The sequence below is a fragment of the Glutamicibacter sp. NPDC055354 genome, from assembly GCF_053644955.1.
This window is the reverse complement of the sequence record NZ_JBSHMB010000005.1, coordinates 1-55017: the sequence shown is the minus strand read 5'-3', so window position 1 is coordinate 55017 and position 55017 is coordinate 1. Positions and strand designations below refer to the sequence as shown.

The 55017-nt window shown below is 62.5% G+C and carries 56 protein-coding genes and 1 tRNA gene (1 of these 57 only partly in view); 24 read left to right on the top strand and 33 right to left on the bottom strand.

Annotation, left to right across the window (positions count from 1 at the left end; genetic code table 11):
* The 5 genes from lysS to ACWICV_RS16950 all read left to right on the top strand — a co-directional run.
* Nucleotides 1-1239, top strand: partial view of a lysine--tRNA ligase gene (lysS, locus tag ACWICV_RS16970; protein ID WP_454091370.1) — the 3' portion only. It extends 276 nt beyond the left edge of the window; 1239 of the gene's 1515 nt are visible here — the last part of the coding sequence; its start codon lies beyond the left edge, outside the window; its stop codon occupies nt 1237-1239.
* A gap of 2 nt (nt 1240-1241) precedes the next feature.
* Nucleotides 1242-1409 (top strand): hypothetical protein, encoded by a 168-nt coding sequence (locus tag ACWICV_RS16965; RefSeq protein WP_166650875.1) that lies wholly within the window; start codon nt 1242-1244, stop codon nt 1407-1409.
* A gap of 137 nt (nt 1410-1546) precedes the next feature.
* Entirely contained in the window at nt 1547-1867 is a 321-nt protein-coding gene (locus ACWICV_RS16960; RefSeq protein ID WP_105659017.1) for a histone-like nucleoid-structuring protein Lsr2, read from the top strand.
* A 269-nt stretch (nt 1868-2136) separates the two neighbouring features.
* On the top strand, nt 2137-4650 hold the full coding sequence (locus tag ACWICV_RS16955) for an ATP-dependent Clp protease ATP-binding subunit (RefSeq protein WP_105659016.1): 2514 nt from the start codon (nt 2137-2139) through the stop codon (nt 4648-4650).
* Nucleotides 4651-4740: 90 nt separating this feature from the next.
* Entirely contained in the window at nt 4741-5208 is a 468-nt protein-coding gene (locus tag ACWICV_RS16950) for a hypothetical protein (RefSeq protein WP_105662701.1), read from the top strand.
* Nucleotides 5209-5240: 32 nt separating this feature from the next.
* Here ACWICV_RS16950 and ACWICV_RS16945 read toward each other — a convergent pair whose 3' ends face one another.
* From ACWICV_RS16945 to ACWICV_RS16930, 4 genes are read right to left on the bottom strand one after another with little or no spacing between them, the layout of a single operon-like run.
* Nucleotides 5241-5687: an iron chaperone gene (locus tag ACWICV_RS16945; RefSeq protein ID WP_105659014.1), complete on the bottom strand. Its 447-nt coding sequence runs from the start codon at nt 5685-5687 to the stop codon at nt 5241-5243.
* The gene (locus ACWICV_RS16940) at nt 5684-6106 is read right to left on the bottom strand and encodes a VOC family protein (protein WP_105659013.1); all 423 of its coding nucleotides are present in this window, start codon (nt 6104-6106) and stop codon (nt 5684-5686) included. The genes ACWICV_RS16945 and ACWICV_RS16940 overlap by 4 nt, the downstream gene beginning before the upstream one ends.
* Before the next feature lie 48 nt (nt 6107-6154).
* Entirely contained in the window at nt 6155-6499 is a 345-nt protein-coding gene (locus ACWICV_RS16935; protein WP_219844379.1) for a helix-turn-helix transcriptional regulator, read from the bottom strand.
* Nucleotides 6500-6556: 57 nt separating this feature from the next.
* Complete coding sequence (locus tag ACWICV_RS16930; RefSeq protein WP_454091371.1) at nt 6557-7774, bottom strand: MFS transporter; 1218 nt, start codon at nt 7772-7774, stop codon at nt 6557-6559.
* 130 nt (nt 7775-7904) lie between these two features.
* On the opposite strand from ACWICV_RS16930, the gene ACWICV_RS16925 reads away from it, so the two are divergent.
* Nucleotides 7905-8414, top strand: a complete 510-nt coding sequence (locus ACWICV_RS16925) for an amino-acid N-acetyltransferase (RefSeq protein ID WP_105659010.1) — start codon at nt 7905-7907, stop codon at nt 8412-8414.
* A 5-nt stretch (nt 8415-8419) separates the two neighbouring features.
* On the opposite strand, the gene ACWICV_RS16920 is transcribed toward ACWICV_RS16925, so the two are convergent.
* Both ACWICV_RS16920 and ACWICV_RS16915 read right to left on the bottom strand, forming a co-directional pair.
* Nucleotides 8420-9220: a DUF1206 domain-containing protein gene (locus tag ACWICV_RS16920; protein ID WP_454091372.1), complete on the bottom strand. Its 801-nt coding sequence runs from the start codon at nt 9218-9220 to the stop codon at nt 8420-8422.
* 64 nt (nt 9221-9284) lie between these two features.
* Nucleotides 9285-10193: an HhH-GPD family protein gene (locus ACWICV_RS16915; protein WP_400291536.1), complete on the bottom strand. Its 909-nt coding sequence runs from the start codon at nt 10191-10193 to the stop codon at nt 9285-9287.
* Nucleotides 10194-10316: 123 nt separating this feature from the next.
* On the opposite strand from ACWICV_RS16915, the gene ACWICV_RS16910 reads away from it, so the two are divergent.
* On the top strand, nt 10317-10934 hold the full coding sequence (locus ACWICV_RS16910) for a hypothetical protein (protein WP_105659007.1): 618 nt from the start codon (nt 10317-10319) through the stop codon (nt 10932-10934).
* Nucleotides 10935-10940: 6 nt separating this feature from the next.
* Here the strand turns inward: ACWICV_RS16910 and disA are convergent, their stop codons facing one another.
* The 3 genes from disA to ACWICV_RS16895 are packed head-to-tail and all read right to left on the bottom strand — an operon-like array spanning nt 10941 to nt 14507.
* On the bottom strand, nt 10941-12014 hold the full coding sequence (gene disA, locus ACWICV_RS16905; protein WP_105659006.1) for a DNA integrity scanning diadenylate cyclase DisA: 1074 nt from the start codon (nt 12012-12014) through the stop codon (nt 10941-10943).
* 34 nt (nt 12015-12048) lie between these two features.
* The gene (gene radA, locus ACWICV_RS16900) at nt 12049-13443 is read right to left on the bottom strand and encodes a DNA repair protein RadA (protein ID WP_105659005.1); all 1395 of its coding nucleotides are present in this window, start codon (nt 13441-13443) and stop codon (nt 12049-12051) included.
* A gap of 35 nt (nt 13444-13478) precedes the next feature.
* Complete coding sequence (locus tag ACWICV_RS16895) at nt 13479-14507, bottom strand: FUSC family protein (protein WP_286134711.1); 1029 nt, start codon at nt 14505-14507, stop codon at nt 13479-13481.
* A gap of 326 nt (nt 14508-14833) precedes the next feature.
* Between ACWICV_RS16895 and pstS the strand changes: the two genes are divergently transcribed.
* The 6 genes from pstS to ACWICV_RS16865 all read left to right on the top strand — a co-directional run bounded on the left by pstS (nt 14834) and on the right by ACWICV_RS16865 (nt 19835).
* Nucleotides 14834-15949 (top strand): phosphate ABC transporter substrate-binding protein PstS, encoded by a 1116-nt coding sequence (pstS, locus tag ACWICV_RS16890; RefSeq protein WP_105659003.1) that lies wholly within the window; start codon nt 14834-14836, stop codon nt 15947-15949.
* 119 nt (nt 15950-16068) lie between these two features.
* The gene (pstC, locus tag ACWICV_RS16885; protein WP_105659002.1) at nt 16069-17004 is read left to right on the top strand and encodes a phosphate ABC transporter permease subunit PstC; all 936 of its coding nucleotides are present in this window, start codon (nt 16069-16071) and stop codon (nt 17002-17004) included.
* Nucleotides 17004-18143 (top strand): phosphate ABC transporter permease PstA, encoded by a 1140-nt coding sequence (gene pstA / locus ACWICV_RS16880; RefSeq protein WP_133835039.1) that lies wholly within the window; start codon nt 17004-17006, stop codon nt 18141-18143. The genes pstC and pstA overlap by 1 nt, the downstream gene beginning before the upstream one ends.
* 47 nt (nt 18144-18190) lie before the next feature.
* The gene (pstB, locus tag ACWICV_RS16875; RefSeq protein ID WP_105659000.1) at nt 18191-18970 is read left to right on the top strand and encodes a phosphate ABC transporter ATP-binding protein PstB; all 780 of its coding nucleotides are present in this window, start codon (nt 18191-18193) and stop codon (nt 18968-18970) included.
* Between the two features lie 203 nt (nt 18971-19173).
* The gene (locus ACWICV_RS16870; protein WP_134778933.1) at nt 19174-19638 is read left to right on the top strand and encodes a hypothetical protein; all 465 of its coding nucleotides are present in this window, start codon (nt 19174-19176) and stop codon (nt 19636-19638) included.
* Nucleotides 19638-19835, top strand: a complete 198-nt coding sequence (locus tag ACWICV_RS16865) for a helix-turn-helix transcriptional regulator (RefSeq protein ID WP_105658998.1) — start codon at nt 19638-19640, stop codon at nt 19833-19835. The genes ACWICV_RS16870 and ACWICV_RS16865 overlap by 1 nt, the downstream gene beginning before the upstream one ends.
* Here ACWICV_RS16865 and ACWICV_RS16860 read toward each other — a convergent pair.
* The 4 genes from ACWICV_RS16860 to ACWICV_RS16845 form a co-directional block, all read right to left on the bottom strand.
* Complete coding sequence (locus ACWICV_RS16860; RefSeq protein ID WP_388025993.1) at nt 19832-20860, bottom strand: inorganic phosphate transporter; 1029 nt, start codon at nt 20858-20860, stop codon at nt 19832-19834. The two genes, ACWICV_RS16865 and ACWICV_RS16860, sit on opposite strands and share 4 nt — an antisense overlap.
* Nucleotides 20861-20865: 5 nt before the next feature.
* The gene (locus ACWICV_RS16855; protein WP_286134404.1) at nt 20866-21480 is read right to left on the bottom strand and encodes a hypothetical protein; all 615 of its coding nucleotides are present in this window, start codon (nt 21478-21480) and stop codon (nt 20866-20868) included.
* A 237-nt stretch (nt 21481-21717) separates the two neighbouring features.
* Entirely contained in the window at nt 21718-22929 is a 1212-nt protein-coding gene (locus ACWICV_RS16850) for an MFS transporter (RefSeq protein ID WP_402474081.1), read from the bottom strand.
* A 63-nt stretch (nt 22930-22992) separates the two neighbouring features.
* Nucleotides 22993-23658, bottom strand: coding sequence for a hypothetical protein (locus tag ACWICV_RS16845; RefSeq protein ID WP_105658994.1), 666 nt, complete (start codon nt 23656-23658; stop codon nt 22993-22995).
* A 160-nt stretch (nt 23659-23818) separates the two neighbouring features.
* Here ACWICV_RS16845 and ACWICV_RS16840 point away from each other — a divergent pair.
* Nucleotides 23819-23891, top strand: a tRNA-Lys gene (locus ACWICV_RS16840).
* Nucleotides 23892-23981: 90 nt separating this feature from the next.
* On the opposite strand, the gene ACWICV_RS16835 is transcribed toward ACWICV_RS16840, so the two are convergent.
* The 7 genes from ACWICV_RS16835 to ACWICV_RS16805 all read right to left on the bottom strand — a co-directional run bounded on the left by ACWICV_RS16835 (nt 23982) and on the right by ACWICV_RS16805 (nt 29763).
* Complete coding sequence (locus ACWICV_RS16835; RefSeq protein ID WP_454091373.1) at nt 23982-24572, bottom strand: dienelactone hydrolase family protein; 591 nt, start codon at nt 24570-24572, stop codon at nt 23982-23984.
* An 18-nt stretch (nt 24573-24590) separates the two neighbouring features.
* A complete protein-coding gene (locus ACWICV_RS16830) occupies nt 24591-24842 on the bottom strand; it encodes a hypothetical protein (protein ID WP_105658992.1) in 252 nt (83 codons plus the stop codon).
* A 72-nt stretch (nt 24843-24914) separates the two neighbouring features.
* On the bottom strand, nt 24915-26522 hold the full coding sequence (locus tag ACWICV_RS16825; protein ID WP_454091374.1) for an ABC-F family ATP-binding cassette domain-containing protein: 1608 nt from the start codon (nt 26520-26522) through the stop codon (nt 24915-24917).
* A 213-nt stretch (nt 26523-26735) separates the two neighbouring features.
* Nucleotides 26736-27518 carry a CPBP family intramembrane glutamic endopeptidase gene (locus ACWICV_RS16820; RefSeq protein ID WP_388026039.1) on the bottom strand — a complete coding sequence of 261 codons (783 nt, stop codon included), beginning with the start codon at nt 27516-27518 and terminating at the stop codon, nt 26736-26738.
* Nucleotides 27519-27680: 162 nt separating this feature from the next.
* Nucleotides 27681-28382, bottom strand: a complete 702-nt coding sequence (locus ACWICV_RS16815; protein WP_105658990.1) for a demethylmenaquinone methyltransferase — start codon at nt 28380-28382, stop codon at nt 27681-27683.
* Between the two features lie 59 nt (nt 28383-28441).
* Nucleotides 28442-29413, bottom strand: coding sequence for an SRPBCC family protein (locus tag ACWICV_RS16810; protein WP_454091375.1), 972 nt, complete (start codon nt 29411-29413; stop codon nt 28442-28444).
* An 11-nt stretch (nt 29414-29424) separates the two neighbouring features.
* Nucleotides 29425-29763 carry an ArsR/SmtB family transcription factor gene (locus tag ACWICV_RS16805; protein ID WP_332731787.1) on the bottom strand — a complete coding sequence of 113 codons (339 nt, stop codon included), beginning with the start codon at nt 29761-29763 and terminating at the stop codon, nt 29425-29427.
* A 221-nt stretch (nt 29764-29984) separates the two neighbouring features.
* On the opposite strand from ACWICV_RS16805, the gene ACWICV_RS16800 reads away from it, so the two are divergent.
* From ACWICV_RS16800 to ACWICV_RS16780, 5 genes are all read left to right on the top strand, one after another.
* A complete protein-coding gene (locus ACWICV_RS16800) occupies nt 29985-31205 on the top strand; it encodes a GAF domain-containing protein (RefSeq protein WP_400291555.1) in 1221 nt (406 codons plus the stop codon).
* A 165-nt stretch (nt 31206-31370) separates the two neighbouring features.
* Nucleotides 31371-32894 carry an aldehyde dehydrogenase gene (adh, locus tag ACWICV_RS16795; RefSeq protein WP_332727351.1) on the top strand — a complete coding sequence of 508 codons (1524 nt, stop codon included), beginning with the start codon at nt 31371-31373 and terminating at the stop codon, nt 32892-32894.
* 149 nt (nt 32895-33043) lie between these two features.
* Nucleotides 33044-34075, top strand: coding sequence for an alcohol dehydrogenase AdhP (gene adhP, locus ACWICV_RS16790; protein ID WP_013347531.1), 1032 nt, complete (start codon nt 33044-33046; stop codon nt 34073-34075).
* A 168-nt stretch (nt 34076-34243) separates the two neighbouring features.
* On the top strand, nt 34244-34669 hold the full coding sequence (locus ACWICV_RS16785) for a DUF779 domain-containing protein (protein WP_013347532.1): 426 nt from the start codon (nt 34244-34246) through the stop codon (nt 34667-34669).
* A 9-nt stretch (nt 34670-34678) separates the two neighbouring features.
* Nucleotides 34679-35131, top strand: coding sequence for a pyrimidine dimer DNA glycosylase/endonuclease V (locus tag ACWICV_RS16780; RefSeq protein WP_105658982.1), 453 nt, complete (start codon nt 34679-34681; stop codon nt 35129-35131).
* 20 nt (nt 35132-35151) lie between these two features.
* On the opposite strand, the gene ACWICV_RS16775 is transcribed toward ACWICV_RS16780, so the two are convergent.
* The 9 genes from ACWICV_RS16775 to ACWICV_RS16735 form a co-directional block, all read right to left on the bottom strand.
* Nucleotides 35152-36135, bottom strand: a complete 984-nt coding sequence (locus ACWICV_RS16775) for a diaminopimelate dehydrogenase (protein ID WP_400291557.1) — start codon at nt 36133-36135, stop codon at nt 35152-35154.
* A gap of 114 nt (nt 36136-36249) precedes the next feature.
* A complete protein-coding gene (locus ACWICV_RS16770) occupies nt 36250-36408 on the bottom strand; it encodes a hypothetical protein (protein WP_166650877.1) in 159 nt (52 codons plus the stop codon).
* Between the two features lie 23 nt (nt 36409-36431).
* Complete coding sequence (locus tag ACWICV_RS16765) at nt 36432-36710, bottom strand: metal-sensitive transcriptional regulator (protein ID WP_105658980.1); 279 nt, start codon at nt 36708-36710, stop codon at nt 36432-36434.
* 27 nt (nt 36711-36737) lie between these two features.
* Nucleotides 36738-37082: a thioredoxin gene (gene trxA, locus ACWICV_RS16760; RefSeq protein WP_105658979.1), complete on the bottom strand. Its 345-nt coding sequence runs from the start codon at nt 37080-37082 to the stop codon at nt 36738-36740.
* Nucleotides 37079-37948 carry a sulfite exporter TauE/SafE family protein gene (locus ACWICV_RS16755; RefSeq protein WP_454091378.1) on the bottom strand — a complete coding sequence of 290 codons (870 nt, stop codon included), beginning with the start codon at nt 37946-37948 and terminating at the stop codon, nt 37079-37081. Before ACWICV_RS16755 ends, trxA begins: the two co-directional genes overlap by 4 nt.
* A gap of 3 nt (nt 37949-37951) precedes the next feature.
* On the bottom strand, nt 37952-38491 hold the full coding sequence (locus ACWICV_RS16750; RefSeq protein ID WP_388026027.1) for a rhodanese-like domain-containing protein: 540 nt from the start codon (nt 38489-38491) through the stop codon (nt 37952-37954).
* A gap of 32 nt (nt 38492-38523) precedes the next feature.
* Nucleotides 38524-39909, bottom strand: a complete 1386-nt coding sequence (locus ACWICV_RS16745; protein ID WP_454091379.1) for a rhodanese-like domain-containing protein — start codon at nt 39907-39909, stop codon at nt 38524-38526.
* A 119-nt stretch (nt 39910-40028) separates the two neighbouring features.
* Nucleotides 40029-40481, bottom strand: a complete 453-nt coding sequence (locus ACWICV_RS16740; RefSeq protein WP_105658975.1) for a hypothetical protein — start codon at nt 40479-40481, stop codon at nt 40029-40031.
* Between the two features lie 4 nt (nt 40482-40485).
* Nucleotides 40486-41154, bottom strand: coding sequence for a GntR family transcriptional regulator (locus tag ACWICV_RS16735; RefSeq protein ID WP_105662720.1), 669 nt, complete (start codon nt 41152-41154; stop codon nt 40486-40488).
* A gap of 130 nt (nt 41155-41284) precedes the next feature.
* Between ACWICV_RS16735 and ACWICV_RS16730 the strand changes: the two genes are divergently transcribed.
* Nucleotides 41285-44116, top strand: coding sequence for an FAD-binding and (Fe-S)-binding domain-containing protein (locus ACWICV_RS16730; protein ID WP_454091380.1), 2832 nt, complete (start codon nt 41285-41287; stop codon nt 44114-44116).
* A 122-nt stretch (nt 44117-44238) separates the two neighbouring features.
* Here ACWICV_RS16730 and ACWICV_RS16725 read toward each other — a convergent pair whose 3' ends face one another.
* On the bottom strand, nt 44239-45699 hold the full coding sequence (locus ACWICV_RS16725; RefSeq protein ID WP_454091381.1) for an HNH endonuclease: 1461 nt from the start codon (nt 45697-45699) through the stop codon (nt 44239-44241).
* Between the two features lie 334 nt (nt 45700-46033).
* Between ACWICV_RS16725 and ACWICV_RS16720 the strand changes: the two genes are divergently transcribed.
* Nucleotides 46034-47515: an amino acid permease gene (locus tag ACWICV_RS16720; protein ID WP_105662734.1), complete on the top strand. Its 1482-nt coding sequence runs from the start codon at nt 46034-46036 to the stop codon at nt 47513-47515.
* A gap of 304 nt (nt 47516-47819) precedes the next feature.
* Here the strand turns inward: ACWICV_RS16720 and ACWICV_RS16715 are convergent, their stop codons facing one another.
* Entirely contained in the window at nt 47820-48101 is a 282-nt protein-coding gene (locus ACWICV_RS16715) for a hypothetical protein (protein WP_105658972.1), read from the bottom strand.
* A gap of 461 nt (nt 48102-48562) precedes the next feature.
* On the opposite strand from ACWICV_RS16715, the gene ACWICV_RS16710 reads away from it, so the two are divergent.
* Nucleotides 48563-50233, top strand: a complete 1671-nt coding sequence (locus tag ACWICV_RS16710; RefSeq protein WP_105662732.1) for a thiamine pyrophosphate-binding protein — start codon at nt 48563-48565, stop codon at nt 50231-50233.
* Nucleotides 50234-50306: 73 nt separating this feature from the next.
* Nucleotides 50307-51344: an endonuclease/exonuclease/phosphatase family protein gene (locus ACWICV_RS16705; RefSeq protein ID WP_400291582.1), complete on the top strand. Its 1038-nt coding sequence runs from the start codon at nt 50307-50309 to the stop codon at nt 51342-51344.
* On the opposite strand, the gene ACWICV_RS16700 is transcribed toward ACWICV_RS16705, so the two are convergent.
* Both ACWICV_RS16700 and ACWICV_RS16695 read right to left on the bottom strand, forming a co-directional pair.
* A complete protein-coding gene (locus tag ACWICV_RS16700; RefSeq protein WP_286134713.1) occupies nt 51341-52642 on the bottom strand; it encodes a D-arabinono-1,4-lactone oxidase in 1302 nt (433 codons plus the stop codon). The two genes, ACWICV_RS16705 and ACWICV_RS16700, sit on opposite strands and share 4 nt — an antisense overlap.
* On the bottom strand, nt 52639-53829 hold the full coding sequence (locus tag ACWICV_RS16695) for an alanine racemase (RefSeq protein ID WP_434694068.1): 1191 nt from the start codon (nt 53827-53829) through the stop codon (nt 52639-52641). The genes ACWICV_RS16700 and ACWICV_RS16695 overlap by 4 nt, the downstream gene beginning before the upstream one ends.
* Nucleotides 53830-53942: 113 nt before the next feature.
* On the opposite strand from ACWICV_RS16695, the gene ACWICV_RS16690 reads away from it, so the two are divergent.
* Complete coding sequence (locus tag ACWICV_RS16690) at nt 53943-54707, top strand: hypothetical protein (RefSeq protein WP_105658967.1); 765 nt, start codon at nt 53943-53945, stop codon at nt 54705-54707.
* Nucleotides 54708-55017: the final 310 nt, after the last annotated feature.

The following is a 55017-nucleotide window of genomic DNA, read 5'->3' as shown; positions in this document are numbered from 1 at the left end:
GAAGGGGTTCGCCTGCAGGTCATGCTCTCGCTTGCCAACGTTGGCGAAGAGCGCCTGGCCCAGTGGAAGTCGCTCGTCGATCTGGGCGACCATGTGTTCGTGACCGGCAAGGTCATCTCCTCGCGCCGCGGCGAGCTGTCCATCATGGCAGACGCTTGGGAAATGGCTTCCAAGGCCCTGCGCCCACTGCCGGTGCTGCACGCCGATCTGAATGAAGAGACCCGCGTGCGCCAGCGCTACGCCGATTTGATCGTGCGCAACGAGGCCCGCGAAATGGTCTACAAGCGCGCCGCGATCGTCCGCGCCGTACGCAACACCCTGGAGAACCGCGGCTACGTCGAGGTTGAGACCCCGATGCTGCAGCTGGTTCACGGTGGCGCTTCGGCCCGTCCATTCAAGACGCACCTGAACGCCTTTGACCAGGAAATGACCCTGCGCATCGCAACCGAGCTGTACCTCAAGCGGTGCGTCGTTGGCGGTGTCGACCGCGTCTTCGAGGTGGGGCGCATCTTCCGCAACGAGGGTGTCGACTCGACCCACTCGCCGGAATTCACCACCTTGGAATCCTACGAAGCCTACGCCGACCAGTACGTCATGGCCGATCGCATCAAGGAAATCATTCTCAATGCCGCTGATGCCATTGGCGCCGGCCGCACCATCGAGACCCTCAAGGGCACCGCTAACTTGGACGGCGAATGGCGCTGGGTCAGCGTCTACCCTGGCCTGTCCGAAGCTGTCGGCGTGGAGATCACCCCGGAAACCGAAGCTTCGGTACTGCGCGAAGTCGCTGCGAAGCACGAAGTGAAGATCGATCCGGCCTGGGGCGCCCAGAAGCTGGTCATCGAGCTGTTCGGCGAAATCGTCGAGCCGACCTTGATCGACCCGACCTTCGTGTGCGACTACCCGCCACTGGCACAGCCGCTGGCACGCCCGCATCGCTCGAAGCCGGGAGTCATCGAGGCCTGGGACCTGATCATCGGCGGCATGGAGCGCGGTACCGCGTTCTCCGAGCTGATTGACCCGGTGATCCAGCGCGAGCGCCTGACCGAGCAGTCCCTGATGGCTGCTGGCGGCGATCCGGAAGCAATGCAGCTTGACGAAGACTTCCTTCGTGCATTGGAATACGGTGCACCGCCGATGGGCGGTATCGGTTTAGGTATCGATCGTCTGGTTATGCTTTTCACCAACGTCGGTATTCGTGAAACTATTCTGTTCCCACTCCTAAAGCCGGAGGCATAGGAATGCCATATATTGAGGCGATCGTCCCGACAATCGGCCTGGCACTGCTTTTCTGGTACGTGATGAAAGCAATTACAAACGCGGATCGAAAAGAACGCCAAGCTGAAGCTGAAGCTGATGCGCTAATTCAAAATCGCTCGGATTCTAATAATCCAGTAAACGAGAATTAGTCTTTCCTGAAAGAACCTTGTGAATTCTGATGATAATTAGAGTTTAGTGCGGCTATTTGTATATGCTTGTTGCTTGAAATGGGCTGATGATCGAATGTTAGTTGGTCCAGTACATTCAAGCTCGGAGGAATTCCTAAATGGCACGTCAGGTTCAAATTGCCCTGATCGACGATATTGATGGTAGCGAGGCGACTGAATCTATTGCATTCAGCGTCGCTGGTCAGCATTTTGAAATCGACCTGAACGACGAGCATGCTGCTCAGTTCCATGCAGCCATTGAGCCGTACATCGATGCGGCGCGCTCGTCGAAGCAGACTGCAGCGAGCGAAGCTCCAGCAATCCGCGCATGGGCGAAGGAAAACAACATCAAGGTCAACGCACGCGGACGCCTTAATGCAGAAGTTGTAGATGCCTACAATGCTGCAATGCGCAAGGGCGGACGAAACCGCGCGAAGTAATTTGCGAGGTTTTCAACAAGTCTCAATATAAGAGCCGGCACGCAATGCGTGCCGGCTCTTATTCTTATAACGACGTTCGTAATTCATCTAATACTTTCATTGAACATCGCAATATTGGCGAGCCAAGTAAATCTGGAAATTAATTGCACCTCAATTACGGATTTCCGGTACCAGGGGACCGCTTCGGTTATCCCTGTGGCGAACAAGGGCGCATTGCCGGCGCTTGGTGCGTAGCATCGAATTATTGGTAAGCAAGGAGTGTGCCGAAGATGTTTGAGAGATTTACCGACCGTGCCCGTCGAGTTGTCGTGCTCGCCCAAGAAGAGGCGCGCATGCTCAACCACAACTACATCGGCACCGAGCACCTGTTGCTCGGTCTAATCCACGAAGGCGACGGTGTCGCCGCAAAGGCGCTTGAGTCGCTGAATATTTCGCTGGGTGCCGTTCGTGAGCAGGTTCAGGAGATTATCGGCAAGGGCCAGCAGGCGCCTTCCGGTCATATCCCGTTCACTCCTCGCGCCAAGAAGGTTTTGGAGCTCTCGCTGCGCGAAGCGCTGCAGCTGGGGCATAACTACATTGGTACCGAGCACATCCTGCTCGGCCTGATCCGCGAGGGCGAGGGCGTCGCAGCCCAGGTACTGGTGAAGCTGGGCGCTGACCTCGGTCGCGTGCGCCAGCAGGTCATCCAGCTGCTCTCGGGCTACCAGGGCGGCAAGGAAACTGCCTCCGCTGGCGTCAGCTCGGGCGGACAGCAGGAAGGCACCCCGGCAGGCTCGGCGGTGCTCGACCAGTTCGGCCGCAACCTCACCGCAGCTGCCCGCGAGGGCAAGCTCGATCCAGTGATTGGCCGCGAGCACGAGATGGAACGCGTCATGCAGGTCCTCTCGCGCCGTACCAAGAACAACCCGGTGCTGATCGGCGAGCCTGGTGTCGGCAAGACCGCAGTCGTCGAGGGCCTGGCCCAGTCGATCGTGCGCGGCGATGTGCCCGAGACCATCAAGGACAAGCAGCTGTACACCCTGGACCTCGGTTCCCTGGTGGCCGGCTCCCGCTACCGCGGCGACTTCGAGGAACGCCTGAAGAAGGTCCTCAAGGAAATCCGCACCCGTGGCGATATCATCCTGTTCATCGACGAGATCCACACCCTCGTTGGTGCTGGTGCCGCCGAGGGCGCCATCGATGCCGCGTCGATCCTCAAGCCGATGCTGGCTCGTGGCGAACTGCAGACCATCGGTGCCACCACCTTGGATGAGTACCGCAAGAATATCGAGAAGGATGCAGCGCTTGAGCGCCGCTTCCAGCCGATCCAGGTCAAGGAGCCTTCGGTAGAGCTGACCACGCAGATCCTGCGTGGCCTGCGCGACCGCTACGAGGCGCACCACCGCGTGACCATCACCGATGGTGCACTGCAGGCCGCTGCCACGCTGGCGCACCGCTACATCTCCGATCGCTTCCTGCCGGACAAGGCCGTGGACCTGATCGACGAGGCGGGCGCACGCCTGCGCATCCAGCGCATGACCGCTCCTCCGGCCTTGAAGGAAATGGACGAGGAAATCGCCACCGTGCGCCTGGAGAAGGAAGCTGCGATTGACGCGCAGGACTTCGAAGGGGCTGCCTCGCTGCGCGATAAGGAATCCAAGCTGATTGAGGCCCGCAACGAGAAGGAGAAGTCCTGGCGCAATGGCGACATGGACGAAGTCTCCGAGGTGACCGAGGACCTTATTGCCGAGGTACTTGCCAACTCCACCGGCATCCCGGTTGTGAAGCTGACCGAGGAAGAGTCCACGCGCCTGCTGAACATGGAAGACGAGCTGCACAAGCGCGTCATCGGCCAGGACTCGGCGATCAAGGCCATCTCCCAGGCGATCCGCCGTACCCGTGCAGGCCTGAAGGATCCGAACCGCCCAGGTGGTTCGTTCATCTTCGCCGGCCCAACCGGTGTAGGCAAGACCGAGCTGGCCAAGGCGCTGGCAGAGTTCCTCTTCGGTGAAGAAGACGCGCTGATCACCCTGGACATGTCCGAATACTCGGAGAAGCACACCGTTTCCCGGCTCTTCGGTGCTCCTCCGGGCTACGTCGGCTACGAAGAGGGCGGGCAGCTGACCGAGAAGGTCCGCCGCCGTCCGTTCTCCGTAGTGCTCTTCGACGAGGTCGAGAAGGCGCATGCCGACTTGTTCAACTCATTGCTGCAGATCCTGGAAGACGGCCGCTTGACCGACTCCCAGGGCCGTGTGGTGGACTTCAAGAACACCATCATCATCATGACCACCAACCTCGGCACCCGCGACATCTCCAAGGGTGTGATGACCGGCTTCCAGTCGGCCGCGGATACCAAGACCGGTTACGAGCGCATGCAGGCCAAGGTCCAGGAAGAACTGCGTCAGCATTTCCGCCCTGAATTCCTGAACCGTGTTGATGACACCGTGGTCTTCCCGCAGCTGAACCAGGACGAGATCGAAGAAATCGTCGACCTGTTCATCGCACGCCTGGCCAAGCGCCTGGAAGAACGCGAGATCACCATCGAGCTGACCCAGGCTGCCCGCAGCCTGCTGGCCCAGCGCGGTTACGATCCAGCAATGGGTGCCCGCCCGCTGCGCCGCACCATCCAGCGCGATATCGAGGACCAGCTCTCCGAGCGCATCCTCTTCAGCCAGATCGTTGCGGGCCAGAAGGTCACCGTCGACGTCGAGGGCGAAGGCGAGAGCCGCAAGTTCGTCTTCCACGCTGAAGGCGGCACCGGCCAGCTGGAAGGCGAGCCGGCACCTGCAGCACTGGAAAGCTAGGCCGCAAAGGCATAACCCATAGCCGTGGAACTGACAATGTTCAGTTCCACGGCTATTGGCTTTAATCCGGCCATGTCGTAGGCTCAACACATGAAGAAGCGAAGCAAAGGGCAACAGCTGATTGCCGCTTCCTGCCTCGCAGTCATGGCCTATTCAGCCCTGTACCTTCTCCTCCGTCCCCAGCTTCCTGGACAATTGGTGCGCCATGCCGGCACCGACGGAGCCGGATACGGCCCAACGTGGCTGGTGGTGCTGGTGATTGGTGCCGCGGGCACGCTCAGTATTGCCATCGGCATCATTGCCTACCGCGACTTCACCTCATTGGGGCACTGGAACCCGGGACCGAAATCGATTGTGGTCTGCTTCCTGGCCGCTGGCTTCGGAATCCTCGGACTGGGCGCTGCCATGCTTCTCGCTGCCATGGGAGAAGACGCCGCGCAGCAAGGCACCCTGCCTATTGGCATGGGACTGCTTGGGCTGATCGGGGTCTTCGCGCTTTCCGCCTCGCTGCTGGCAAAGGCATTGCCCCAGGCGGAGCAAGAAAGCCTCGACGCCTGAAGAGCAATCGATTCCCTCCGGGCGTGCTGGACTTAGCGTGCCACCGCCTTGGCTACCAACTCGGCAAGCATTTCTTCGAGCTGCCCATCAAGCGCGGTAATGGCGAAAGAGGTGGGCCATAGGGTGCCCTCATCCAGCTGCGCAACATCGTTGAAGCCGAAAGTCAGGTAGCGGGTACCGAACTTCTTGGCATCCTGCATGAAGCACAAGATCTTGCCGTCCAAAGCGTAAGCGGGCATGCCATACCAGGTTTTCGGCTCCAATTCCGGAGCCGTCTCGGTGATGATCCGGTGCAGCTTCTGCGCAAGCACCTTGTCGTTGCCCTCGAAAGAAGCAATCTTCTCTTCCACTTCCTTGCGGGCCTGTTCCGCCTTCTCGGCTTTGGTCATGCGCTTCTTCGAAGTGCGCACCTCAGCGGCCCGCTCTTTCATCGCGGCCTTCTCAGCGGCTGAAAAGCCTTCTTGTTCTGAACTGCTCATGCTTCTTCTCCCTGAACTGCTTGGTTGATACGGACCATATTTCCCGAAGGATCGCGGAAGGCGCAATCGCGCGGACCCCACGGTTGGTCCATTGGCTCCTGCAGGACTTCAGCGCCCGACGCGCTCAAAGTTTCAAAGACCTTGTCCAGATCATTGGTGGACAGCACCAGCGGGCCGATCGCGCCTTTGGCTACCAGCTCGGCCAAGGCCTGCGCATCGGCAGCTGACCGGCCAGCGCCCGGAGCCGAAAGCACCAGGCTGGTGCCGGCGCCGTCGGAGCCGCCAAGGGACACCCAGCGGAAGCCGCCGTTGGCGACATCGGAGAGGACCGTGAAGCCCAGCGCATCGCGGTAGAACGCGAGCGCCTCATCCACATCGAGCACGGTCAAAGGGACATGATTGATTGAAATGCTTGCCATGGCTCCAGCCTAGGGAGCGCCGACCAGATAGCGCTTCTTCAAAACTGCTCAGAATCTCTCGGGACGCAAAAGGATCTTGGCGATGCAGGCAGGGATCTGCTCGGTGGCTGAATGGTCCCGTTCCCGGTATGACGAGGGAGTTTCGCCGACCACTTCGGTGAAGCGCGTGCTGAAAGAACCCAGAGAGGTCCATCCCACTTGCATGCAAGCATCTGTTACCGAGACCGATGCGCGCAGCAGATGCATGGCGCGCTCGATACGGCGGGTGAGCAAATAGGCATGCGGGGTCTCGCCATAGGCCCGCTTGAACTCCCTGGAAAAATGAGCAGGAGACATGGAAGCACGCTGGGCCAACGCAGGCACATCCAATGGTTCCGCATAGTGCCGGTCCATCAGGTCCCTGGCCCGGCGCAGGTGCGCCAGGGTTTTCAGCGCTTCGGCATCCACCGGCTAGCCCCGGTTCCTGGCTCGCAGGACAAGGAATGCACCCAGCACCGTTGAGCACAGGTAGATCCCGGTGACGGTGATCCAGCCCGCGGTGAAGCCACCGGCCGAGCCGACCAGCAGGCCCATGGCCAAGGGCCCCACGGTGAAACCGCCAAACTGGCCCGCCGAGACGATTCCGCTGGCACTTCCCAGGCGGCTTGCGGGGATCACCCGCAGCAAGCCCGCCATCAGCACTACCGAAACTCCCAGGGCCGAGGCCCCGTGCAGGCAGACCGCTAGCCAGAGCAAGGCCACCGAGTGCAGCTGCTGGGCCATCAGGAAGCTGGCACCGCCCGCAGTGGCCAGCGACGCCAGCAGCAGCAAGAGCTTAGGCGCTGATACGCCGCGTGACATCATCTGCCCCCATCCGACGCGGGCGGAAACGCCAATGACGCCAGCTACCGCGGCGGTCAGGCCGCCAGCCACCAAGGAGAAGTCCAGCTCGCGGACCGCAAAGAGCGCCAGGTAGACGTTGGTTGCCTGTACGCCGACACCGTTGATGAAACCGAATAGGGCCAGCGCAAAAATGACGAACTTCGTGGAGGGGGCGGCCGCAGCCACCGGCTGGCTCGCGCCCGCTGCCGCCTTCTGCGGGGCAGGCGCGGCGAGCATGGGGGTTGCGCGGATAACCCGTACAGCGATCACCGCGAGGACCGCGGCGAGCACGGCGCCGGCCAGCGATGCTCCGTTCCAGCCAATGAATGCAGCCAGCAGCGGGAACCCCACGCTGCCTACGAGTTGCGAAACCTGCACGCCAGACTGCTTGATGCCAGTCCACGTGATGCGCTTGGCACTAGGGACGCGCTGGGCCAGAATGCGGTTGGTGACCCCGTTGGGGAATGACTGGGCGAAGCCGGCCAGGCCGGAAGCCGCCAGGAGCAAGACGTAGCCTGCGGGAATGGCTGCCAAGCCCAGCGCGACCGCCGTCGTGCCGAAGATCAGCAGGATCAGCCTGGTATCCGGTTGCCTGTCGGAGAACTTCCCGAAGACGGCGTTACCCAGTGCGGCGCAGCCGAAGCACACTGTCGCCAACAGGCCGAACTGGGATTCGGTGATTCCCAAATCCCTGATGACCAGGTCGCTGGTGGCGTTCAACCCGTAATTAAGCAGGGGAGCGATGCCGACGGCGGATAGGAGGATGGCAAGCAACCCGAATCCGGGGCGTGCTGTTCTAGCTGGCATCCTCATCCTTGCTCCAGTGCGACTTCAATGTTCAAGTTTATCTTGGCACGCCGTGTTGCGGGATGTTCCTTCAATGACATATCCGGCATCTGCTTCGATTCTGCAAACGGTGGGGCATAGGATTTAGAACGTGAACTCTTTTACCGTCCGCTCAGCCAGAACCAGTGATGTCAACGCTATCCGCAATCTTGTGCGCCCGTTGGCCGAGGAACGGATCCTGCTGGACAAGGAAGCGGTCACCTACTACGAGTCCATCCAGGAATTCCTGGTCGCCGAGGACGCGGATGGCAATGTTGTCGGCTGCGGCGGTTTGCACGTCATCTGGGAAGACATCGCCGAAATCCGTACCTTGGCGACCTCGGGTGAGCTGCGTGGCAAGGGCGTAGGCCATGTCCTGCTCTCCGAACTCTTGGAACGTGCCCGGGAAGTAGGGGTTGGCCGCGTTTTCTGCCTGACCTTCGAAGTGGATTTCTTCATACGCCAAGGCTTCAAGGTGATGGCTGACCAGAGTGCCGTGGATCCAGCGGTATACCAGGAGATCCTGCTCTCCCGGGATGAAGGCGTCGCTGAATTCCTGGACCTCGCACGCGTGAAGCCGAATACCTTGGGCAACACCCGGATGATCATTACGCTGGACTGATACTTCTAGTCCATCCGGTCGTAGCGCGCCCGGAATACCAGGTACAGCGCGTAGCAAACCAGGCCCGCACCGATAGCAACCAGGGCAACCGGCCCAAACGGCTGATCCTGGATGGCCTTCAGCGCGCCATCGATGCCGCTGGCCTCTTCCGGGTCGCGCTGTACCGTGGCCACGATGAAGAGCAGGCCCACGGCACCGAGGACTACGCCTTTGGCAGGATAGCCCAGCATGCCCGAGTGCTTGATCGCGCGCGATACCTCGGTATTTCCGGAACCGGAGAGATCCTTCAAGAACTTCCGGGTGGCACCCTTGTAGATGTAGTAGCCGGCCATGGCCAGCAGCCCCAGGCCCAAGGCGATCAGCAACCCCCGGCCAGGGCCGGTCTTCATCATTTCTCCGCTGAAGCTGGTGGCAGTCTTTCCCGAATCACTGGGAATTCCCACCGCAAACCGCCCAAAGGTGAAGCCGACAGCCAAGAAGGACACCGAGATGGCCGCGGACTTGAGCCTGTCCTTCAGCTCGTTTTCGGGCAAGAAGGCCTGCGCCAAGGACCATAGGCCCAGCAATAGTGCGCCGATTGCGCAGATCCACAGCAAGACCATGCCGAAAGGCTGCTCTGCCAAGGCGCCCATGGCTCCGCCCTGATCGGCTTCCGCCTTGCCGCCGGCAGCGACGAAAGCTGCGAGGATTCCCACGGTTGCGTGAAGTACGCCGTTGGCGACGTATCCCAGGCGTGCGGCGCGTTCGAACCATGGGTGCTTGGCTACGTGGCGAACAGCAGCGGCCGGATCAACTGAAGCGTTCATGGGCTAAGCATAGGTACGCATCAGGGCATAAAGCTAGCCGCTTCTGGCTCGTTCCGGGCCGATGCTACGAAGGCAGGCGGATTCCATCTTCTTCGGCGATCGCCAGGCCATCTTTGAGCAGCCCGGCCAGTGCCCGTTCACGCTGCTCCAATGGTGCTTGCAGTTGGTCAAGCGCCACATACCTTGCATGCGATTCATGGGACAGTTCGGCCAGGAAGGACTGCTCTGGCACCGCCTGCTCGTGTTCGCGCAGGATCGCCATGATGGCGCCGCGGACCTGCCGGTCCGTACCCTTCCAAGCTTGTCCCTTCGGGATGTAGTGCGGGGCCGGCTGCCCCTGGGCAATCCATGCGCACTGCTGGAAGACCGGGCATTGCTCGCACTTCGGGCTGCGAGCGGTGCACACCAGGGCACCGAGTTCCATTACCGAAATATTCCACAGATTCGCTGCCTGATGATCCTCGGGTTGGACTTCTGCAGCCCGGGCGAATTCACTGGCGCGCGGGCTTGGCTCGGGCAATGCCATGCCGCCGAAGAGCCGTGCATGCACGCGGCGAATATTCGTGTCCACGACAACGGTGCGCTCGCCGAAGGCAAAGCAGGCGATGGCGGCCGCGGTGTAGGAACCGATGCCCGGCAAGGCCAGTAGCTCGGCTTCGGTGCGCGGGACTTCGCCGTTGTACTCGGTGGTGATCTCCACGGCGGCGGCATGCAAGCGCTGCGCGCGCCGCGGATAGCCCAGCCGTCCCCACGCTTTCAGCGCTTCGGACAGCGGATCCGCAGCCAGATCCTGCGGCAGTGGCCAGCGGCGCATCCATTCTTCCCAAACCGGCAAGACACGAACTACCGGAGTCTGCTGGAGCATGAACTCGCTGACCATGACTTCCCAGCCGCTCACTCCGGGGCGTCGCCAAGGCAGGTCGCGGGCGTTCTCTAGGTACCAGGTGTTGATGGTGTTGTGGATTTGCTGCACCCCACCACTCTAAGCCAGCGCACCGGCCGCCCGGAATCAGCGGGAATGGATTGAAGAACGTGATTTGCCCCGGATCCTACGCCATTACCGGCTTCGGGCAGGCAAATGAATTAGCCTTAAGCCATGAGCAACGCATCAGGGGGGAAACCATCGGCCAGCGTCTACCGGCGCAGGCGGATCACCGTGGCAGTACTTGCCCTGGTGCTCGTCGGCCTGCTTGTCTGGGGCGTCGTTGCGCTGGCCGGATTGTTCTCCCCTGATGAGAAGAAAACTGCGGGCAATGAGCCAAGCGCCCAGCAAACCCAGTCGGTTCCTTCGCCATCGCCAGAGCCGGAAGACGACGAAGCTGCGGCCAAGAAGTGCAAGAGCGACGAGGTCGAGATTACTGCGACTACCGATGCGAAAAGCTACGCCTCGGACAAGAAGCCGACCTTGCTGCTGGGCATCGAAAATGTTTCCAAGCGCGAATGCGAATTGAACGTCGGAACCACGCAGCAGGAGTTCCTGGTTTCCAGCGGCGCGGACCGCATCTTCTCCACCATCGACTGCCTGGACGGCGCAGAAGATGTGAACCTGGCCTTCAAGCCGGGGCAGAAGGAGAACGCGCGCTTCACCTGGAACCGCGAGCGTTCGGCTCCCGGGTGCAAGTCGGTCAGCGTGCAGCCGCGTCCGGGAACCTACAAGTTCACCGCGGCCATCGGCGACTTCGTTTCGGAGCCGGTCACCTTCACCTTGGAGTGAAAAGGCCTAGATGTAGCGATCCAGCAGCGAGGATTCGGCCATGCGGGCCAGCCCTTCCCGGATGGAGCGTGCACGCTGCTCGCCGACGCCCTCGATTTCCATGAGCTGGCTGGTTGACGCTGCCATGAGCAGCTGCAAGTTATCGAAGGACGCCACCAGGCGGTCCCCGACCAGCTTGGGCACCGTGCGGATCTGCGAAAGCAGGCGGTAGCCCTTCGGGGTCAGCTGGTCGTCTTGGCCAATGGTGGAGTGCGGGAACAGGATCTTGGTCAGGCCATCAAGCTCAATGAGCTGGGCATCGGAAACTTCATGCAGCGTCTCCAGGGCACGCTCGATATCCAGCTCCTGGCCTTCTGCGTCGGAATAGTCCCGCAGAAGCAACTGGTTATCCGCCTGGATGCCGGAGAGCAATTCCGCATGCTGGGCCGCCAGCAGGCGCCCATCGATGCCCAGCTCCAGCACGTAGCGGGAGATTTCTTCGCTGGTACGGCGAAGCATCTCGGTGCGCTGCAAGACAGCGAGCACTTCCCGCGCGGTGGCGACATCTTCAATTTCCGCAGCTGACAGGGCGCTGGTGACCTGGTCCAGGCGGTGGCGGTACCGTTCCAAGGTAGCAATAGCCTGGTTGCCGCGGGCCAGCAGGCGCTCGGCTGGCTCGAGCACATGGCGCTCGCCGTCGGCATAGAGGGTGATGGTCTGCATGGACTGCGAAACCGAAATCGTCGGGAACCCGGTTTGCGCGGCTACGCGTTCTGCCGTGCGGTGGCGGGTGCCGGACTCCTGGGTTTCAATCTGCGCATCCGGCATCAGCTGCACGCCGGCCTGCTGGATCTGGCGTCCTGTGCCGTCCAGAATGATCGCGCCGTCCATCTTGGCCAGTTCGCGGATGCGTGTAGGCGTGTATTCGGTGTTGATCCTGAAGCCGCCGGAGCTGATCGACTCCACGAGCCTGTCATGGCCCAGCACTATGAGAGCGCCAGTACGGCCGCGCTGGATCCGTTCAAGACCCTGGGCGAGCTCGGTACCCGGGGCAATCTGGGCCAGAACGGCAAGGAATCCGGGGGTTGGGTGCGCTTTCAACTTGCGTCCTTTCGGCGGGCAGCAACAATCAAGTTTATCCTGCGGGCTTCTGTCGCTGGTTAAACGCAATATCCAGCGCCTGCGCGATGTTCTCCACCTGGAATACGCGGATGCCCTCGGGGATATTCTTCAACGGTTCCGGGGTGGCCGGAGCCATCGCGAAAGAGAAGCCCAGACGCTGCGCCTCGGTGATGCGCCGTGAGATTTCCGGTACTTGCCGAACTTCGCCGGCCAAGCCGACTTCGCCGAAGGCCACGAAGTCCTGCGGCAGCGGGAATTCATTCATTGAAGAAGCCAATGCCAGCGCGCAGGCCAGATCCGAGGCGGGTTCGGCAATTTTCACGCCACCCACGGTGGCGATATACGAGTCCATGGACGACAGATCCATATGCGCGCGGGCCTGCAGCACCGCCACAACCATTTGCGCCCGCGCGGCATCCAAGCCACTAGTGGCCCGGCGGGCAGCAGGGGCATTGCTGCGCGAGAGCAAGGTCTGCACCTCGGCAACCAGCGGCCGGCGGCCCTCCATCGTGACGGTGATGCAGGTGCCCGGCACCGGGGTGCGGGTTCGGGTGACGAAAAGCTTGGAAGGATCGGTCAGCGATTCAATGCCGTCTTCATTCAAATCGAAGCAGCCCACCTCGTCGGTGGCTCCGTAGCGGTTCTTCAGCGCGCGCAGGATGCGCAACCGCGAATGCTTCTCGCCATCGAACTGGCAGACCACGTCCACCAGGTGCTCGAGCAGCCGTGGGCCGGCGACCGAACCTTCCTTGGTCACGTGGCCGACCATGATGGTGGACATGGCCCGGGTCTTGGCCGCGTTGATGATCGAGGCAGCGACTTCGCGCACCTGGGAAACGCCGCCGGCAGCGCCGTCCACCTCTGCCGAGGAGAAGGTCTGCACCGAGTCCAGGATCAGCAGCTGCGGATCGATCTCCTGGATCTGCCCCAAGGCCAGAGCCAGGTCGGTTTCGGCGGCCAGGAACAGCGTATCGGCGATGGCGTTGATGCGTTCGGCGCGGGACTTTACCTGCGCGGCGGACTCTTCACCGGTTAGATAGAGCACGCGCAAGCCGGTTTGCGCGGCTTTCGCGGCAACGTCCAAGAGCAGCGTGGACTTGCCCACGCCAGGTTCGCCGGCCAGCAGAATCGCGGCTGCCGGAACCAGGCCGCCACCGAGCACGCGGTCAAGTTCGGAGACGCCGCTGGGGCGGAAGGCCGCTTCGGAGCCGTCAATCTGCGCGATCGGCTTGGCTGGGTGGGCCACCTTGGCCGCGGCTACGGTACGGGCGGAGACGACACCCACTTCTTCGACGGTGCCCCAGGCCTGGCATTCGCCGCAGCGGCCCACCCACTTAATCGTGGTCCACCCGCATTCAGAGCATTTGAACGATGCGGAAGACTTGCTGCGAGTGGAGGTTTTGGCCATGGCTCAATGCTATCGAGCTATGCGGACATTTTCGTTCAGGACAGCTTGGGCAGCACTTCGATGGCTTCTTCGTGTTCGCGGCCGGCCGCTTCGAGCAGATCCACCACCATCGGGCGCAGCAGCAAGACCAGGCCTTCGCCCTGGAGTCCCTCAACTCCCAGGGCGCGCGGATCCAGCTGGGCGGCGACGCCTTCGAGCTGCAGCTGGGCGGCCTTCTCGTATTTGCGTTGGCCAGCCACCGTGGTTTCGCGCACCGAATGCGCCAACGTGTTGACCGCTTCGGATAGCTCGCGCATCAGGGGAGCCAAGGTTTGCGCGCCTTCCGGGGTCAGTGCGCTGTTGCTGAGCACGGAGGCAAGGCGCCGGGCGAAGACCCGCGAGTTGCGGGCGGCCCAGTCGTAGTGGTTGAAACGCTTGGATAGCCGGTTCAGTTCATGGCGGTGGCGCCGTCCGGTGGGGGAAATCGTTGCGATTTCCTTCGAAGCGCGGAAGGCGGCTGGCAGCATATCCAGGTACTTCTGGGTTCCGCGAGCCTTGATCAGTGCGTGGAAGGCTGCGCGCCGGTCATCGTCGCGGATGGCCCAGGCGCATTCCAAAAGCGCTTCGGAGAGCTCCTTGAACAGATCCGATAACGCGGACACCGGGCTGCGCCGCGGGTCGGTAGGCCAGAAAATAATCACCAGCAGGGCAAGCAGGGACCCGGTCAGGGCATCGATGGAACGGGCAAATGGCCCATCCGCGCTGATGGGCAGCAGCACTACCAGTGCCGATTGCATGCCCAGCTGGGTGGAGAAGATGGCACCGGAATCCAAATAGCGGGCAATGACCAGACTCAGCGACATCACCAGTGCGGCCTGCCAGATCCCCTGCCCGAACCAATGCATGAGGGTATCGCCCAGCGCCACCCCCAGGGTGCACCCCAGGGCGACTTCGGCGGTTTTGCGCACGGTGGTGGAGGCGCCGAAGCCCAGGGAAACCAGCGCGCTGGTGGCTGCGAAAATCGGCTGGGAATGTCCCCAGATGCTTTCGGCGATCCAAAACGCTCCGATTGCGCCAAGCGTCATGCGCAGGATTCTAGGCAGGGAGTTGCGCGAGCGTATCAGCCCAGCGCGATTGCGCTGCGCTATGAATCCGAATAGATGCGCTGGCATGCGCTTCACTTTCCGCCCAGTTGCCATGGCTTCAGTCTTCCACGTGTTCGGCGGCAGGTGGCAGAAGCTGCTGGGATATTGCGCTGGTGAGCAGGATCACTTGGCTTCGGGTATGTTGTTAACCTTATGTTCACCTTTGCCGGGGGAGCTGGTTACTTTCGATCTTTAACGTCGTAGATGAAGCGGGAAGACGCCGCTGAAGGTTTTACATCGATCTACCAACATGGGGAGTAAATCTCGTGAAGCTCAATCGCTTTGGCAGCGCAGCTGCTGTTCTTTCCGTAGCGGCACTCGCGCTGACCGCTTGCGGCTCGGATAACCCAACCGCCGCAGCAGGTTCTGAAGGTGCCGAGGCGTCGGCAGCATCCGGTGTCACCGGAACCCTGACCGGCATCGGCGCATCCAGCCAGAACTCGGCCATGGAAGCATGGACCACCGGCTTCAAGACCGCTAACCCGGAAGCCAACGTGCAGTACTCGCCAGATGGCTCCGGCGCAGGCCGCGAAGCATTCCTGGCCGGTGGCGCGCAGTTCGCCGGCTCGGATGCATACCTGAAGGAAGACGAAGCCGAAAAGGCCAAGGAAGTTTGCGGCCCAGAAGGCGCATTCAACATCCCGGCCTACGTTTCGCCGATCGCGATCGCTTTCAACCTCGAAGGCGTTGAAGAGATCAACATGGACGCAGCCACCATCGCCAAGGTGTTCAAGAAGGAAATCACCAAGTGGAACGATGAGGCTATCGCCAAGCAGAACGAAGGCGTTGAACTCCCGGACACCGCAATCACCGTGGTGCACCGCAATGATGAGTCCGGTACCACCGAGAACTTCGTCGAGTACCTGAAGGCCGCAGCGGCTGACGTTTGGAGCTACGATGTTTCCGGCGACTGGCCAAGCGACATCCAGTCGGAGAATGCCAAGGGCACCTCTGGCGTGGTTTCGACCACCACCTCCACCAACGGCGCAATCACCTACGCCGACTTCTCCGCAGTGGGCGGCCTGTCCACCGTGAACGTGAAGGTCGGCGAGGAATACACCAAGATTTCTGCTGAAGCAGCTGCCAAGGCACTGGAGACCGCAACCCCAGTTGAAGGCGCAGCCGAGAACGACCTGGCTCTGGACCTGGAGCGCGACACCACCGAAGCGGGCACCTACCCAATCGTCCTGGTTTCGTACCACATCTTCTGCAGCAGCTACAAGGACCAGGCAACAGCCGATCTGGTCAAGGCCTTCGGCAACTACGTCATCTCCGAAGACGGCCAGAAGACCGCGCAGGCTTCGGCAGGCAACGCCCCGATCTCGGCAGCCATTGCCGAGAAGGCAAAGAAGTCGATCGACGGCATCACCGTCGCCGAGTAGTACCCCGCCGGGCAACCGGCACTAGGTGCGGGTGGACGAACTCACCCACCCGCACCAGCAGTACCCCTCCACCCCCGCAGTGAAAACTGCACCACCCCCGTTTCGTAAAGGCTCTAGCCATGACTACCAATGCTTTGACAAGCAAGTCATCGACTTCCGGCCGCGCTGGTGACAAGATCTTCTCCGGTGCCGCCCTGGGCGCCGGTGTCCTGATCCTGATCACGCTCTTCGCGGTCGCGGTCTTCTTGCTGATTCAAGCCCTGCCGACGTTCTTCGCCGATCCGGCGGAGATTTCCGGCGGCGCAGGATTCTTCGCTTACATCTGGCCGATTGTTATCGGCACCGTGATCGCAGCGGCTATCGCGCTGCTGATCGCCACCCCGATCGGCATCGGCGTGGCGCTGTTCATCTCGCACTTCGCTCCACGCAAGGTCGCAGGCCCGCTGGGCTACCTGATCGACCTGCTCGCCGCGATCCCTTCGGTGATCTACGGGGCCTGGGGCTACATGGTGCTCGCTCCGGCTCTAGTGCCCGGCTACGAATGGCTGGCCAAGAACCTGGGCTTCATCCCGATTTTCGAGGGCCCGGCCAGCCAGACCGGCAAGACCATGCTCACCGCCGGCATCGTACTGGCCGTGATGGTATTGCCGATCATCACCTCGCTGAGCCGCGAAATCTTCTTGCAGACTCCGAAGCTGCATGAGGAAGCCGCTCTGGCGCTGGGCGCCACCCGCTGGGAAATGATCACCACCGCGGTGATCCCATTCGCCCGTCCGGGCATCATCTCAGCTGTCATGCTGGGTCTGGGCCGCGCCTTGGGCGAGACCATGGCAGTTGCCCTGGTGCTCTCCACCGGAAACTTGATCCCATCGTTGATCAAGACCGGCAACCAGACGATCGCCGCGGAAATCGCGTTGAACTTCCCAGAGGCCTTCGGTCTGCGCCTGGCAGAGCTGATCGCCGCCGGCCTGGTCCTGTTCCTGATCACTTTGGTCGTGAACATGATCGCCCGCGGAATCATCGCCCGCCACAAGGAATTCTCGGGAGCTAACTGATGAGCACCATGACGACTAACCAGAGCAACAGGCCCGGGGCCCCGACTCCACCGGTGCGCAAGCGCAACTCGCTGGCCAAGGGCAAGCTGCCGAAGTGGGCCATCTGGGCGATCGCCGCAGGCGCCATCATTGTCGGCGCGGCAGCGTCCACGCTGACCGGCTTCAACGTTGCCTCCTTCGCCATCTACTCGGCGCTCATCTTCCTGGTGGCCGCTTCCGTGATCACCACCGCAGCTGAAGGCAAGCGCCGCGGCAAGAACGCGATGTGGACCTACCTGATCTACGCGGCGTTCATCGTCGCCGTAATCCCGCTGGTATCCGTGCTCTATACGGTGCTGGAAAAGGGCATGCCGGGCCTGAACAGCCACTTCCTGTTCAGCTCCATGAACGGCGTGACCGGCGCGGTGGACAATGAATCCGTCGCCAATGGCACCCCGGTAGTCGGCGGCGCGTACCACGCGGTGATGGGCACCTTGCTGATCACCCTGTGGGCCACCTTGATCTCCGTTCCAGTGGGCATGCTGACCGCTGTCTACCTGGTGGAATACGGGCAGGGCAAGGCGCTGTCCAAGGCGATCACCTTCTTCGTCGACGTGATGACCGGCATTCCTTCGATCGTTGCCGGCCTGTTCGCAGCGGCCTTCTTCGGCATGATCCTGGGTCCGAACGCCCGCATGGGCATCGTCGCGGCGGTCGCGTTGAGCGTGCTGATGATCCCAACGGTGGTCCGCTCCACCGAGGAAATGCTCAAGATCGTTCCCAACGAACTGCGTGAAGCTTCCTTCGCGCTGGGCGTGCGCCGCTGGCGCACCATCTTGAAGGTCGTCATCCCGACCGCGATCTCCGGCATCGCGTCGGGTGTCACCTTGGCCATCGCCCGCGTGATCGGCGAGACCGCGCCAATCCTGGTCACCGCAGGCATCGCAAGCCAGATCAACATGAACGTCTTCGCAAACTGGATGTCCACGCTGCCAACCTTCATCTACTACCAGATCCTGACTCCGACCAGCCCGACGAACATCGACCCGTCGGTGCAGCGCGCCTGGGCTGCTGCCCTGCTGCTGATCTTCATGGTGATGGCGTTGAACCTCCTCGCCCGCCTGGTCGCTTCGATCTTCGCCCCAAAGAAGGGCCGTTGAGCTAAGGCTCCGGTCCGGACAAACCCGAACTTTCCAAGGATTACATCATGGCAAAACGCATTGACGTCAACGACCTGAACGTCTACTACTCCAAGTTCCTCGCCGTTGAAGGCGTCTCGATCAACATCGAGCCGAAGTCCGTCACCGCTTTCATCGGCCCCTCGGGCTGCGGCAAGTCCACCTTCCTGCGCACCCTGAACCGCATGCACGAAGTCATCCCCGGCGGCCGCGTCGAGGGCCAGGTCCTGCTGGACGGCGATGACCTGTACGGCGCCGGCGTCGACCCGGTCACCGTGCGCAGCCAGATCGGCATGGTCTTCCAGCGTCCGAATCCGTTCCCGACCATGTCCATCAAGGACAACGTGCTCGCCGGAGTGAAGCTGAACGGCCAGCGGATTTCCAAGTCCGATGCCGATGCCCTGGTTGAGAAGTCGCTACGCGGCGCCAACTTGTGGAACGAAGTCAAGGATCGCCTGGACAAGCCGGGCTCGGGACTCTCCGGCGGCCAGCAGCAGCGCCTGTGCATCGCCCGCACCATTGCGGTCAAGCCGGACGTGATCCTGATGGATGAGCCTTGCTCGGCATTGGACCCGATCTCCACTCTGGCTATCGAGGATCTGATCAACGAGCTGAAGAACGACTACACCGTAGTGATCGTGACCCACAATATGCAGCAGGCTGCACGCGTGAGCGACAAGACCGCGTTCTTCAACATTGCGGGCACCGGCAAGCCGGGCAAGCTCATCGAGTACAACGACACTGCAGCCATCTTCTCCAACCCGGAGCAGAAGGCCACCGAGGATTACGTCTCCGGACGCTTCGGATAAAGATTTCGGATACCGCCGCTCCTTGAGCCGGCGGTAGACGGACCGGAAGGGGGGTCTTCCGGGGATCCTGGAGGGGATCACCGCCAGCGGCGCACCGATTACGGTGCGCCGTTGCACTTTAACTATCCATGTAAAGCACCCTTGACTGTAAAGCACGCTTGGCAGTAAAGTGAGGTTTACATCAATAGGGATAGGGGACAACGATGGATTCAAAAGCAGTTGGCCAGAGCAAATGGGGCCGCTCGCGCTTCGGTGGCGGGTCGGCCGCCCTGATTGCCGTCAGCCTCAGCGCAGGGGCCGTGCTTTCAGCCGGTGCAGGTGTGCTCTTCGCCCGGCTGAACGCCCCGGAGCATTTCGTCTTGGCAGCGTTGCTGATGGCCGCTGGCTTGCTGCCGGTGCTTTCAACAGCTTGCTGGGCGTTGCTGCTGGATCGCGACACCCTGCGCGGTGCCACAAGGAACCCCGAGATATCGGTGGAGAGCCAGTGGTATGACCGAGCTGCCATCGGAGTGTTCCAGGATTTGCTGTTAGTTTGCGGCCTCGGTGGCGCAGTGTTTTCCTTCATTCAGATCCAAGCATCACTTGGACTCGTTCTGGCTGGTGTCGTGCTGCTGGCGTTGCTTGACTTCGGAATCCGCTATTTCATCATTAAGCGGGCAGAAAGCTAGTGGAGAACAATCTCAGTGCATACCGCAGGGAACGCGGGTTCTCCCAGCAAGCATTGGCCGACCTGCTGGGCGTCTCGCGGCAGACCGTCATCTCGCTTGAAAAAGGCCGCTACGACCCGTCCCTGCCGCTGGCATTCAAGCTCTCAGCGGTCTTCGGCTGCAAAATCGAAGACCTCTTCATTCCGGGCGAAGACTAGGCGTTGCCCAGCAGCGGGTGCACCGCCAGCGTGAGAATCGCGCCGCAGGCAACGCAGGCAATCGGGGTCAGCACCCAGTGCAGCAGCACCTTGGTGACATTGCGCCACACCACCGATTCGAAAGACTGGTTATTGCCGGCACCGACGATGCCGCTGGTTACCGCCTGCGTGGTGGACAGCGGCAGGTGCAAGACAAGCGAGCCGAGGAACAGCATTGCCGCGGCTACGCCCTGGGCGATCATGCCGCGCAGCGGATCGAAGTTCACCAGCCGGCGGCCGAGCGTATAGGTGATGCGCCATCCGCCCAGGAGCACGCCAAGCCCCAGTGCCGAGGCCGCGGCCAGCTGGATAGCCCATGTCACGGGCCCCGGGTCCATTGCATGACCGGTGATCAGCACCAGTGCGATCATCGCGCCGGTGCGCTGGCCATCTTGCAGCCCCAGTCCCAGGGCCACGGCGCAGGCGGTGATGGCCTGGCCTGCGCGCGAGCCGTTGTTGACCGAACGCGAGGAGTTGTGGCGCATCAGCCAGGTCGCCGGAATCACCAGCGCATAGGACAACAGGTAGGCGATGACCGGGGTGATCAGCATGGGCAGCAGCACCGAGCCGAGCAGCAGACCCCAGGCCCCGGACATCGACAGGTCGCCCATGAAAGCCGAGGCGCCGCTGGCGCCCACCAAGCCGGAGAACAGCGCATGGGTGGAACTGACCGGCAGGCCGCGCCACCAGCAATACAGGCCCCACGCGCCGGCGGTCAGCAAGCCGCAGATCAGCAGCTTCAATCCGACGACGCCATCGGGGAGGTTGAAGTTCAGCTTGTCCACCAGCGCCACACTCAGCCCCGAGGTCGCCAAGGTGCCGAGGAAGGCGAATACCGCCGCCACAGAGACCGCAATGGCCGGGCGCAGCGCCCTGGTGCGGACGGAGGCCGCAACGGCCGTAGAGGCATCCCTGAAGCCGTTGAGCACGCCATAGCCCAGGGTCAGGACGATCGCGAATCCGGTGAGGACCGAAAGGATGGTCATTTCCCCTAGGACTCCTTCACCAGCACGCGACCCAGGTGGTCGGCGAACTGGCGCAGGGTGTTGGCGGTAAGCATCAGGTGGTCGGCCACGCGCTGGTGGCGGTGGATGGTCCCTGGCTTGGCGAACTTCGCGATCTCATTGACCCACACCAGGTGGGTTCGGGCCGCGCGCTTGGAGAACTGCAGCATCTGCAGCCAGTTGTCTTCCAGGTCATCGAGGTTATGCAGGCGCTGGACCGAATCGGAGGCCAGCTCGGCCAGCTGCGAAATGAGTTCAAGCTGCTCCGAGGAACGCTCGGAAAGCGGGGTGGAGCCAACGGTCATGATCAGTTCGCCGGTGCCGCGCAGCTGTTCCATGGTTTCGTGCAGCAAGCGCGAAAGCGTGTACATGTCTTCGCGGGGAAGCGGGCTGATATAGCTGGTTCGCAGGTGGGTGAGCACCGCGTGCACCAGATCGGAGGCCTCGGCTTCCGCGGAGGCCAGATCCCGCAGCTGGTCCGCACGGGTATCGGGTGAGCCGATCATCTCGGCGACATTGGCAACGGAGGTGCGAATGGTCGTCGTCAACCCGCACAGCAACTCGATGCCGCGCGAGGCGGAGGGAAAGATCTGGAACTTCACTTTACGGCGCACCATTCGATTCGACGGCTTTTGGTACCAACGCAGAACAGTTTACGACGTGGAAGTTAACACCGGGTATTTGAAGGTGCCGGACCGGGAACGCCTCTCGGCGGAAGGCCGCTCGAAGCGGCAGAATTTTGGAGCCCGGGGTTACCAGCGGCCCGGCACCGTTACCTAGTGTTCTCGCCCTACCGGTGTGCTGTCAACCGCAGGGCGGCGCTCGTGCGTTTTCTCACGCTAGCGGCGCACGCTCTTCTCCGCTCCGCTCAGGCAGAGCAGCGCGCAGCAGAACCAGATCGCTCCCGCCGGCCCCAAACCCGCGGCGACCGTACTCGAGATGATCGGCAAAGCTACTTGTCCGACCCGGTTTCCCATGAGCCGCACGGCCAATGCGGCACCGCGGTCCACCGCCGGCACCGAGGTGGAAATCATGGTCATGGTCATCGGCTGGCCCAGGCCCAGGAAGAAGCCGCCGACCAGCAACGCGGCCCCGGAGGCCCACAGCGAATCGATGAAGATCGGGGCCAGCGCGATGGTTATGCCCGAAATGTACAAACTGGTGACCAGCAGGTGGTTGCGTTCGAAGTGGGCCGAGAGCTTGGGGATGAACAGCCGGGAAACTACCGAAGCGAAACCTCGAATGGCCAAAAGCACACCAACATCTTCGGGTGTGACGCCATGTTTCTCCGCCACCAGCGGCAAGAAGGCCGTGAGGATGTCCAGCATGGCCAGCAAGGTCATCGAGGCGAACATGTGCGAAGCCATGCCCTTGATGCGCAAGACCGAGGGAATGGAGGCTTCGGACTTCGCCGGGCGGGTTTGCGGCGCCGTCTTGGAAATCCTCGGCTGCCAGCTCGGAAGCAAGAAGGGGACAGCTAGCAGTGAGCACCCGGCCGCAATCCACAGCGACAGGCTGATGCCGGCGATGCGCTCAGGGGAGACGGCATCGGTACCGGAGCCGAGCACCAATCCGCCAATCAGCGGCCCGATGAATTGCCCAGCCGCGTAGGCGGCCGTGAACCAGCCAAAGCCCTTGTCCAGATCGCTGTCGGGGAAGAACCGGGCGATGGAAGATTGCCCGCCAATGGTGAACATCAGATGCCCGAGCCCGAGCACGGCACTGGCCAGCGCCACGGTCAAGGCATTCGGGGAGAAATTGATGCCGATGCCGCCCGCGGCCAGCAAGGCCACGCCGGCAACCATCAGGAACCGGATCCTGCGGATCCGCGAACTGGCCCGGCCCAGCATCATTGCGGTGAATAGCGGGAGGATGGCATAGGCCGCGGTCACCACGCCGACGGTGAACTCGCCGGAACCAAAAGAGATGAGCTTATAGGTGGTCACCGGACGAATGAGGTTCAGCGCCGTTTGGGAAAGCAGCGCCGTTGCGATCAGGATCAGCAACCAGCGTACGAGCCCTGAAGAGTTGGTCCTCGATGCGGCGCCCACACCCACCTGCCTAAAATTGAGGGGCAACTTCCTCAACCCATCCTAAGGGCGCGGGATCATGTTTCAGTCCAATGCGTCCTGGCGCCAAAGCCGGGCGCAGGCTTCCAGATCCACGGCGGTGCCCATCAGGGCCTTGGCCTGCTGGGTCAGCTTGGTTCCCCGATCACTGCTGGAAAAATCCGCGGCATCGGCATGCTCGGTCATGCCCAACGCCAGTACCCGGCAATAGGCGGCGGTGCGTTCCAAGGCGTGGGCGAAGTCGCCGTCGAAGGCGCCGGAGAGAATCGACCCGGTCATCTTCTTCATCTCCTCGGCGGTCGGCGGCTCGGCCACTCCGGCGACGATGCGTTCGACCTGGGCGCGATGGGCTCCAGCCTGGAAGCGTGCAGAATGCACCTCGGGCTTGCTCATCGTTGCCGCGCGAACCGCATACAGGCGCCACAGGGCACCTGGCAGGGAGCGGGCCGGAGCCTCGCTCCACAGCTGCGCGAGCACCTCCAGCCCTTCTTCTTCGGCCACCGCAATCAGCCGGCGTGAAACTTCGGGGTCGTTGTTGGCAATGCCGCGCTGAACGAAAGCCTGGGCGGACAGATGGGCTGCCTCGGATACGCGCGCCGGATCAGCGCCTCCCTCGTAGGGCTCGAAATCTGCCGGGGCGAAGGGGCGTGGTTTGTGATGGCGGAATCCCGCATCCTGGGCAACTTTTGATCCTGCACGTGCACCTCTCATGCGCTCCAGAATACTCGCTGATCCTGAGTTCTGCGCCAACAAGTGATTTAGCTTGCAAACCCCAAGATCCAGCGGAAATTACGGGTTGCCGAATTGCGGAATACGCCGATTAATACTCATGCCGGTCCATCAGGTAGTATGGATTTTGGCCTTGTGCCGTGCGCCTTTAGCTCAGCTGGTAGAGCACTGGACTTTTAATCCATTGGTCGCGGGTTCGATCCCCGCAGGGCGCACAAAATGAAACCGGACCCGGCTTGCTAACGCAAGCCGGGTCCGGTTTTTCGATTTATTGTCCGGCATGGAACCAGCGGACTGCCCTCGTGCTAGACGTAGGGCTGAAGGAACTTGACCATGCGTTCCATCACCAACGCGCGAGCTTCTGGATCATGCGAGCGAAGCGAGCTGTCGGTGAACAGGTGCTGCTTGCCCGGGTAGGTGAAGAGCTGGGCGATATCGCCGCCCTCTGCTTCAACGAAGCGCTGGGCTGCCTCCAGGTCGCCTTCCTTCGCGAAGAACGGGTCCTGGTCCATGCCATGGATCTGCACCGGGACATTTTCCGGCCACGGCCCGAAGCTCCAGTCGGCGTTCAGATCCACGAAGGATTCCAGTAGAACCGCGGCTATCGCGCCGGGACGCTGCTGCGCGCACTGCTGGGCCAGGGCCGCGCCCCACGAGGTGCCGATGTAGACCAGCTCTTCTGGCAGCTTGCCAAATAGCTTGTCCACGCGGTCCTGGATCTTGTCCGCGGTCAGCTTGCCTGCCATGCGCATCCCGGCATCGAAATCCTTGGGCAGCTTGCCGGCGTACAGATCCAGTGCGTGCACGGTGTGGCCAGCGGCGCGCAATTCTGCGGCCATCTCCTGCACCCCGGGGGTCAGGCCCTGGACGTGATGGAAAAGAACAATCGTAGCCATGGGTGCTCCTAGCGGTTTCTAGCGTTCGTCGACCAGGTTCTCGATGCGCTGCGGCAAGTGCTCAATGGCCATGTCCCAGCCGGGCATCTGGCTATTGATCTCCACGCTGTACCCTTCGACCAGCATGAATTCTGCGCAGGTAAGGATTTCCTGGCCGGAACCCGTTTCATAGATGAAGGCACGTTTGATGTCCTGCCAGAGCAGGGTTGCGGACTGGTCGATCACGAGGCCGCTTTTGACGACTTCGACGGTGCGCTGGGGGTAGGACATACTCAACTTGCTTTCGGGGTCCTTGGCGGTGTGCTTTGAACAAGTCTAAACCGGCAGCGCACCGCCATGGGGTTAGCAAACTGGATTCGGGTAGGACTTCGTTAAGGTTCCCTGAGGGCCGACTTCCAGCAAATAGTCCAGATCCAGCTGCGACAGGAAATGCTGATCGTGGCTGACTACCAGCAACGCGCCCTTATAGGCGCCCAGTGCTTCGCTGAGCTGGCGCACGCTGTCCATATCCAGATTATTGGTGGGCTCATCGAGGATGAGCAACTGCGCGGCTGGTTCTGCCAGCAGCAACGTCGCCAGATGGACCCTGAAACGCTCGCCGCCGGAAAGCGCCGCCACTGGCCGGTCGGCGCTGGCCCCGCGCAGCAGCAACCGGGCAAGCATATTGCGCACGTCGTTCGCGGTTGCTGCTGGCGCCACCAGCGCCACGTTCTGGATCGCGCTTAGTTGGCCATCCAGGCCGTCCAGGCGCTGGGGCAGGTACCCGACCCGGTCCACGAAGAGCGTTCCGCCCGGTCCGGGGCCGGGATCTTCGCCGGCGAGCATCTGCTGGAGCAGCCGGGTCTTCCCGGAACCATTGGGGCCGACAAGGCCCACGCGTTCGGCTCCCTGGATGATGAACTGGTGATCTTCTGCACCTAGCGCCGCGACCTGCTTGCCCGAGGGCAACCGGGGATCGGGCAGCTCGATGCTGATGTGCTCGGCCTGCCGAACCCGCCGATCGGCATCGTCGAGCCTGGCCTGGGCCGAATCGACCTTGCCATCCAGGTTTGAACGCATCTTCCCGGCGTTCGCCTCGGATTTCTGGCGAAGGTGGTTGGCCAGGATCTTCGGCATGCCTCCGGAAAGCTGGGTGGCCCGACCCTTGCGCTTGGCCCGCGCCAACTTCGTTTCGGCCTCTGCCCGTTGGCGCTTTTCCACTTTCAGGGAGGCCTGGGCAGTTCTGGCTGCCTGCTCGGCCGCCTGCTGCTCGGTTTCAAGCTGCTCGCGGTATGAGCTGTAGGGCCCTCCGAAAACGCTGAGCTTCCCGTCGTAGAGCTCCACCGTATGCTCCATGAGCTCGAGCAGCTCGATATCGTGGCTCACCACAACCAGCGTGCCCTTCCAGGCACGTACAAGGTCGTAGAGCAATTCACGGGCAGGGCGATCGAGGTTATTCGTCGGCTCGTCGAGCAGGGTGATGGGCGAATCGGCGATGCGCAAGCCGAGCACTGCCAGCAGCATTGCTTCCCCGCCCGAGAGCGTGGCTGCCTTGCGGCCCAGATCCAGCCCGTCTAAGCCCAGCGGCGCCAGTTCAGCTCGAACCCGGGCTTCGGCATCCCAGTTCGCGCCCACCGCATCGAAATCCGCTGGGTCGACACTGCCGGACTCGATAGCTTCCAAAGCCGCCAGGACCTGATGCACCCCCAGCAGCTGGGCGACGGTCGTGTCCTGTTCCAGAGCCAGCGTTTGCGGCAGGTAGCTCAGCGGTGCGTTCGTTTCTGCCGTTCCGCTCGTTGGGCGCAGCTGCCCGGCGATCAGCTTCAGCAACGTCGATTTGCCGCTGCCGTTGGCGCCGATCAAGCCGGTGAGCCCGGAGGGGAACGTGCCGTCCAGATTGGCCAGGGCGCTTTCTCCCGTGGGCCAGGAAAAGCTGAGGTTGTTCAGGGTAATTGGTGGTGTCAAAGACATGCAGGTCCTCCCGCGAATGCGAAGGGGCTGCCGGCTTGGGGGATCGCAGAATTGGCTCAACCCCGCAGGGGAGCCGGAAAGGAAAAGGATACCGAAGCCGGTAGCCGAAATGAACAAGATGCACCGTTGGGAATCGATGCGGGGTCATCGGCTTGCTCAGTAGGTATCCATGCCAACGAGTGTAGCAGGGGGGGGAATTGGGGTGTTAGCCCCTCAGTACAAGAAGATCGGGAGCCATTCCCGGTTGTGCGCGTGGACCAGCGCGAGGAACAGGACGAAGTCGAAGATTAGGTGCACGCTAACTACATAGGACAAGGACTTGGTCAGCTTGAAGGTATACCCCTGCAGCAGGGCGAAGGGAAAGGTCAGCAACGGCCCCCAGGATTGGTAGCCGATCTCCCACAGGAAGGAGGAGAAGATCACCGCTTGCAGGAGGTTGGCCTGCCAGTCCGGGAAATGCTGGCGCAGCAATGCGAATGCCGTGCAGATGAAGAACAGCTCGTCCCAGATGCCCACCGAATTAACTCCGAGGAAGAGCCGCCAGAAGATGGCTGGGTCCGAGGCATCCGGCCAGTTCTGGTAGGCGCCGGTGCTGATCAGGTACACCGGGAGGATGAAGAAGCCCAGCGCCACCACCCCCAGCAAGTACAGCTTCGCTGCCAGCGGCCACTTGCGGCCGGTGTTCACCGGGAACTTGATGATCTGCTCGCGCAAGGCGAAGCGCGAAATCAGCCAGGGCAGCAGGACTGCCGCGGCCAGCGCGCCACCCATTAATGCCATATGCCCCAGGCTCAGGTCGGCATTCAATGGAACCAGGCTGATGACCACCAAACCGGTTGCGATGAGTCCCAGATGCCGTGCAAGCCTGCGGTCGATGAACCCCGCGCACAGCAGGCTCAGCGCCAGCAGGCCGTAGCCCAACAGGTCGTTTTCGGCGCCGAAGAGGAACACTGCGGAACCCGAGAGCAGGGAGGCTGGCAGCAGCTTCCAGCTCATCGCGGGGCGGTGCGATTCGGTTGGTATCTGGCTCACGGACACAAGCATGCCAGCTGGGCCGGCAGAAAGACACAGCCCGCCGCCGCGGAACCAGTGCTTTAAAGCTTCTGGCCCGCATCCGTCATTTCGGCTGCGGGCCAGAAGGAAAATTCTGGAGAAGTGCTACTTCCAGGCGCGGTGCACCGCGACGATGCCACCGGTCAGGTTGCGGTACTCCACGTTCTTCCAGCCAACGTTGACGAACTTGGCACCCAGCTCGTCCTGGTCTGGCCAAGCTGCAATGGATTCAGCCAAGTAGGCGTAAGCGGTCGGGTTAGGGGAAACCAGATAGCCCAGCGCAGGAATGGCGCGCGGCAGGAACTGCTTGTAGGCCGTCTTGATCGGGGCGACGGTCGGAGTGGAGAACTCGGCGACGACGATCCGTCCGCCGGGCTTGGCCACGCGGCGCATTTCGGACAGGGCCTTCTCGGTATCCGCGATATTGCGCAGACCGTAGGAGATGGTCACTGCATCGAAGGTGTTGTCTTCGAACGGCAGGTCGGTTCCGTCTCCGTAGACGAAGTTCAGCTGCGGGTAGCGCTTGCGGCCCTCATCGAGCATGCCGTGGGACATGTCGCAAGCGGTGACGTCAGCGCCGGCTTCCGCGAGCGGGACCGAGGAGGTGCCGGTGCCTGCGGCGAGGTCGAGAATGCGCTCGCCGGGCTTTGGCGCGATCGCTTCGGTGGTGATCTTGCGCCAGTAGTTCACGATGCCGCCGGTCATCAAGGTATTGAGCAAGTCGTAGCGAGGAGCCAGCTTGTCAAACATTTCCTGAACCTGTTCGGCCTTCTTGTCCAGGCCTGCGCGCGCATTCTGAGAACTCATGGGTCTAAGTCTTCCATATTTGCGCGCGCCAAGGCGCCGGATGTGGGGCGAATCGCCCTTTAGAGAATCGATTCGAGCCGGGCGTAGCTGGCCTCCATCCCGTCGGTCATTCCGGTGGCGAGCACCATGTCGCGGGTTTGCGCATCTGGGTAGGTGATCAGGATCGTCAGCAGGGTACCGCCCTGGTTGGGTGTCAGCGTTAATTCATTCACCGTGGCCGGGTAATCGGTGCCGATCATTTGCTCCGTGGTCCGCTCGTAGGACTGGGGCAGCGTTTCAAGTACGGTTCCAGTGAAACCGAAACCGGAGCCGTCATCGGCAGATAGCGGTTCCCACCAGTACCGGTAGGTCTCGCCGGCCTCTTGCGCCGTCACGCATTCAGCCAACTGCCATCCGTCGGGGCCGAGCATCCAACGCTTCATGAGCCGCTGGTCATGGTGGGCCTGCCAGACTTGCTCCACTGACCCGCGAACCAAGCGGGTAATGCGCACCTGGGTGTCCGACAGGATCTGTGCGTCGGTGATGAAATTTTCGGCATAATTGCGCAGGTCGATGAGGACTTGCTCGATCTGGCTCATGGCCGAACGGGTGCCGTCGATCATGCCCATTGCTACGACCTGCTCCAGGTCCTCGGCGGAGTCGAAGGTGGAGGTGATGGTCAATTTCGTTCCCTCGGATGTCGGATCGAAGGTGAAGACTATGCGATTGGCCGGCAAGTCGGTATTGGGCGTGCCATCGGCGTGCGCAAAGCCGTCACTGACCTCGAAGAATTTGTGCTCGACGACTTCGTTCCAGATCCAGTATCCGTGGAATTCTTCGCCTTCGGGAGAAGTCATGTGATAATTCGAACGGCCACCAGGGGCGGCATCGTGCCGGGTGAAAGTTGCCGGGTATTCCACCGGCCCCCAGAACTTTTCAAGTTGCCGGGCGTCCAGGTAGGCATCCCACAGGCGGGAAACTTTGACCGGGAATTCTGCATGGACAGTCAGTGAGAGGGCTTCGGAATCTTTGACAACGGATGTGACAGGCATGGGAATGCTCCTTAGGTAGCCTCGTCGGCGAGGAAATCATCGAGCCGGCTGATGCGTTGGCGCCAGATATCCTCGAGGGAAGTAAGTAGTTCTTGCGCATGCCGGATGGTATCCGGCTGCCCGCGAACGATGCGTTCGCGGCCACGTGCGATTTTCCTGACCAGGCCTGCGGCTTCCAGCGCGGCAACGTGCTTCTGCACTGCGGCAAAAGACATGTCGTAGCTTGACGCCAGATCCGTGATGCTGACCTCGGCGTGAAGCGTCCGCCGCACGATGTCCCTTCGTGTGGCATCTGCCAAGGCGCGGAAGACCTTGTTCACCTGTTCTTCGCTCAACTCATATACAACCATTTGGTTGTATGTTACTCCCTTCGTTGCGGCTGGTAAAGGGGAATCCCGGAAATTGCCGAAGATAAATTTCTAGTCAACTTATCGCCTTATTTTTGACGTAATTCCGGACGATTTATCACCTAATCGGATTTGCGGGGCAAGGCGGGCTCTTCTCAAGGCCCGGCCCTTCGCCTAGGCTTGTGGGAACTGCGGAGAATAAGCCTTGCTAGCGAGGGGATTGCATGAGTGGGTTCGCCATTGATTGGCCTGGCGCATCGCGTCGCGCTCAGCATGCCCATGAGCTTTTGGGGTCCAGTGGCGCCGGTGTTACCGACCTCCCCTTGCGCAATGACGTGCGTGAATCCTGGAAGCGGTCACTGGAGAATTCTGCTGATCTCCGCGTTCCGTCGGTACTGAGCGATGACCACCTGCGTCTCGCCCGCGAGCGCAGCGAGCTCCAGCGAATCTGGCCCGTTTTCGAAAAGCTCCTGGTCCCCGCTGCCGCGGATGCCAATCTCTTGGTGGCTCTTGCGGATGCTGGCGGCACCTTGCTGTGGGTGGCGGGTGGAAATGGCGCAATGAGCCAAGCCGAGCACGTGGGCTTCATGGCAGGTGCCGACTGGGCGGAAAAGAGTGTTGGCACATCCGCGCCGGGCATGGCGCTGGCAACCGGGACCGGCTCGCAAGTGTCGGGGGCTGAGCACCTCTACGAGCAAGCCCACCGCTACAGCTGCTCGGCGGTACCGATTCGCGATCCGCGCACGGGGCAGGTGATTGGCGCAATAGACCTGACCGGTGGACCGGAAGCCATAGCCACGCACTCCCTGCCGCTGCTGCAGGCGGCGGTCATGGCTGCGGAAACGCAGCTGCTTTTGCCAGGTGCCGGAGTCGTCGCCGACCCCGACTACCTGGACTTGGGGCGCTCTGACGGGGCACATCTGGGATCCGCGCCGATTTCCCTCCGCCATGCAGAGATCCTGACCCTCCTGGCGCATTACCGGGAGGGCTTGAGCACTGCCCAGCTGGTGGAAGAGCTGTTCGAACGTCCTGATGCTGCGGCCGAAGGCACGGTCCGCGCCGAAATTGTCAGGCTGCGCAAGGTGCTCGCAGGCCCAGGCGGGCGTGCCTTGACTTCACGCCCATACCGCCTTCAGTGGGACCTGCATACGACCCTTGGCCGCCTATGGCATGCCCTGGAGCAGGGTGATCTCGATACGGCCCTGCCGCTGTACTCGCCGGGCCTGCTGGCCCGCTCCCAGGCGCCAGGGATCGTTGCGCTGCTGTACCGGACCGAAGCTGCGCTGCGTGAAATGGTGCTGGATCGAGGAACTGCGCATCAGCTGCTGAACCTGGGCCGCCAGCTTGCCGACCCGGGCCTGTTGCGTGCGGCCTTGCGGGAATTGCCCGCGCAATCCCCAGCGCGCTCACTTGTCGTCGCCGAAGTCCAGGCCATCGAGAACTAGGTTCCCGGGCATTGCCGATCCACCCGCTAGGCCCGGAGTTGCCGCTACGGGCATCATGCACGTCCGTTGCAACCTACCTGCAACCTTTATGTGACTAGAGTCACAAGCATGGTTCCGCGATGATGCCGTCGCGGCCAGGACATCCGATTAAGGAGACGTGGAGCAATGGCGGTTTACGCAAACCCGAATACCGATGGAGCACTGGTCAATTTCAAGCCGCGCTACGAGAACTACATCGGCGGTGAATGGGTAGCCCCGGTCAAGGGCATGTACTTCGAGAACATCACCCCGGTCACCGGCAAGGTCTTCTGCGAGGTGGCCCGTTCCACCGCAGAGGACGTCGAAGTAGCACTGGACGCGGCGCATGCGGCGGCTGGCGCCTGGGGCAAGACCAGCCCGGCCGAACGCGCCGTCATTCTGAACAAGATCGCGGACCGCATCGAGGAAAACCTTGAAATGCTCTCCGTGGCCGAGACCTGGGATAACGGCAAGGCGATCCGCGAGTGCCTGAATGCCGACCTGCCGCTGGCAGTGGACCACTTCCGCTACTTCGCCGGCGCCATCCGCGCCCAGGAAGGCAGCCTCTCCCAGCTCGATGAGGACACCACCGCGTACCACTACCACGAGCCGCTGGGCGTGGTCGGGCAGATCATCCCGTGGAACTTCCCGCTGCTCATGGCCGTTTGGAAGCTCGCCCCCGCTCTGGCTGCCGGCAACGCGATCGTGCTCAAGCCCGCCGAGCAGACCCCTGCCAGCATCCTGGTGCTCATGGAGCTGATCGGCGATCTGCTTCCAGCCGGCGTGCTGAACGTGGTCAACGGCTTCGGCGTGGAATGCGGCAAGCCGCTGGCCTCCAACAAGCGCATCCGCAAGATCGCCTTCACCGGCGAAACCACTACCGGCCGGCTGATCATGCAGTACGCGTCGGAAAACCTGATCCCGGTCACCCTGGAACTGGGCGGCAAGTCCCCGAACATCTTCTTCGAGGACATCGCTGCCAAGGATGACGCCTTCTACGACAAGGCGCAGGAAGGATTCACGCTGTTCGCGCTGAACCAGGGCGAAGTCTGCACCTGCCCATCGCGTGCGCTGATCCAGGAAAGCATCTATGACCGCTTCATGGGCGATGTGGTGGCCCGCACCAAGGCCATCAAGCAGGGACACCCGCTGGATACCGACACCATGATGGGTGCCCAGGCATCCAACGACCAGCTGGAGAAGATCCTCTCCTACATGGACATCGGCAAGTCCGAGGGCGCCAAGGTGCTGCTCGGCGGGGGACGGGCGGATCTGGGCGGAGAGCTCTCCGGCGGCTACTACGTGCAGCCGACCATCTTCGAGGGCACCAACGACATGCGCATTTTCCAGGAGGAGATCTTCGGGCCGGTGGTAGCGGTGACCAAGTTCAAGGACTACGACGACGCGATCTCCATCGCCAACGACACCCTGTACGGGTTGGGTTCGGGGGTGTGGAGCCGCAATGGCAACGTGGCCTACCGTGCCGGCCGCGCCATCCAGGCCGGACGCGTGTGGGTCAACCAGTACCACGCCTACCCGGCGCACTCGGCCTTCGGCGGATACAAGTCCTCGGGTATCGGCCGCGAGAACCACCTGATGATGCTGGACCACTACCAGCAGACCAAGAACCTGCTGGTTTCCTACTCGGAAGACAAGCTGGGCTTCTTCTAGGAGCAGTAGCTGCCACGAGCAGCACGAGATGACAACAGACCTCGAAGGTGCGGGGCCAGCCGGGACAGCGTCCGGGGATCGATTGGCCTCATCCCCCGCACGCCAGCCGGCACCCCGCACCTTCGAATGCCATGCAAAGGACAAAGTACATGAGCAAGATGAAAGCTGCAATAGTCGAAGGCTTCGGCGAAGAGTTCCAGGTGAAGGACGCCGAGATCCCCGAGCCGGGCCCCGGCCAGGTGCTGGTGAAGCTGATCGCCTCGGGCGTCTGCCACACCGACCTGCACGCCGCCGAGGGCGATTGGCCGGTCAAGCCGAAGCTTCCGCTGATTCCCGGGCATGAAGGCGTGGGCATCGTGGAAAAGCTCGGCGAAGGAGTCACCGAGGTCGCGCTCGGGGACATGATCGGCAACGCGTGGCTGGCCAGCGCCTGCGGGCACTGCCAGTACTGCCGCACCGGCTGGGAGACGCTGTGCGAAGCCCAGTCCAATGGCGGATACTCCGTGGACGGTTCCTTCGGCCAGTACATGCTGGTGGATTCCCGCTATGCCGCGCACATCCCGGAGGGCTCGGATCCCCATGAAATCGCGCCGGTGCTGTGCGCGGGAGTGACTGTCTACAAGGGCCTGAAGATGACTGAGGTCAAGCCCGGCCAGTGGGTGGCTATTTCGGGTATCGGCGGACTGGGCCATATCGCGGTGCAGTACGCGGTGGCCATGGGCATGCGGGTGATCGCCATTGACGTGGCCGATGACAAGCTGGCGCTGGCCTCGAAGCATGGAGCGGAAATCACCGTCAATGCCTTCGCCCAGGACCCGGCCGAGATCATCCAGCAGAAGGTTGGCGGAACGCACGGCGTGCTGGTTACGGCGGTGCATCCAAAGGCGTTCGGGCAAGCGATCGGCATGACCCGGCGCGGCGGAACGATCGTGTTCAACGGGCTGCCCGCCGGTGATTTCCCCGCACCCATTTTCGACATCGTGCTCAAGGGCCTGACCATCCGCGGATCGATCGTGGGAACACGGCAGGACATGATCGAGGCGCTGGAATTCTATGCGGCAGGGAAGATCAAGCCGACCTTCCATACCCGCCCGCTGGAAGACATCAACGCCGTATTCGACGAAATGCGCCATGGCAAGATCGATGGGCGCGTTGTCATCGACTACGCCGGCAGGGCGTAGCCGGATCCGCAACGGTTGATGGCACGGTACCGGATGCGGCTTTTCGAAGCGGCATCCGGTACCGGTGTCCTGGCCGCCCTGGCCGAGCGATGGACGGTGCGGCCCAAAAAGAGGACACTGGCCACAACGAGATAAATCCGGACGTGGACAACGAGGCAGGAGCAGGACATGAGCACCGTAACCGAAACGCGCGCCGCAATCGAGGGCGAAGAGTTCTCGCGGGTGGCCTTCACCTCCGAAGCCCTGGACCTGCTGCGCAAGCTGTGGGGGATCCATGGCCCGCTGATGTTCCACCAGTCCGGAGGATGCTGCGACGGGTCCTCGCCGATGTGCTATCCGGCCGGCGAGTTCCGCACCGGGGGATCGGACATCCGGCTCGGCGTGCTTTCCCTGGACGGCGCTGATGGCACCGCCCTGGGCGACATTGATTTCTGGATGTCCAAGGAGCAATTCGAATACTGGAAGCACACCAAGCTCACCGTGGACGTGGTCAACGGGCGGGGATCCGGTTTCTCCGTCGAAGCCCCGGAGGGCAAGCGCTTCTTGATCCGCAGCGAGATCATCGAGTTCCCGGCTGGCCCGAACCCCGACTAGGCTTGGCCCATGCGACTGTGGTCCCTGCACCCCTCATTGCTCGACGCCAAAGGGCTGGTTGCCTGTTGGCGTGAAACACTGCTGGCCCAGAAGGTGCTCGCCGGCCAGACCAAGGGCTATACCGGGCACCCGCAGCTTCTCCGGTTCAAGGCGCAGCCCGCCCCGCTGGTGCATATGGGCGGCTATCTGCAGGGCTTGTGGGATGAAGCGGCTGTCCGGGGCTATCGCTTCGACGCCGCGAAAATCCTGCATCCGGCAGCCGCCGCGCAGCTGGAAAAGATCCCGGTCACCCAGGGGCAGGTGCACTTCGAGCGCGAGCACCTGCTGCGCAAGCTCTCCGTCCGGGATCCCGCGCGCATCGCCCGCTTGGAACCGGCAGGGCAGGTGGCCCTGCATCCGCTGTTCGTGCAGGTCCCGGGGCCAGTGGAGGCCTGGGAGAAGGATGCGCTCGCCAGCGGATGAGCTGCTGGCCCGGCAAAATCCTAGAGCAGCTCTGCGCGCAACTGTGCGGGGGACTTGGGCGAGAGCAGCCCCGGGGCCACATCGTAAACGGTCTGCGCACCGGTGATGCCGCGCTGGTTCATCCGGAAGGCGGCCCGGGCGTAAGCCACCAGCACGCTGGAAGTGAATTCCGGGTTGGAGCCAAGGGCCAGCGAATACTCGATGACCTGCTTCTGCTCGTCGCTGGTATTGCCCGAACGGATCACGAACCCGCCATGCGGCATATTCGAATGCTCGGCGGCCAAGCTCTGCTCGTCGATGAACTGCACCGTGGTGTCGTACTGGTCGAAGTAGTGCTCCATGGTCACGATGGCTTCGCGCACCGACTCCGGATCGGCACCGTCTTGGAGCACGACAAAGCACTCGCGCTGGTGCTTCTCGCGGGTGCTCAAGGAAGGGCGCTCGCCGGCCCGGACCCGGTCGATAGCCTCCTGGCTCGGGATGGTGTACTGCACGCCGGCGGCGACGCCCGGGACGCGGCGGATCGCATCCGAATGCCCCTGGCTCAGCCCGCGGCCCCAGAAGGTGTAGGTTTCGCCGTCGGGCAGCAAGGCCTCCCCGAAGACACGGTTGATCGAGAACATGCCCGGATCCCAGCCCACGGAGAGCAGCGCGGTCTTGCCAGCTGCCTTCGCCGGGCCGTCGATGGACGCGTAGTACTCGGGGATGCGGGCGTGGGTATCGAAGCTGTCCACGGTGTTGAACAGCGCCGCGAACTTCGGGCCCTGCTGCGGCAAGTCCGATTTCGAGCCGCCGCAAAGGATCAATACGTCGATCTGTGCGGCGTGCTTTTCCAGCTCATCGATGCCGAACCGCGGTGCCGGCTGAGCCAGCTGGAGGGCCTGCGGATCACGGCGGGTGTAGACGCCCACCAGCTCCATATCCGGATTCTTGGCGATCGCGGCTTGGACGCCGCGTCCCAGATTCCCATAGCCAGCAATACCGATGCGGATCTTTGAAGTCATGCCTGCCGTTTCCTTGGGGGAGTGAAGTTTGCTCAGCCGCGGATGGGCTAAATACTTCGGATTATGCCAACGAATCCCGGGGCAGTGAAACCCTTGACCCTCTATGACCCCGGCTTAGCCGAACAGGCGCTTGAAGAAGCCCTTCTTCGGTTCGGCTTCGTGGCCCTGGCAGCGGTCCTTATTGGGGACATTGCGCATAGTTGCTTCAACGTGCTGGCCGCAGCCAGCCCACGTGGTCTTCTGGCAGATCTTGCATTGAACCTGGCGGCACATAATTTTTTCCTTTTCGTCAGTAATCAGGACAGGGAGAGGAAGAGCTTTTCGAGTTCTTCGACGCTCAGGCCGTCTTCTTCCTCGGAAGCCTTCTCGGGATCGGCGATGCAGTACTGCATCGCGGTGGAGACAATGGCGAATCCGGCGCGGTCCAGCGCGGTGGAGACGGCGGCCAGCTGAGTGACTACCTCTTTGCACGAACCATCGGTTTCCACGGCGTTGATCACCGCATCAAGCTGGCCTCGGGCACGCTTAAGGCGGTTGAGGATCCGCTTGCGGGTCGCTTCGTCAGCAGTACGCATCAATTTCTCCTTGGTACGGGTAGCGGGTTAGTCGTCTTCTGCAATTTCGGCATCCAGGTGTTTGAGTTGGACGAGCAACTGCTCCATAGCGCCAGAGCTCAACGCTCCGGGTTTTGAATGTACAAGTATCCCATCCTTGAACGCCATGAGCGTCGGTATGGATGCAATCCGGGCTGCCTGCGCCAAATCCGGCTGGGTTTCGGTATTCACCTTGGCGAAGGCGATTTCAGGATGCGCCGCGGATGCTTCGTCGAAAATCGGGGCAAAGCCGCGGCAAGGACCGCACCAAGGCGCCCAGAAATCCACGAGCACCAGCCGGTTCCTTGCGATGAACCCAGCGAAGTTCGAAGCTGACAATTCAAGCGGCTTCATCGGGTTTCTCCTTTCAGAACGAGCGGGCAGCGCGCCCCCATCGCCGGAATTTTGTTGCACAGCAGCACCAATGCGCCCGCGAGGGCTGCAACCGCAACTACGACCAGCCCGCCGGGAGCCGGCAGTTCCTGGCTGAGCACGAACACGCCCATGGCCAAGACGAAGTAGCCGAAACCCTTGCGCAAAGCGCGTTCGTCGATCCTGCGCGAAAGCCGTGCGCCGATCAACGAACCGAGGATCGCGGTGGTCGCCAGCCCTGCGGCCAGCGGCCAATCCAGTGCAACTGAATTCAACTGCCCGGCCAGGCCAGTGATCGAATTCAGGGTGATCACCAGCAGGGAGGTGCCCACCGCCTGTTGCATGGACAGCCCGGCCAGCAAAGCCAGTGCAGGGACGAGCAGGAAACCGCCTCCGGCACCGACCAGGCCGGTGACCATGCCAATGCCCAAGCCGACCGGGGCGGACAGCCACAACGGCTGTGTTGCGCTGCCAGTGTTTTTCCGTCCGCGGATCATCCCGCGGGCACTGGCCAGCATGATGATCGCGAAACCGAGCATCAGCAGCTGGGCAGGGATCCCGCTGGCCAGCAGCCCGCCGCCAAAGGCGCCAAGCATGCTGGTGGCCGCGAAGACCATCCCCTGTTTCCAACGCACATTGGCCTTGCGGGCATGCGGGATCAGGCTCGTTGCCGAGGTCGCACCGACCACCAGCAGGGAGGTGGCGATCGCTTCCTTGGCGGGCAACCCGGCTACATAGCTGAGCAGGGGAACCATCAGGATTGAACCGCCGCCGCCGAACAGTCCCAGGGACAGCCCGACGATGCTCGCTAGTGCAAGGGCCAGAACCAGCAGCGGTCCGAACTCCATGGCCTACTTCTTTACTTTGTTCCAGGGCATCTTGCCCAAGAAGCTGATCATCGGGCAAGAATCCCGCAGGGCTGAGAACACCAGTCCGCCACCGATGGCCGCCGAAAGATAGGCGAACTTCGGGGAGATGAACTTCGCTCCGAGCAACCCGGCGAGCACCACGGAACCTGCGGTCATGCGCATCTGGCGGTCCAGCGCCCAACGCTGCACGCCGCGCACCATGGTGCCGCCGGCATTTTCGTAGGCGGTGACGCCGCCAAGCAGTACCGTGCTGTGCTCGATCTGCTGCTCCTGCAGGGCACGCTGCGCCTTGGAAGCACGGTTGCCGCTGTGGCAGATCAGCACCGGCTTGCCTGGAATCTTGGCGAGCACCTCGGTGGCGTTGGCGGTGAATTCTTCGAGCGGCACGTTGTACGAGCCGGGAATGTGGAGGGTTTCGAATTCGCCCGCGGTGCGCACGTCAATCAAGGCGAGGTCCGTGTCGGGGGCTTCCACCAAGCATCTAAGTGCTTCGGCGTCCATGGTGGTCAAAGGGGTAGTCATTGAATGCAGTTCAGCTTTCGTGGCGGGGGTGGCTAGTTGGCGAAGGAGGACCAGCCGAGGTAGCTGCCTTCAAGCTCGACGACGTTGTAGCCGGCATCGCGCAGTGCGCTGGCGGCCACGGCATTGCGCATGCCGCTTTGGCAGTAGGTGACGATGGTGCCGCCGTCGGGCAGCTGATCGAGATTCCACAACACCCGTCCGCCGGACAGCTGCTTGGCGCCCGGGATATGCCCGGCGGCGAACTCGGTCTTGTTGCGGACATCCAGCAGCATCTCGTACTCGAAATCGTCCAGCTGTGCCGGGGTGATCGACTTCGGCTTCACCGTTGGCAGGCCTTCCAAGCTGGTGGTGAAACCCTTGACCGCGTCGATGCCCACGCGCATTAGGTGGGCGCGGATCGTCGCGGCGTGTTCGCCGGTCTCGGCCAGCACGATCAGGGCGCGTTGGTCCTTTTCCGGATCGTAGGCCCAGGCGCCGAAGCTGGCGGTCTTCGCCGTACCCGGGATGGACAGCGCGCCGGGAACGGTGCCTGCGGCGATCTGGGTGTACCCACGGGTATCGACGAACACCGAGACCCCCGCCTCCACCTGCTGGAGGAGCTGCTGGACGGGTATTTCAGCTAGGGGGTCGAGCTGGCCCAGGATGGCTGGGCCCAGGCGGTTCTGCCGCTTCATGCGGCCGAAGTAGGCGTGGGCGTCAGGCTGGCCGTTGAGCAGTTCGGCGATGAAGCCGTCCTGGTCGTCGTTGGCCAGGTAGGTGCTCCACCAGGCGAACTCGCGTTCGTAGCCCAACGTGGTGGAAGGGACCGCGCCCAGCGCTTTGCCGCAGGCGCTGCCCGAGCCGTGGCCTGGATGCACCTGGATGTAATCGGGCAATTCTGCCAGGGTTTTCTTCAGCGAAGCAAAGAGATCGCGGGCGCCTTCGAAGCGGGTATCGACACCGCCGGCGGCCTCGTCCAGCAAATCCGGACGGCCTAGGTCGCCGGCGAAGATGAAGTCGCCGGAGAGCAGGTAGCCAGGGTCTTGGCTGAAGGCTCCGTCGGTGATGGCGTAAGCCAGATGCTCCGGGGTGTGGCCCGGGGTGTGGCGGGCGGCGATGCGCAGGTTGCCCAGCGTGATGATATCGCCATCCATCAAACGTTCTGCCTCGAATCCGTACTGCCAATCTTTGCCGCCCTCGCCCGAAACGTAGCTGGTGGCGCCGGTGGCGGCGGCTAGTTCGCGGGTTCCGGAAAGGTAGTCGGCGTGGATGTGGGTTTCAGCGACGGCCGTGATGCGCATGCCGTGCTTGGCAGCCAGGGCAAGGTAGTCGGCGATGTCGCGGCGCGCGTCGACCACGAGAGCTTCGCCTTTGGCCTGGCAGCCGATGAAGTAGCTGGCCTGCGCGAGATCTTCGTCGTAGAGGCGTTCAAGCAGCATGGTTGGTTCCTTTCAAGGTGGATTGGAACCAGACTAGTCTATACCCCCGGGGGTATGTCAAAAATACGGGTGGGGGTATGTGCGGAGGCCCGCAATGCCGCTAGGTGGGAAAGGTGTTTTTATGCCCGGGTGAAAGTGCGCAGCCAGCCGGTTAGCCGCAGCTGCTCCGCGGGGTCCAAGGTTGCCAATAGCTGCAGGGTGCCGTCGTCTGCGGGGCGCAGAATACCCAGGTGATCGGCTGGAACATCGGACATCGCCTCACCAGCCGGGGAATCGGGCGATGCGCTCGCCGCCCTGGAGATGAAGACCTCGTCGGGTGAACCGTTCCAACCCTCGAGGATCGAGATGGTGCCTTCCAGCAGGCGCAGGGCCTCGTGCGCGTGGATCCATGCGGTGGCATCCTTGGCAGCCAGCTCGAACCCGGCTTCGGGAACAATCTTTCGCAGGCCCGTGGCCAGGACGCGCGCTTTCGCGCTGAGCCCCTCGGCCTGGAAGGCGGCTACCGCATCCAGGCGCTGTGTCATGCGCGCGAAGTCCTGCTCAATGCTTTTCCTGCTTGCGAAAATGCCCATGCTCCTATCTTCGCCTACCTTGCGAAAGGCTGTCGAGGTGCTCGGCCAATCGGGTGCTGGCGCGGGAGAGGTGCTGGGCCAAAACCTCTGCCGCGCCCTGGGCATCGCCGGCGGCGATGCATTCGAGCAGGCGTTCATGTTCGCTGGCGATGTCCGCGGTGTTCAGCAGCGTTGCATCCTGGACGTGGGTCATGCACAGGCGGATCTCATCGCTGAGCTGGCCGTAGATTGCGCTGGTACGGGTCGAATCCAGGGCCTGGACCAGTGCGGAGTGGAAGCGGACATCCGGATTGACGATCTGGATCGGGGAAGCATCGCGCAGTGCGGTGATTTCGGCATTGGCCTCGCGTGCAGCTTCCGGGACCTGTCCGGTGCTGGCCAGCAGCCGCACGGCCTCTGCTTCGATGATGGCGCGGGTGCGGTAGATGTCGCGGGCGTCGGCGGATGAGAGCAGCGTGACTTTCGCGCTCTGATGCGCGTTGCGCGTCAGCAGGCCGCTGGCAACGAGGTTCTCCAGCGCGGCCTTGGCGGTTGGCCGGGCCACTTCATAGTGCGCGGCGACGTCCACTTCGCCCAGCGGGGTGCCGGGAGACAGTTCCCCGCTGAAAATCCGGGCACGCAGGGACTTGACGACGGCCTGAACCACGGAAACCACACCTAAACGGGCCGCCATCAGGGTCCTTTCGAGCCGCGGAAAATTTACCTAACAAGTATCCCATGAATAGTACTACTATGGCTTGTGTACTTGTAAGACAATTTCCGTATTCGGCAAGCGCCGCTTGCCAACTGCACAGGAGCGCACCATGGCATTGAGCACGCCAGCACTCGGAGAAACGACGGTTTCATCTTGCATCCTCGATCTGGTCGGCGACCAGGATCGCGTCAAGACCCGATCCATCGACCGCGTTGCCTACGCCTCGGATGCCTCGCACTACCTGTACACGCCGCAAGCTGTCGTGCTGGCCAAGGACGCCGCGGAAGTCTCCGCGCTGCTGGCTGCGGCCGCGCGCGGCAACCAGCCGGTCACCCTGCGCTCGGGCGGCACCTCGCTGGCCGGGCAAGCCAGTGGCGACGGACTGATGATTGATGTGCGCCGCAACTTCCGCGGCATCACCGTGCTCGATAACGGAGCGCGCGTGCGCGTGCAGCCCGGTGCCACCGTCCGCCAGGTCAACGCGCGCCTGGCCGTCTATGGCAGCAAGCTGGGGCCGGATCCGGCCAGCGAGGCGGCCTGCACCATCGGAGGCGTGATCGCGAACAACTCCTCGGGCATGGCCTGCGGCACCGAGTTCAACACCTACCGCACCCTGGAATCCATGACTTTCGTGCTCCCCTCGGGCACCATGATCGACACCGCGGATCCGCAGGCCGACCGCAAGCTGGCCGCCGCTGAACCGCAACTGGTCGCCACGCTGGACAAGCTGGGCCAGCGCGTGCGCAGCAACCCGGCCTCGGTCGCCAAGATTGAGAAGCACTTCGCGCTGAAGAACACCATGGGCTATGGCATCAATGCCTTCCTGGACTACGACACCCCGGCAGAGCTGATGGCACACCTGATCATCGGCTCCGAGGGCACCCTGGCTTTCGTCGCCGAGGCCGTCTTCCGCACCGTGCCGATCCGCAAGCTGGCCATTGCCACCTTGGCCGTCTTCGATAACCTGGATCTGGCCACCCGGGCGCTGCCTGAACTCGTGGATTCCGGCGCCGCCACCCTGGAGCTGATGGATTCCACGTCGCTGCGCGTGGGCCAGTCGCTGCCCGGCGTGCCGGATGCCATCATGGGCTTCGACGTCGACCAGCAGGCCGCCTTGCTGGTCGAATACCATGCGGACACCGAAGAGGAACTGGCCGGGCTGCGCTCCGCTGGCCAGTCGCTGCTCGACGCATCGGCATTGCGGGCCCCAGCGGTGCTGTCCCCAAATGCGAAGAACCGCCAGGCCGCGTGGAAGTTCCGAAAGGGCCTGTATGCTTCGGTAGCCGGTGCCCGCGCCACAGGCACCACCGCGCTGCTCGAAGACGTCGTGGTCCCGGTAGAGTCCCTGGCCGAAACCTGCGACAGCCTGCAGGAGCTGTTCACCGAGTACGGCTACGCGGATTCGGTGATCTTCGGCCACGCCAAGGACGGCAACATCCACTTCATGCTCACCGACCGTTTCGAAGGCGATGCGGCGTTGAACCGGTACAACTCCTTCAACGACAAGATGGTCCAGCTGATTCTGGACAAGGACGGCAACCTCAAGGCGGAGCACGGCACCGGCCGCGCCATGGCGCCGTTCGTGCGCGCGCAGTACGGCGATGAGCTCTACGAGGTGCACCTGGAGCTGAAAGCCGCCTGCGACCCCCGCCTGATGATGAACCCCGGGGTGATCATCGACGAAGACCACGCCGCGCACATCCGCAACATCAAGCTCAACGAGACCATCGAGATCGAGGCCGACCACTGCGTGGAATGCGGCTATTGCGAGCCGGTCTGCCCGTCCAAGGACCTGACCCTGACCCCGCGCCAGCGCATCGTCGTGCGCCGGGCCATCGCCAAGGCCGAGGCCGAGGGCAACGCCGAGCTGGCGGCCGAACTGGAGCGCGACTACGAATACAACGGCGTGCAGACCTGTGCCGTGGACGGCATGTGCGTCACCGCCTGCCCGGTGGGCATCAACACCGGCCTGCTGGTCAAGCGCCTGCGCCGCGAAGACGCGCACCCGGTCCTGGAAGCCGGCTTCAAGGCCGCAGCCAAGGGATGGGGACCTGCCACGCGCGCTGGTTCGCTGGCCCTGAGCATCGCCGATAAATTCCCTGCTTCGCTGGTCCGCGGTGCCACCGATGCTGCGCGCAAGTTGGTCAGCACCGACACCATGCCACGTTACGATGCCGACCTGCCCGGCGGTGGCAAGGCGCGCAAGCCCATGGCCGGCAACTTGGGTGCAGCTGGCACCGAGCCGCTGGCCATCTACCTGCCAGCCTGCGTGAATTCGATGTTCGGCCCTGCAGGAGATGGGGAAGGAGTTGCCCCGGCGTTCACCAAGCTGCTGCACGCTGCTGGCGTCTCGGTTTACGTCCCCGAGGGCATTGAATCCACCTGCTGCGGTACCCCGTGGACTTCCAAGGGCTACGAACAGGGCCATGAGGTCATGGGCCAGCGCGTGCTGGAAGAAGTCCGTGCGTCCATGCCGGGCAAGGTCCTGCCGATCATCTCCGATGCCTCCAGCTGCACCGAAGGCTTTGCGCATACCCTGGCCGAGCATGGCTACGAAGTGGTTGACCTGCTGGCGTTCACTTCGCAGCACTTGCTGGAGAAGCTGCCAGCGCTCGAGAAGATCTCCTCGGTCACCTTGCACCCAACCTGCTCGTCCACGCAGATGGGCCTGAACCCGGACATGCAGAAGATCGCAGAGGCTGTGGCAGATACCGTGAACACCCCGGTGAACTGGGGCTGCTGTGGTTTTGCCGGTGACCGCGGCATGCTGCATCCGGAGCTGACCGAGTCGGCTACCGCTCGCGAAGCTGCCGAGGTTCGTGAACTGGATGCGCAGGAACACGCTTCGTGCAACCGCACCTGTGAACTGGGCATGACCCGTGCGACGGGCAAGGAATACCGCCACATCGTTGAACTGCTGGCAGACGCCGCCAGCAAGTAGAGGTCGGAGCAAAGCCGCTTGGAAAGTAGTTTCCAGGCGGCTTTGTCGCAGGATGCTGCGCAAAGCCGGTGGCGTCGAGCGGCATTAAGCCATGAGTACGCGCAATGGTTGCTTGCCGGGAGTCAGGCTGCGATGTCTTCAGGGCCATCCTTGGGCTTCAGCCGTTCCTTGAGCTGCTGTATCCATTTCGAGTCGCGTCTCAATTGCGGGAACGGCTTGTGCGCGTAGCCCGTGGCTGGCGGGGCGGTGGACTTGTAGGACATCGCCGAGCCGGGACAGATCATGATGGTGTGGCCGTTGCCGTAGGTCGTGTATTCGTACCAGCCGGCGGCTTCCTTGGCTTTGTTGCAACTAGCGCAGCGGCCATCGCCGTTGAAGACGGTGCTCTTGCCTCCGCGGGCGTATTGCTTGACGTGGTCTATTTCCTCCACGATGCCGTCGCAGAACGGGGTGCGGCAGTGCCGGTCGCGGATCGCGATGAACTTCTTGAGCTTTTCCGGGAAGATCCGGGCTTTGGAGTCCATGGCGATCAGGTCCTGGTCGCCGGGTGCGGTGTAGAGGCGGGCGAGTTCGGTGCGCACGTCGAGTTGTTCGATCAGTTCCGTGGTGGGTTTGGCGTCCATTTGGTCGAAGGTCAGGCTGTTGGGGATCTGGTGTCCGCTGATCCATTCGCGTACGCTCTGGGCGGGGATGAAGCCGTAGCCTTCCAGGTAGGCTGGTTTGCGTTCGCCGGCGAACAGGGCCCGGTCGGTCATGACTACCGCGACTTGCAGGGCGATGGGCATTTTGGAGGGTTCGCCGACCATCATGTAGCTGAAGAGCAGGTCGGCGCGGATCTGGGTGCGGGTACGCGGGTCGCCTTTTTTGCGCAGGGTTCTCGATTCTTCGTCGAGGTAGCGTTTGAGGCACATGCCCTGCAGCAGGGGGTATTCGCCGTGGATGATGATGCGGCCGTTCTGGTCGTCGATTTTCAGGGTGAGGTTGCGTTGTTCTTCGACGGTTTTCTGCTTGATGGAGTCGGGGTCGGAGATGTAGGCCAGGGCGAATTTTCGGACAGTTTCCTTGATTTGGGTGGTGCCCGTGGATTCGAACATGTGCGGGTTCTGGGCGTAGAGCTGGTCGAATTCGGTGCGGCGCTGGGGTTTGAGGTCTTGGAGCGGGGTGAGGATGGCTTGGGTTTGGGCTTCGGTGAATTCGCCGCGGGCGCAGGCGGCGGCGAGGTTCGGGGTGTCTTCGAAGAGGATGCGGCAATTGACCAGGTAGTTGCGCATGCCGTGCGGTGATTGCTTGCGGGCCAGGGCGACGCAGGCGGCTGCGCCGCGGGTTTGGTCATCGAGGTGGATGCCGCGTTCTTCGTGGTCGCGGACGTATTCTTTTTCGATTTGGTGGGCGAGGCCGGCCTGCTTGCAGCGTGCTGCGGAGATGAGGGCTTCCAGCAGTTCGATGCCGTGGGCGCAGTCGGCTTTGCTGCCGTGTTCCTCGAGGGCGGAGAGGTCGTTTTGCACGGTTTGGACGTGGAGGTCGAATTCCTCGGGGGGTGCTGGTGGGGTGAGGCTGTTTCCGTGCGCCTTTGCTTCGGACATGTTCGAATCATACTTCGCTTGTTCGAATATGTCTTCTAATAGTGTGGAAAACTTCAGGGGTTTTCGATAGGCGAGAGCGCGCGAAGCGGAATGAAATGCATAAATATGCATTCCTGATCATGAAATCCATCTCAAAAGCTGACTGCCGAGCGATGCGCAAATACGGCTAATGCCCAAGAAGAAGCGGGAATTAGTGCGAACCCGCCGGATTCCTGAAAAGTCGGGACCAGCTGGATTATGACATGATATTCCAGTTCAGAACTTCCACGCGCAGCGCCCGGCCGCATCCTAGGCAGGGGCGAGGCAGCACCACCATTTCCCTTGAGGATCCGCGATGAACCGCAAACCGTCCGTGAGCTCCAGTCCGGCCACCCTGCTGGGCGCGCAGCTGCGCCGCCGCAAGTCGATCACGAATATGATCGCCGAAGCGGAAACCAATGCAGGGGCAGGCCAGCTGCGCCGCACCTTGGGCATGTGGCAGCTGACCATGATCAGCGTCGGCGCCACCATGGGCACCGGCATCCTGGTGATCCTCGGCGATACCGTGCCGATCGCCGGTCCGGCCATCTGGATCTCGTTCGTGATCGCGGGCATTACCGCGCTGCTTTCGGCGGTGTCCTATGCCGAAATGGCCGGCATGGTTCCGGTTTCCGGCTCCAGCTATTCCTATTCCTATGCCACCATGGGCGAAGGCATCGCCTGGATCTGCGGCTGGTGCCTGGTGCTCGAATACGCGGTGTCGGTGGCTGCGGTGGCCGTGGGTTCGGGCCAGTACGTGAACGAAACGTTGCGCACCTTCGGCATGGAGCTGCCCGAGCTGCTGGCTGGCGGCCCGGCCGACGGCGGAGTGGTGAACCTGCCGGCGCTGATCGTCGTCGCACTGGCCACCTTGCTGCTGGTGCGCGGGGCGCGCGAGTCGGCCATCGTGAACTCGATCGTCGTGGCCATCAAGGCCGGCATCCTGCTCTTCTTCTCGGCCGTCGCCTTCAGCGCCTTCAATGCGGGCAACTTCGAGCCGCTGCTGCCAATGGGCGCCGCCGGCGTGACCGCGGCGGCATCGAGCGTGTTCTTCTCCTATATCGGCTTCGACGCCGCCTCGACGGCCGGCGAGGAAGCCAAGAACCCGAAGCGCGACCTGCCCCGGGCGATCATGCTCTCCATGCTGATCGTGACCATCAGCTACGTGCTGGTGGCCGTTTCGGCGATCGGCGCGCGCGAATGGAACTGGTTCGAAGGCGCACAGGCGCCGCTGGTGCAGATCATCGGCGAACTGACCGGGCAGCCGATCTTCGTGCTGGTCTTCGCGGTCGCCGCCGTGCTGGCCATCGCCTCGGTAGTGCTCACCGTGCTCTACGGCCAGACCCGCATCCTGCTGGCCATGTCGCGCGACGGGCTGGTGCCCGCGGTGTTCGGCAAGGTCTCGGCCCGCACCGGCACCCCGGTCGCCGGCACCTGGATCACCGGCATCCTGGTGGCGGTCACGGCCGGGTTCATCCCGCTGGGCGCACTGGCCGACGCCACCAGCATCGGCACGCTGTTCGCCTTCGCGCTGGTGGGCGCTTCGGTGATCTACCTGCGCAGAACCCAGCCCAAGGCCGAGCGCACCTTCCGCGTGCCGCTGTACCCGCTCACCCCGATCCTGGGCATCTTCGCTTGCCTGTTCCTGATGAGCCAGCTCGGTTGGCATACCTGGCTGGTGTTCATCATCTGGATGATCGTCGGCGCAGCGCTCTACCTTGGCTACGGCCGGCGCCGTTCGCGCCTGGGCCAGATGAGCGCGCAGGACTACGCGGCCAGCCACGGAAACGAAAAGTAGCTGCGCGCAGCACGCAGCAAGCGGGCGGGACCCGGCAGCCACAGGCATGCCGGGTCCCGCCCCTTTAACTACTTGCCCTGGTAGCTGAGCCCGAAGCCGTAGTCGAAGAGCGCTCCATCGGCAGTTTCGCCGTAGCCGGGCAGGTCGCTGGCCTCGTCCATGACGAATGGCTGGCGGATCGCACCGGGCGCTTAATGCCCGTCGCGCTGCTGAATTCGCCGTTCGCCGCGCTTGATGAGCAGCAGCGAAGTTCCGCGAAGTTGGGGGCGAGTGCGGCTTTCCGTACCGCCCCCAGTTCTGGCGCCTAGATTTCGCAGGTTTCGGCGGGCGCGTTGCGGATCAATCCGCGCTCGGCCACCAGCGTGCTGATGAGCAGAATGGCGGCGGCCGCGTTCCAGGGAACGAGCGGCAAGTAGCCTTCTGGCGGCAGGTCGGAAAGCAGCCAGCGGGTTACCAGGAACGTGGCCAATCCCAGCGCAAGCGAAATGGCGAATGCGATGCCCCGGTGTTTCTTGGAGACGCCCTGCCACGCGGGGATTGATCCGTCGGCAGGTGCTTCAGAGGTGATTCCCAAGAACTTCAGCATGCGTTCCTTCTCTATAATGTCCGATAGTTGTCATATAAAGATCAAGTCAACTAAGTGTTATTTCGATAGTATCGAATCTGAAAATTGCTGTACATGGTACTTTCGGATGACACTTCGACTTCGAACACCGAGCCCGGGTGAAACTTTTGGCCCCGTGCACGGCGCGCAGGCCACGGTGGCGCCATTCGGCGTCCGGTGCAGCCAAGCGCGGGGGCAGGACCGAGGTGCGTGGGCGCATCGCTCGGAACGCTGCGAGATCGCCCCCGGGGAAGTGTTAATGGGAAGGCGCACTAGCGGCCTAGCGCCAGGCGCGGTTCCTGCCTTATCATCAGTGAGTCAGGAACATGGCCCCGCCAGGTTCCGGCGCTCTCAAAAGGGGCGATACCCGTTGCGGTCCAGCAACCGGTAACGGCAGACATATATGGAATTTCTTCAGCACGATTTCTTGAAAAGAGTCCATAATGTCTAGCGTTTCAGCTGCCATTGCCCACGCCCTCAAGCCGCTGGCCCCGCGGATCTTCGGATTGATGGGCAACGGCAATGCCCACTTCCTCGACGCCGCAGTGCGTGCAGGCTTCGACTACACCGCCGTGCGCCACGAATCGGCCGCCGTTTCGGCCGCCGACGCCTACTTCCGCATCTCCAATAAGCTGGCCATCGCCTCCACCACTTACGGTGCCGGCTACACCAACACCATCACCGCACTGGCTGAAGCCGCCGCGGCCCGGACCCCGCTGCTGTTCGTCACCGGCGACGCGCCAACTTCCGGCCTGCGTGGATGGGACGTCGACCAGGCCGCGATCGACACAGCAGTGCGAGCGCCGCGCTACGTCGTTGACCGCAACAACCCGGGTGCCATCGCTCTGGAGGCGGCCGCCCTGGCGTTGCGCGAACGGATGCCGGTTGTTTTGGCGATCCCTTATGATTTGGCCGCGGTGGATTCGCTCGAAGAGCAGCTGCCTGATTTCGCCTCCCTGCGCAGCACCCCTCCGGCACCGCAGCTGAACTCCACCCAGCTGGAGCAGATCGCTGGAAAGCTCAACGCCTCGCAGCGCACCCACATCCTCTATGGCCGCGGCGCGATCGATGCCGCGGCGCAGGTCCAGTCGCTGGCGCAGAAGCTGGACGCCACCACCTCGGGTACCCTGCTGGCCCGCGACCTGCTGGACTACGAGTTCGATTTGGGCATCACCGGAGGCTTCTCCACCGAGGCCAACGCCCGGATCATCGCGCAGGCCGATACGGTATTGGTGCTCGGCGCCTCGTTGAACCAGTTCACCATGCGTTTTGGCGATCTGGTCGCGCAGGATGCCAGCTTGATCCAGATCGACCTGGGGTGCGCCGCCACCAACCCGCGCGTGGACTATTTCGCCACCGCCGATGCGACCCTGGCCGCCGCGGACCTGCTCGGTGCGGTGGAGCAGGCGCAGGGCGGATGGCGTTCAAGCCTGGACCTGTCCAATCTGCGCACCCGTCCGGCCGGTGACGACCTGGCCGCCGACGGGCAGCTTGATCCGCGCCGCGTGGCCAGCGAACTGGAGAAGATCCTGCCGGCCAATCGCGTGCTGGTGCAAGACGGCGGCCACTTCATCGGCTGGGGGCCCATGTACTGGTCGACCACCGGTGCACGCTCCTTGAGCTGCGTGGGCACCGCGTACCAGTCCATCGGCCTGGGCATCGCTTCCATGGTGGGCGCAGGCCCGGCGGCGCAGGGGCGCACGGTCGTGCTGGCCGCCGGCGATGGCGGCTTCCTGATGGGCCTGGCGGACCTCGAATCGATCGTTCGCACCGTGGAAAGTGGCGTAATCGTCATCTACAACGACTCCGCGTACGGAGCGGAAATCCACCAGTACGGATCCGTCGGCCTGCACGAAGACCCGATGCTGATCCCGACCGTGGATTTCGCCGGTATCGCCAAGGCCATGGGAGCCACCGGAATCCGCGTTGACACGCTCGAAGACCTCGCCGGGGTCCAGCAGTGGGTGGATGCCGGAGCCCGGGGCGTGTGCCTGGTGGATGCCCGTGTCTCGATGCATGTGCGTGCTCCTTATATGGACGAGGTCCTTTCCGCGAACAAGAAGGCCGCCGCGGCTGCGGCATTACAATCCGGTAAAGGTGGTGGCAAGCGGTAGCCGAACGTCGTAGGGTGGTTGAGTGCGCAAGTTATTAGTCGGAACAGCAAGTCTGGGTCTAGGGGCACTGTTGATGTTCCCCGCAACCGGCGCTTTTGCTGCACCCACTGGACCTGGCGACTCGGCGGGTGCCAGCGCAGCGCAGCTTTCCGAGACCTCGCTTCGCGTGGCAACCATCCAGGCAAATCTCAGCGGCGAAACTCCCCAGGAGCTGCCCGCGAACCTGATGCGCGGATCCGACCGCCAGGCGGCGCAGGTTGCAGACAAGATCAGCAGCGCCAATGCGGACGTGGTGGTGCTGACAGATATGGACGCCACCCAGGACGCGGTTGATGCACTGAACGACCAGTATCTGAACAATCCCGACGATGCCCGCGCCGATGTGGAATACGGGTATTCCTACCTGGCCGTGGGCTCCAAGGGCCTGCAAAGCGGTGCCGATCTGAACGCTGATGGCGTCATCGGCGGCGCCGAGGATGCGTGGGGCCAGGCTGCATTCGCCGAGCAGGGTTCGATTGTCGTGCTATCGAAGTACCCGATTGCACAAGACCAGGTCACCAGCGTTTCCCAGCTCAAGTGGCAGGACGTTGCCAACGACATGATGCACCACACCGACTTCTCTGGTGTGCTGGCCGCCTCCATTCCGGTGATGAGCACCGGGCTGTGGGACATTCCCATCCAATACCGTGGCGAGCCGGTGCATATTCTTGCGACCCAAACCCAGCCAGATGCGCAGGACCAGGAATTCGCCAAGGCACGCCAGGCTGATGAGCTGAAGGTTCTCACCGGCTACCTGGCCGGAGAGGACTACGTTCGCACCGATGAGGGCGAGCAAGCAGAAGGAGTCGGCGAAGACCGCTATGTCATCGCCGGCGCACTTGGCTTGCAGGAGAACGCGGCAGATCGCGTTGAACCATTCCTCCAGGGGCTCAAGCGCGCGAATGCTTTGAATGATTCCGGCAGCTACCTGGTCCCCAGCGCAACTTGGCAGGTATTGGGCCAGGGCCGCATCCAGGAGCATCCGCCAAGCAGTCCCCAGCCCCTGCCCGGAACGGTTCCGGACTTGGTGAAAGCATCAAGCCCGCTGATCTGGACCGATGTCCAGTTCTAGATGCCGAGCAAACCCCGCAGATAAGGATTGAGGAATCGTCCCTCCGGATCGGCAGTTTGGCGCACCCTCGTGAAATCGCTGAATTTCGGGTAGAGCTGCGCCAAATCCGCTGCTTGCAGGCTATGTTCCTTGCCCCAATGCGGCCGGCCGCCCAAAGAACGGAAGATCTCTTCCATGGCCGGGAAGTATCCCGGAGCCTTATCCCGAATGTAGCGGTGCACGGCAATGTATGCTGTCTGCCTGCCGCTGGCGGTACCCAACCAGGTGGAGTCCCCGGCCGCGGTACGCACCTCGACAGGGAAAGAAACTCCAATTCCCGAACGCCTGAAATACGCTCGCACCTTCGCGAAAGCTTCATCGAAGCCAGCTAGCGGCAGCGCATACTCCATCTCGGTGAAGCGCACCCGTCGCGCACTGGTGAAAGCTTCATTCCATGGCGCGATGCTGCTGCGCTCCGGCAGGGCAGCGCAAGCCACCTCATTCAATTTGGCAGTGGTCCGGGGGACCGCTGCGCTCAGCGAGCTGAGCAGCTGCAACGCGCCATTGGAGAGCAGTTCATCGTTCAGCCAGCGGGCCGCCGCAGGCGGTTGATCGGCAGGGACCTGGCCGTCGAGCCGGGTATTGATCTTCACCTGGGCTTTGCTGGTGCCCGGGAACCAGAAGAATTCCAGATGGTCTTCTTGCCGGGCACGATCAACAAAGCTTTCGGCGATCTGCCCGATGGGTTCGATGGATTCGGCTGCACGCATCATGTAGTAGGGAACGCACCGCAGCCGAACGTGGGTGAGTACCCCCAGTGCTCCCAGGCCAAGCCGGGCCGCCTCGAATAATTCGCTATTCTCCTGCGCGCTGGCGCGCAGATGGGTCCCATCGGCCAGCATGAGCTGCACTCCGGTGACCGTTGCGCTGAATCCGCTGAATTCCAGGCCCGTGCCGTGGGTGCCGGTGCTGATTGCTCCAGCGACCGACTGCTTGTCGATATCTCCCATATTCTCCAACGCGAGGTTGAAGGGCCTGAGCAGGGCGGGGATCTGCCAGAGCCGGGTTCCGGCGCGGAACGTCACCTCGTGGGTGCGAGCGTCGACTTCCTCGATGCCGCGAAAGCCATCCAGATTCAGCAAGATCCCGTCGGTATCTGCCAGCGGAGTGAAGGAATGGCCTGCGCCGACGGTGCGCACCGGCTGGTGCTGGTCGGCGGCCTGCTCCAGGCTCTGCGCTAATTCTGCGATGCTGCGCGGAGAATGGACAGCTGCTGGGTGGGAGACCACGGTGCGTGCGAAATTCCTGAAAGTACTCACAGGAATGCTTTCCCTTCTCCACGGTAAGTAGGCCATTGTTCGACGATCCTGCCCTTGGAGTACACCGCCGCCTTATTAACGCGTTCGGCCGGTTCGCCGGACTTGGCATGGCGCAGCCACACGGTATCGCCTATGGCAATGCGGTGCGCCGACGGGCCAGTGAGCGGAGTCTGCACTTCGCCGGCTCCTTCCATGGCCAGGTAGCGAAGCTTCTTGGGATGCTCGATGGTGGGCAAGCGGTCCTTGCCGGCTGGGCCCGATGCGGCCCAACCGCCACCAAGGATGGTGACCGTTCGCTCATCGGGACGGCGGACTACCGGGAATCCCAGGTACAGGGCAGGGGTGGGGCGGAATGCGCGGTAGGAATCGAAGAGCGCGGGCGCGAATAATCCTGAGCCCGCGGCGATTTCGGTTACCGCTGGTTCTTGGATGGTGCTTTCTACCGAACCGGTACCTCCGGCATTTACAAACCGCAGGTCGCCGAGCTCCCGTACCAATTCCACGGTTTCGGCCCGGCGGTCCGCCAATTCGGCGGCGCTGGCTTGGCGCAGCTTGCGGGCGATCAGTGCCCTGGGGCTGAAACCCCCATCGGGGACCGAAGCGATTTGGGATTCGTAGCACATCAGCCCGTCCAAGATGAAGTTGCGCCGGCGGTGCACCTGGGCGGCCAGTTCGGCGACCTGTTCCGGCCGGGTCAGCGGGGAACGCGCGGCGCCGATACGGAGGTTGCTGCTGGGGTAATAGGCAGCATCCAGTTCCAGGGCGACCTTCAGCGGCCCGTGCCCCGGTGCGATCCTGTCGATCAAATCCAACTGCTCTTGGGTATCCACCATGAGCGTTACCTCTTCGCGTGCCTGTTCGCTGGCGGCCCACCGGCTGATCGCTTCGGCATCGGTTTGCGGGTAGGCAACCACCAAGTCCTTCAAGCCATGGCTGGCCAGCCATAATGCTTCGGCCAAGGTGAAGCAGAGAACGCCGCGGAAACCGGGCTCATCCAGGACCCGTTCCAATGCCTTGCGTACACGCAGGGATTTGGACGCGATGCGAATCGGCACACCTCCGGCCCGTTCGCGCAGGGCGATCACGTTGGAATCGAAGGCATCCAGATCGAGCAGCGCGACCGGATGCTCCGAGATCCCGGCGCTTTTCAAGGCGTGGTTATACCGTTTGGCCTGAGCGTTCTTCATAGGCCAACTCTTGCACCAGCGTCGGGGAGTTTCAAGGAATTTTTCAAGACGCTTGCTTGAAAGCGCAAAGCCCAAGGTAACTCTCAGGGTCTTGCGGTTAAGCTGGAGCCATCATGAAAAACGATCCGATTTCAATGACTTTGATTGGCAAAGATGGAAAGCCGCGCTCCGGCGTGCAGGACGCCATCATGAAAGGCATCGGCGTGCAGCGCCCGCTGGTGCTTGCCTACATCAAGAGGCTGCGCAAAAAGCACCCTGACGCTACTACTGCCCAGCTGGCAGCTATTGTCGAGCGCGATTACCTGCGCGTAGTTACCGGTTCCGGTGCAGCCGTGGGTGGAACCGCAGCCGTTCCCGCTGTTGGTACCGGTATCGCCCTGGGCCTATCCATAGCTGCGACCCTGGGCTTCCTGGAAGCCTCGGCGCTGTATGCGCAAAGCCTGGCAGAGCTGCACGGCATAGCCATCGACGATCCGGATCGATCACGAGTCCTGGTTATGGGCATCATGATGGGCGATGAGGGCAGCTCGATGATTGCCGGATTGACTTCCCAGGCCGCAGGTCGCGGTGGGGGTCCAATCCAGGGATGGGCCAAGTCATTCGGTGCCAGCAAGTCCACGAGCATCTACTCTGCAATGCAGCGCACCATGCAGAAGAAGTTCCTGCGCAAGATCATTGGCACCCAAGCGGCTAGCACCATCGGCCGTTTGGTTCCGTTTGGGGTCGGCGCGGCCATCGGTGGCGTAGGCAATCGATATATGGCCAAGCGCGTGATCGAGAATGCGGCAGTGGCCTTCGCCGGCATTCCCACGGTGGCGCCAAGCTCTCTGCCCCTGGATGATCCTAGAGTCATTGACGCAGAGATCGTCGAGGACTAGCTGAATCGCGGTAGCCGGCCACTGAGGTGGTCGGCTACCGGCTTTTAAGACGAATTTTTATGCGTTTTACAGATTTTTGCGAGCACCGAACCGCATGAACCCGGGCTTTAACCGGCGCTCCGGAATTAAGTGTGCACGGTCACCGTCAAAAACCACCCACCCGATTTGCAGGACCCCCAAAACCTGTGTATAGTTTTTCCTTGTCGCCGAGAACGAAACGGAAGAAATAACCGGATGTGAAACGGTGGCAGAACCCCAGAAAATCAAGGTTTTTCCACAGTCTTGTGGACAACAATTGAAAAGAATGGGA

What these genes read in the sequence shown, in the direction of transcription:
- ACWICV_RS16965 (WP_166650875.1), top strand. Translation starts at nt 1,242, where the DNA reads ATGCCATATATTGAGGCGATCGTCCCGACAATCGGCCTGGCACTGCTT.
- ACWICV_RS16960 (WP_105659017.1), top strand. Translation starts at nt 1,547, where the DNA reads ATGGCACGTCAGGTTCAAATTGCCCTGATCGACGATATTGATGGTAGC.
- ACWICV_RS16955 (WP_105659016.1), top strand. Translation starts at nt 2,137, where the DNA reads ATGTTTGAGAGATTTACCGACCGTGCCCGTCGAGTTGTCGTGCTCGCC.
- ACWICV_RS16950 (WP_105662701.1), top strand. Translation starts at nt 4,741, where the DNA reads ATGAAGAAGCGAAGCAAAGGGCAACAGCTGATTGCCGCTTCCTGCCTC.
- ACWICV_RS16945 (WP_105659014.1), bottom strand. Translation starts at nt 5,687, where the DNA reads ATGAGCAGTTCAGAACAAGAAGGCTTTTCAGCCGCTGAGAAGGCCGCG.
- ACWICV_RS16940 (WP_105659013.1), bottom strand. Translation starts at nt 6,106, where the DNA reads ATGGCAAGCATTTCAATCAATCATGTCCCTTTGACCGTGCTCGATGTG.
- ACWICV_RS16935 (WP_219844379.1), bottom strand. Translation starts at nt 6,499, where the DNA reads ATGGACCGGCACTATGCGGAACCATTGGATGTGCCTGCGTTGGCCCAG.
- ACWICV_RS16930 (WP_454091371.1), bottom strand. Translation starts at nt 7,774, where the DNA reads ATGCCAGCTAGAACAGCACGCCCCGGATTCGGGTTGCTTGCCATCCTC.
- ACWICV_RS16920 (WP_454091372.1), bottom strand. Translation starts at nt 9,220, where the DNA reads ATGAACGCTTCAGTTGATCCGGCCGCTGCTGTTCGCCACGTAGCCAAG.
- ACWICV_RS16910 (WP_105659007.1), top strand. Translation starts at nt 10,317, where the DNA reads ATGAGCAACGCATCAGGGGGGAAACCATCGGCCAGCGTCTACCGGCGC.
- radA (WP_105659005.1), bottom strand. Translation starts at nt 13,443, where the DNA reads ATGGCCAAAACCTCCACTCGCAGCAAGTCTTCCGCATCGTTCAAATGC.
- ACWICV_RS16895 (WP_286134711.1), bottom strand. Translation starts at nt 14,507, where the DNA reads ATGACGCTTGGCGCAATCGGAGCGTTTTGGATCGCCGAAAGCATCTGG.
- pstC (WP_105659002.1), top strand. Translation starts at nt 16,069, where the DNA reads ATGACTACCAATGCTTTGACAAGCAAGTCATCGACTTCCGGCCGCGCT.
- pstA (WP_133835039.1), top strand. Translation starts at nt 17,004, where the DNA reads ATGAGCACCATGACGACTAACCAGAGCAACAGGCCCGGGGCCCCGACT.
- pstB (WP_105659000.1), top strand. Translation starts at nt 18,191, where the DNA reads ATGGCAAAACGCATTGACGTCAACGACCTGAACGTCTACTACTCCAAG.
- ACWICV_RS16870 (WP_134778933.1), top strand. Translation starts at nt 19,174, where the DNA reads ATGGATTCAAAAGCAGTTGGCCAGAGCAAATGGGGCCGCTCGCGCTTC.
- ACWICV_RS16860 (WP_388025993.1), bottom strand. Translation starts at nt 20,860, where the DNA reads ATGACCATCCTTTCGGTCCTCACCGGATTCGCGATCGTCCTGACCCTG.
- ACWICV_RS16845 (WP_105658994.1), bottom strand. Translation starts at nt 23,658, where the DNA reads ATGAGAGGTGCACGTGCAGGATCAAAAGTTGCCCAGGATGCGGGATTC.
- ACWICV_RS16835 (WP_454091373.1), bottom strand. Translation starts at nt 24,572, where the DNA reads ATGGCTACGATTGTTCTTTTCCATCACGTCCAGGGCCTGACCCCCGGG.
- ACWICV_RS16830 (WP_105658992.1), bottom strand. Translation starts at nt 24,842, where the DNA reads ATGTCCTACCCCCAGCGCACCGTCGAAGTCGTCAAAAGCGGCCTCGTG.
- ACWICV_RS16825 (WP_454091374.1), bottom strand. Translation starts at nt 26,522, where the DNA reads ATGTCTTTGACACCACCAATTACCCTGAACAACCTCAGCTTTTCCTGG.
- ACWICV_RS16820 (WP_388026039.1), bottom strand. Translation starts at nt 27,518, where the DNA reads ATGAGCTGGAAGCTGCTGCCAGCCTCCCTGCTCTCGGGTTCCGCAGTG.
- ACWICV_RS16815 (WP_105658990.1), bottom strand. Translation starts at nt 28,382, where the DNA reads ATGAGTTCTCAGAATGCGCGCGCAGGCCTGGACAAGAAGGCCGAACAG.
- ACWICV_RS16810 (WP_454091375.1), bottom strand. Translation starts at nt 29,413, where the DNA reads ATGCCTGTCACATCCGTTGTCAAAGATTCCGAAGCCCTCTCACTGACT.
- ACWICV_RS16805 (WP_332731787.1), bottom strand. Translation starts at nt 29,763, where the DNA reads ATGGTTGTATATGAGTTGAGCGAAGAACAGGTGAACAAGGTCTTCCGC.
- ACWICV_RS16800 (WP_400291555.1), top strand. Translation starts at nt 29,985, where the DNA reads ATGAGTGGGTTCGCCATTGATTGGCCTGGCGCATCGCGTCGCGCTCAG.
- adh (WP_332727351.1), top strand. Translation starts at nt 31,371, where the DNA reads ATGGCGGTTTACGCAAACCCGAATACCGATGGAGCACTGGTCAATTTC.
- adhP (WP_013347531.1), top strand. Translation starts at nt 33,044, where the DNA reads ATGAGCAAGATGAAAGCTGCAATAGTCGAAGGCTTCGGCGAAGAGTTC.
- ACWICV_RS16785 (WP_013347532.1), top strand. Translation starts at nt 34,244, where the DNA reads ATGAGCACCGTAACCGAAACGCGCGCCGCAATCGAGGGCGAAGAGTTC.
- ACWICV_RS16780 (WP_105658982.1), top strand. Translation starts at nt 34,679, where the DNA reads ATGCGACTGTGGTCCCTGCACCCCTCATTGCTCGACGCCAAAGGGCTG.
- ACWICV_RS16775 (WP_400291557.1), bottom strand. Translation starts at nt 36,135, where the DNA reads ATGACTTCAAAGATCCGCATCGGTATTGCTGGCTATGGGAATCTGGGA.
- ACWICV_RS16770 (WP_166650877.1), bottom strand. Translation starts at nt 36,408, where the DNA reads ATGTGCCGCCAGGTTCAATGCAAGATCTGCCAGAAGACCACGTGGGCT.
- ACWICV_RS16765 (WP_105658980.1), bottom strand. Translation starts at nt 36,710, where the DNA reads ATGCGTACTGCTGACGAAGCGACCCGCAAGCGGATCCTCAACCGCCTT.
- trxA (WP_105658979.1), bottom strand. Translation starts at nt 37,082, where the DNA reads ATGAAGCCGCTTGAATTGTCAGCTTCGAACTTCGCTGGGTTCATCGCA.
- ACWICV_RS16755 (WP_454091378.1), bottom strand. Translation starts at nt 37,948, where the DNA reads ATGGAGTTCGGACCGCTGCTGGTTCTGGCCCTTGCACTAGCGAGCATC.
- ACWICV_RS16750 (WP_388026027.1), bottom strand. Translation starts at nt 38,491, where the DNA reads ATGACTACCCCTTTGACCACCATGGACGCCGAAGCACTTAGATGCTTG.
- ACWICV_RS16745 (WP_454091379.1), bottom strand. Translation starts at nt 39,909, where the DNA reads ATGCTGCTTGAACGCCTCTACGACGAAGATCTCGCGCAGGCCAGCTAC.
- ACWICV_RS16740 (WP_105658975.1), bottom strand. Translation starts at nt 40,481, where the DNA reads ATGGGCATTTTCGCAAGCAGGAAAAGCATTGAGCAGGACTTCGCGCGC.
- ACWICV_RS16735 (WP_105662720.1), bottom strand. Translation starts at nt 41,154, where the DNA reads ATGGCGGCCCGTTTAGGTGTGGTTTCCGTGGTTCAGGCCGTCGTCAAG.
- ACWICV_RS16730 (WP_454091380.1), top strand. Translation starts at nt 41,285, where the DNA reads ATGGCATTGAGCACGCCAGCACTCGGAGAAACGACGGTTTCATCTTGC.
- ACWICV_RS16725 (WP_454091381.1), bottom strand. Translation starts at nt 45,699, where the DNA reads ATGTCCGAAGCAAAGGCGCACGGAAACAGCCTCACCCCACCAGCACCC.
- ACWICV_RS16720 (WP_105662734.1), top strand. Translation starts at nt 46,034, where the DNA reads ATGAACCGCAAACCGTCCGTGAGCTCCAGTCCGGCCACCCTGCTGGGC.
- ACWICV_RS16715 (WP_105658972.1), bottom strand. Translation starts at nt 48,101, where the DNA reads ATGCTGAAGTTCTTGGGAATCACCTCTGAAGCACCTGCCGACGGATCA.
- ACWICV_RS16710 (WP_105662732.1), top strand. Translation starts at nt 48,563, where the DNA reads ATGTCTAGCGTTTCAGCTGCCATTGCCCACGCCCTCAAGCCGCTGGCC.
- ACWICV_RS16705 (WP_400291582.1), top strand. Translation starts at nt 50,307, where the DNA reads ATGTTCCCCGCAACCGGCGCTTTTGCTGCACCCACTGGACCTGGCGAC.
- ACWICV_RS16695 (WP_434694068.1), bottom strand. Translation starts at nt 53,829, where the DNA reads ATGAAGAACGCTCAGGCCAAACGGTATAACCACGCCTTGAAAAGCGCC.
- ACWICV_RS16690 (WP_105658967.1), top strand. Translation starts at nt 53,943, where the DNA reads ATGAAAAACGATCCGATTTCAATGACTTTGATTGGCAAAGATGGAAAG.